Annotated in this window: 37 protein-coding genes; 22 read left to right on the top strand and 15 right to left on the bottom strand. The window is 68.9% G+C overall.

Features of this window, described 5'->3' with window-relative positions:
* The 4 genes from VM306_RS25075 to VM306_RS25060 all read left to right on the top strand — a co-directional run.
* Window positions 1-534, top strand: a 534-nt coding sequence (locus VM306_RS25075; protein ID WP_325519261.1) for a hypothetical protein, incomplete at its 5' end; no start/stop codon positions are given.
* Window positions 535-602: 68 nt separating this feature from the next.
* On the top strand, window positions 603-1,247 hold the full coding sequence (gene trmB, locus VM306_RS25070) for a tRNA (guanosine(46)-N7)-methyltransferase TrmB (RefSeq protein ID WP_325519263.1): 645 nt from the start codon (window positions 603-605) through the stop codon (window positions 1,245-1,247).
* A 132-nt stretch (window positions 1,248-1,379) separates the two neighbouring features.
* Window positions 1,380-2,486 (top strand): nitric oxide synthase oxygenase, encoded by a 1,107-nt coding sequence (locus VM306_RS25065; RefSeq protein WP_325519259.1) that lies wholly within the window; start codon window positions 1,380-1,382, stop codon window positions 2,484-2,486.
* Between the two features lie 303 nt (window positions 2,487-2,789).
* Window positions 2,790-3,947: a sensor histidine kinase gene (locus tag VM306_RS25060; protein WP_325519257.1), complete on the top strand. Its 1,158-nt coding sequence runs from the start codon at window positions 2,790-2,792 to the stop codon at window positions 3,945-3,947.
* On the opposite strand, the gene VM306_RS25055 is transcribed toward VM306_RS25060, so the two are convergent.
* Window positions 3,944-4,075 carry a hypothetical protein gene (locus VM306_RS25055; RefSeq protein WP_325519255.1) on the bottom strand — a complete coding sequence of 44 codons (132 nt, stop codon included), beginning with the start codon at window positions 4,073-4,075 and terminating at the stop codon, window positions 3,944-3,946. The genes VM306_RS25060 and VM306_RS25055 overlap by 4 nt on opposite strands.
* A gap of 296 nt (window positions 4,076-4,371) precedes the next feature.
* Between VM306_RS25055 and VM306_RS25050 the strand changes: the two genes are divergently transcribed.
* Window positions 4,372-5,679, top strand: a complete 1,308-nt coding sequence (locus VM306_RS25050; protein WP_325519253.1) for an amidohydrolase — start codon at window positions 4,372-4,374, stop codon at window positions 5,677-5,679.
* Window positions 5,680-5,786: 107 nt separating this feature from the next.
* On the opposite strand, the gene VM306_RS25045 is transcribed toward VM306_RS25050, so the two are convergent.
* Window positions 5,787-6,458 (bottom strand): SDR family oxidoreductase, encoded by a 672-nt coding sequence (locus VM306_RS25045; RefSeq protein ID WP_325519252.1) that lies wholly within the window; start codon window positions 6,456-6,458, stop codon window positions 5,787-5,789.
* A gap of 12 nt (window positions 6,459-6,470) precedes the next feature.
* On the opposite strand from VM306_RS25045, the gene VM306_RS25040 reads away from it, so the two are divergent.
* The gene (locus VM306_RS25040; protein WP_325519250.1) at window positions 6,471-7,646 is read left to right on the top strand and encodes an MFS transporter; all 1,176 of its coding nucleotides are present in this window, start codon (window positions 6,471-6,473) and stop codon (window positions 7,644-7,646) included.
* Here the strand turns inward: VM306_RS25040 and VM306_RS25035 are convergent.
* The 4 genes from VM306_RS25035 to VM306_RS25020 all read right to left on the bottom strand — a co-directional run bounded on the left by VM306_RS25035 (window position 7,619) and on the right by VM306_RS25020 (window position 13,833).
* Window positions 7,619-8,161, bottom strand: coding sequence for a DUF3455 domain-containing protein (locus VM306_RS25035; protein ID WP_325519248.1), 543 nt, complete (start codon window positions 8,159-8,161; stop codon window positions 7,619-7,621). The genes VM306_RS25040 and VM306_RS25035 overlap by 28 nt on opposite strands.
* Before the next feature lie 204 nt (window positions 8,162-8,365).
* Window positions 8,366-10,462, bottom strand: a complete 2,097-nt coding sequence (locus VM306_RS25030) for a PhoX family phosphatase (protein ID WP_325519246.1) — start codon at window positions 10,460-10,462, stop codon at window positions 8,366-8,368.
* 131 nt (window positions 10,463-10,593) lie between these two features.
* Window positions 10,594-12,609, bottom strand: coding sequence for a PhoX family phosphatase (locus VM306_RS25025; RefSeq protein ID WP_325519244.1), 2,016 nt, complete (start codon window positions 12,607-12,609; stop codon window positions 10,594-10,596).
* A 57-nt stretch (window positions 12,610-12,666) separates the two neighbouring features.
* Window positions 12,667-13,833 (bottom strand): MFS transporter, encoded by a 1,167-nt coding sequence (locus tag VM306_RS25020; RefSeq protein ID WP_325519242.1) that lies wholly within the window; start codon window positions 13,831-13,833, stop codon window positions 12,667-12,669.
* A gap of 67 nt (window positions 13,834-13,900) precedes the next feature.
* On the opposite strand from VM306_RS25020, the gene VM306_RS25015 reads away from it, so the two are divergent.
* Entirely contained in the window at window positions 13,901-14,530 is a 630-nt protein-coding gene (locus tag VM306_RS25015) for an HAD family phosphatase (RefSeq protein ID WP_325519240.1), read from the top strand.
* Here VM306_RS25015 and VM306_RS25010 read toward each other — a convergent pair.
* Complete coding sequence (locus VM306_RS25010) at window positions 14,479-15,060, bottom strand: hypothetical protein (protein WP_325519238.1); 582 nt, start codon at window positions 15,058-15,060, stop codon at window positions 14,479-14,481. The genes VM306_RS25015 and VM306_RS25010 overlap by 52 nt on opposite strands.
* Window positions 15,061-15,161: 101 nt before the next feature.
* Here VM306_RS25010 and VM306_RS25005 point away from each other — a divergent pair, with 101 nt between their 5' ends.
* Together VM306_RS25005 and VM306_RS25000 are read left to right on the top strand one after the other, a co-directional pair.
* Window positions 15,162-16,055, top strand: coding sequence for a DNA-processing protein DprA (locus tag VM306_RS25005; RefSeq protein WP_325519236.1), 894 nt, complete (start codon window positions 15,162-15,164; stop codon window positions 16,053-16,055).
* Window positions 16,056-16,623: 568 nt separating this feature from the next.
* Entirely contained in the window at window positions 16,624-17,358 is a 735-nt protein-coding gene (locus VM306_RS25000; RefSeq protein WP_325519234.1) for an SDR family NAD(P)-dependent oxidoreductase, read from the top strand.
* A 36-nt stretch (window positions 17,359-17,394) separates the two neighbouring features.
* On the opposite strand, the gene VM306_RS24995 is transcribed toward VM306_RS25000, so the two are convergent.
* Both VM306_RS24995 and VM306_RS24990 read right to left on the bottom strand, forming a co-directional pair.
* Window positions 17,395-18,480, bottom strand: coding sequence for an inositol-3-phosphate synthase (locus VM306_RS24995; protein WP_325519232.1), 1,086 nt, complete (start codon window positions 18,478-18,480; stop codon window positions 17,395-17,397).
* A gap of 30 nt (window positions 18,481-18,510) precedes the next feature.
* Window positions 18,511-19,047, bottom strand: a complete 537-nt coding sequence (locus VM306_RS24990) for a PadR family transcriptional regulator (RefSeq protein WP_325519230.1) — start codon at window positions 19,045-19,047, stop codon at window positions 18,511-18,513.
* Window positions 19,048-19,211: 164 nt separating this feature from the next.
* On the opposite strand from VM306_RS24990, the gene VM306_RS24985 reads away from it, so the two are divergent.
* Both VM306_RS24985 and VM306_RS24980 read left to right on the top strand, forming a co-directional pair.
* The gene (locus VM306_RS24985; protein WP_325519228.1) at window positions 19,212-19,610 is read left to right on the top strand and encodes a DUF5318 domain-containing protein; all 399 of its coding nucleotides are present in this window, start codon (window positions 19,212-19,214) and stop codon (window positions 19,608-19,610) included.
* Window positions 19,611-19,936: 326 nt separating this feature from the next.
* Window positions 19,937-22,483 carry a transglycosylase domain-containing protein gene (locus VM306_RS24980; protein ID WP_325519226.1) on the top strand — a complete coding sequence of 849 codons (2,547 nt, stop codon included), beginning with the start codon at window positions 19,937-19,939 and terminating at the stop codon, window positions 22,481-22,483.
* A gap of 79 nt (window positions 22,484-22,562) precedes the next feature.
* On the opposite strand, the gene VM306_RS24975 is transcribed toward VM306_RS24980, so the two are convergent.
* Window positions 22,563-23,438 carry a hypothetical protein gene (locus VM306_RS24975; protein WP_325519224.1) on the bottom strand — a complete coding sequence of 292 codons (876 nt, stop codon included), beginning with the start codon at window positions 23,436-23,438 and terminating at the stop codon, window positions 22,563-22,565.
* Window positions 23,439-23,547: 109 nt separating this feature from the next.
* The gene (locus VM306_RS24970; protein ID WP_325519222.1) at window positions 23,548-24,021 is read right to left on the bottom strand and encodes a hypothetical protein; all 474 of its coding nucleotides are present in this window, start codon (window positions 24,019-24,021) and stop codon (window positions 23,548-23,550) included.
* A 483-nt stretch (window positions 24,022-24,504) separates the two neighbouring features.
* Between VM306_RS24970 and VM306_RS24965 the strand changes: the two genes are divergently transcribed.
* The 4 genes from VM306_RS24965 (at window position 24,505) to VM306_RS24950 (ending at window position 29,514) form a co-directional block, all read left to right on the top strand.
* Entirely contained in the window at window positions 24,505-26,835 is a 2,331-nt protein-coding gene (locus tag VM306_RS24965; protein ID WP_325519220.1) for a glycoside hydrolase domain-containing protein, read from the top strand.
* A 16-nt stretch (window positions 26,836-26,851) separates the two neighbouring features.
* A complete protein-coding gene (locus tag VM306_RS24960; protein WP_325519218.1) occupies window positions 26,852-27,151 on the top strand; it encodes a hypothetical protein in 300 nt (99 codons plus the stop codon).
* A complete protein-coding gene (locus VM306_RS24955; protein ID WP_325519216.1) occupies window positions 27,148-27,801 on the top strand; it encodes a M15 family metallopeptidase in 654 nt (217 codons plus the stop codon). Before VM306_RS24960 ends, VM306_RS24955 begins: the two co-directional genes overlap by 4 nt.
* A gap of 105 nt (window positions 27,802-27,906) precedes the next feature.
* Window positions 27,907-29,514 carry a glycosyltransferase family 87 protein gene (locus tag VM306_RS24950; protein ID WP_325519214.1) on the top strand — a complete coding sequence of 536 codons (1,608 nt, stop codon included), beginning with the start codon at window positions 27,907-27,909 and terminating at the stop codon, window positions 29,512-29,514.
* On the opposite strand, the gene VM306_RS24945 is transcribed toward VM306_RS24950, so the two are convergent.
* Genes VM306_RS24945 through VM306_RS24935 form a run of 3 tightly spaced genes read right to left on the bottom strand, consistent with a single transcriptional unit; the run spans window position 29,426 to window position 32,637 of the window.
* On the bottom strand, window positions 29,426-30,433 hold the full coding sequence (locus VM306_RS24945) for a GDSL-type esterase/lipase family protein (protein WP_325519212.1): 1,008 nt from the start codon (window positions 30,431-30,433) through the stop codon (window positions 29,426-29,428). The two genes, VM306_RS24950 and VM306_RS24945, sit on opposite strands and share 89 nt — an antisense overlap.
* Before the next feature lie 18 nt (window positions 30,434-30,451).
* Complete coding sequence (locus VM306_RS24940) at window positions 30,452-31,843, bottom strand: hypothetical protein (RefSeq protein ID WP_325519210.1); 1,392 nt, start codon at window positions 31,841-31,843, stop codon at window positions 30,452-30,454.
* 23 nt (window positions 31,844-31,866) lie between these two features.
* Entirely contained in the window at window positions 31,867-32,637 is a 771-nt protein-coding gene (locus VM306_RS24935; protein WP_325519208.1) for a deoxyribonuclease IV, read from the bottom strand.
* 132 nt (window positions 32,638-32,769) lie between these two features.
* Here VM306_RS24935 and VM306_RS24930 point away from each other — a divergent pair, with 132 nt between their 5' ends.
* From VM306_RS24930 to dnaB, 6 genes are all read left to right on the top strand, one after another.
* A complete protein-coding gene (locus VM306_RS24930; RefSeq protein WP_325519206.1) occupies window positions 32,770-33,705 on the top strand; it encodes a hypothetical protein in 936 nt (311 codons plus the stop codon).
* Between the two features lie 101 nt (window positions 33,706-33,806).
* Window positions 33,807-34,181 (top strand): 30S ribosomal protein S6, encoded by a 375-nt coding sequence (gene rpsF / locus VM306_RS24925; RefSeq protein WP_325519204.1) that lies wholly within the window; start codon window positions 33,807-33,809, stop codon window positions 34,179-34,181.
* 29 nt (window positions 34,182-34,210) lie between these two features.
* Window positions 34,211-34,717, top strand: coding sequence for a single-stranded DNA-binding protein (locus VM306_RS24920; protein WP_325519202.1), 507 nt, complete (start codon window positions 34,211-34,213; stop codon window positions 34,715-34,717).
* A 56-nt stretch (window positions 34,718-34,773) separates the two neighbouring features.
* The gene (gene rpsR, locus VM306_RS24915) at window positions 34,774-35,013 is read left to right on the top strand and encodes a 30S ribosomal protein S18 (protein ID WP_030480165.1); all 240 of its coding nucleotides are present in this window, start codon (window positions 34,774-34,776) and stop codon (window positions 35,011-35,013) included.
* 18 nt (window positions 35,014-35,031) lie between these two features.
* Window positions 35,032-35,484, top strand: a complete 453-nt coding sequence (gene rplI / locus VM306_RS24910) for a 50S ribosomal protein L9 (RefSeq protein WP_325519200.1) — start codon at window positions 35,032-35,034, stop codon at window positions 35,482-35,484.
* 537 nt (window positions 35,485-36,021) lie between these two features.
* A complete protein-coding gene (dnaB, locus tag VM306_RS24905; protein ID WP_325519198.1) occupies window positions 36,022-38,049 on the top strand; it encodes a replicative DNA helicase in 2,028 nt (675 codons plus the stop codon).
* Window positions 38,050-38,154: 105 nt separating this feature from the next.
* Here dnaB and VM306_RS24900 read toward each other — a convergent pair whose 3' ends face one another.
* Window positions 38,155-38,565 carry a peptidase inhibitor family I36 protein gene (locus VM306_RS24900; RefSeq protein WP_325519196.1) on the bottom strand — a complete coding sequence of 137 codons (411 nt, stop codon included), beginning with the start codon at window positions 38,563-38,565 and terminating at the stop codon, window positions 38,155-38,157.
* 155 nt (window positions 38,566-38,720) lie between these two features.
* Between VM306_RS24900 and VM306_RS24895 the strand changes: the two genes are divergently transcribed.
* A complete protein-coding gene (locus VM306_RS24895; protein WP_325519194.1) occupies window positions 38,721-41,453 on the top strand; it encodes a BTAD domain-containing putative transcriptional regulator in 2,733 nt (910 codons plus the stop codon).
* The last annotated feature ends 177 nt before the right edge of the window (window positions 41,454-41,630 follow it).

The following is a 41,630-nucleotide window of genomic DNA, read 5'->3' as shown; positions in this document are numbered from 1 at the left end:
TCGAAGAAGCTGCCACGGCAACGCGACCACGCCCTTCGCGTCGAACCGATGATGGCGCTGGAATGGTCGCACGCGATCGAGGCCGCGGGAGGCGTCGGGATCGCCGACTCGCCCGCACGGACCCGCCGCGCCTGGATCCACCGGGCCGACGAGCAACAGGTGCTGACGTTGTTCCGGGCGGTCGGCTCCTCGGCGCCGGCGCCCTGGTGGCTCAGAGCCCTGGACCGGGGCCGGATCGCCTCGCGCGCCGCGGCCTTCGCCATCGAGGACGAGGTCACCGCGCTGCTGGGCAACCGCCCCGGCTGGGTGTTCGTCCCCTGGGCGGCCGAGGGGGAGGTCGGGTACTGGGAGTTCGTGCCGTCGGAGAGCGGCGTCTACGGACCCGCGACCCCGACGACGGTGCAGTTCACCGACTCGCACCGCGGCTGGATCCACCTCGTGCCGGCCCACCGCGGACCCGGTCACGCGCAGCCGATCGACTTCACGGTCGCTGACCTGCGTGCTCAAATCGAGGACATCGAACTGATTGCCTAGAATGCCTGGTCGTGACCAGGCCTGAGTTCCCCCGTTCCATCGTCAGCTTCGTCCAGCGCGGCGAGCGCATGACCGTGGGGCAGGAACGCGCCTGGAACACGTACTGGGAGAAGATGGGCAACGACGTGAAGTCGTTGCCCGAGGGACCCCTCGACTTCGATTCGTGGTTCGGCCGTTCCGCCCCCGTGCTGCTGGAGATCGGCTCCGGCATGGGTGAGACCACCTCGCAGCTCGTCGCCGCCGCACCCGAGCTCAACTACGTCGCCGTCGAGGTCTACAAGCCCGGGCTCGCCCAGCTGCTGCTGCGCGGCGAACACCTCGGCGGCCTCGACAACCTGCGCGTGCTGCGCGGTGACGCCGTCGACCTCCTCACCGACCACGTCGCGCCCGCGTCGTTGCACGGCGTGCGGATCTTCTTCCCGGACCCGTGGCCGAAGAAGAAGCACCACAAGCGCCGGCTCGTGCAGCCGGAGTTCATCTCGCTGGTGGCCTCGCGCCTGGAGCCGGGTGGCGTGCTGCACCTCGCGACGGACTGGGAGCACTACGCGGAGCAGATGCTCGAGGTGTGCTCCGGCGAGCGCCTGCTGACCAACGTGCACGACGGCTGGGCGCCGCGCCCGGACTGGCGACCGGTCACGAAGTTCGAGCAGCGGGCCGTGAACGAGGGCCGCGTGTCGCACGACCTGATGTTCAAGCGGAACGACCTCACCTGATCGAGACCTCAAGCAGGGCGTTTCACCACTGGGGGTCTCATCTTCACTCGATCAGGTGGCCAGTGTTGATCACCCGAAATGCCCCGAGTGGCAGTGACGCGTGAAGCGGTTCCGGCCTTAGGTTCTCGCTCCGTGACCCCCGACGTCCTCCCCGTCGCGGAGGAGTTCGTGCGCATGTTCCACGCGGCGCACTCCGACGCAGGCTCCTTGTCCGCCCGCATCGCCCAGGTGCGCGCCGAGATCGCCGAGACCGGAACCTACCGCCACACGACCAACGAGCTCGCGTACGGCGCGCGGATCGCGTTGCGCGACTCCGGCTGGTGCACCTCCGGAATGCCGTGGCGACGGCTGAAAGTCCGCGACCTGCGCGGCTACCGCAACGCCGCGGCCGTCGCCGGCGAGTGCGTCGAGCACCTGCGGCTCGCGACCAACGGCGGTGAGATCCGGCCGCTCGTCACGGTCTTCGCACCGGACGCGCCCGGAACGCCGGGGCCGGTGATCTGGAACGAGCAGCTGATCCGGTACGCCGGGTACGCCGACGGCACGGGGGACCGCCGGTACGCCCAGTTCACGGAGACCATGCAGGGCATGGGGTGGCGGCCACCCGCACGGCGGTCACGGTTCGACGTGCTGCCGTTGGTGGTGGAGACCCAGCACGAGGGGCCGCGGCTGTTCACGCTGCCGCCCGAGATCGTGCACGAGGTCCCGCTGGAGCACCCGACGCTGCCGTGGTTCGGCGAGATGGGGCTGCGCTGGCACGCCGTTCCGGTCATCGCGAACATGCGGCTGTCGATCGGTGGCGTGAACTACCCCGCTGCGCCGTTCAACTCCTGGTTCGTCGGCGCCGAGATCGGCACGCGGTCGTTGGCGGAGGAAGGCGCGTACGGCGTGGCGCGCGAGGTCGCCGAGGCGTTGGGGCTGGACACGTCGTCCGAACGCACGCTGTGGCGGGACTTCGCGACCGTTCACCTGAACGCGGCAGTGCTGCACTCGTTCGACAAGGCGGCCGTCACCATCACGGACCACCACGCGGAAGCCCTGCACCGTCTCGCCTGGCTGCGCTCCCGCCAACGCCCGTCCGCCGCGCGTCCGGCGTTCCGGCTGGACACCGCGGCCGCGGCGCGCGCACGGACCGGTGCTCCTGCGCGCTTCACGGCCGCGCTGGACGAGACCCGTCCCCAGCCGACGAGCAGGCTGGCGGAGCTTCTCCGCCAGCACCACTCCCTGACCAGCGTCTGACTTCCCCATCACACGCCGGCGTGTCCGGAGCCGGTGGCTACCTCTGGGAGTCGATCAGCACACCCGAGAGGGCCATCAGCGCCAGGACCAACAGACCGACCACCGCGGCGGCCCAAGTGAACACAACTGACAACATGGCGTCCTCCGTTCCCTGTTCCTGCTCCTCCAGAGTCCGTTACCGAGTCGTCATCCGGCATCCGCCGGGAGGGTATTTCCGCAGGTCGTCCTCTCAGCCTTCCGGCTGATGCCGGGGTATCCCCGAGTCGGACGCGGCGTCACCCCTTCGGCCCTACTGTGTGTCGGGTGGAGAGCACGGATCTGAGCTGGCGGTTGCTCGCCAAGCGCCAGTGGCCGCTGGCGATCTCTCTCACCGGCATCGTCATCGCGGAGCTCGGGTCGATCACCACCCCCCTCGGCTGGTGGCAGGTCCCCGGGGTGCTGGTCATCTGCGCGATCGCGGTGCTGGCGCCGAGACGGCCCTTCGACGCGGCGCTGGCGGCGGCGTTCTCCATCGCCTGCACGGCGCTCTACCTGCGGTTTCTCGGCGTCTCGTTCGAGCCGCACTTCTTCGTGAGCGGTGCCGACATCGCGGTCACCGGCGCCGCGATGGCGACCATCGCGATCCTCGTGCGGGAGGCCTCACACCTGCGCGCGGTGGCCGGGACCGTGCTCGTGGTGGCGGCGATGACCGCCGCGGAGGTCCTCGGGTGGCCGGCCGTGTCGGCCACCGAGTACCGCGAGTGGGACCCGGATCCGACGTCGTACCTGTTCGGCGCGTCCATCATGCTCGTGCTGGCGATCGGCACGGGGCTGTACTTCCGGGCCAGGGACGACGAGCGTGCGTCTCAGCTGGCGGCATCCGTCGCGGCGGCCCAGAACGCGGAGCGGATGGCGTTGGCGCGCGAGCTGCACGACGTGGTGGCGCACTACGTGACCGCGATCGTCGTGCACGCGCAGGCGGGTCAGCTCAACCGCGAGGTGGACGTGCTGCCGTCGATCGCCGCGTCCGGGAACGAGGCGCTGACCGCGATGCGCCGTCTCGTCGGGACGATGCGGGACGGCACCTCCGCCGGTCCGGCCGCGTCGTCGTCGCTGATGGACGACGTGCGCGCGTTGGCCTCGGAATCCGGCCTGCCGGTGCGGCTCTCGTTCGACCTGCAAGATCCGGTGCCGCAGGAGCTGGCCCGGTCGGTGCTGCGGCTGGTGCAGGAATCACTGACCAACACCCAGAAGCACGCTTCAGCGGTGTCCTCAGTGGACGTTTCGCTGTCGTCGAGTGACGGCGTGCTGCGACTGGGCGTGCTCGACGACGGCGTCGCCTCGGGGATTCCCGTGGGTGGCTCGGGAGGGTACGGGCTCGTGGGCATGCGCGAGCGCGTGGAACTGCTGGGCGGAACGTTCTCCGCAGGCCGACGCGAACCGACTGGCTGGACGGTCCGCGCCGAGCTGCCGCTCGCTTAGGGCTCGTCGCGGATGACGTCGAACTCCTGCGTCATCTCGGCATCGCTCACCTGGTCGTCGTTCTGGGGCTCGATGTCGGCCACTGATGCCTCCGCATGATCACGCCGTAACCCGTGCGGTGTGATCATGCCAACTCAGCGGCGAGTCGGCGGCTTGGGGGTGGCGGGCTTCTGCGCGCGCCGGAAGGACCCACTGGAAGTGCACGGCTTCTTCGACATGATCAGATGACGCCCCTGCTGTGTCGGTGGTTGCCCGGGAAGCACAAAGGGCCCGCCGGTCATGCGCGACGAGCCCCTTGGTCAGGGAGAAGTTTTAGGCCGGGGCGGACCCTGGGGGTCGGCCCGCGCCCGACGGGGACAGGATGCCCATGCTTCCCGGATGCATACATCATTGTGACCGGCATCACAATGGCAGGATGAACTGCATGTCATTGCGCCTGCATGCCCCGGTGGTCCTGCCCTGCGACCCGTCCTGCTCCGTGCTGAGGGACGCGGTCGTGGACGTGGTCGACGGCCGGATCACCTACGTGGGCGGTGTCGCTGACGCCCCCGCTTTCGACGGCGAGGTCCGGCGTCTGTCCGGCATCCTCCTGCCCGGCCTCGTGAACACGCACGCGCACAGCCCGATGACGGTGCTGCGCGGCCTGGGCGCCGACCTTCCGTTGCTGCGGTGGCTGCAGGAGGAGATCTGGCCGAACGAGGCGAGGATGACCGCGGCGGACGTCGGCACGGGCATGCTGCTCGGCGCCGTCGAGATGCTCCGCCACGGCGTCACCACCTCCGCCGAGATGTACTTCCACGGCCCCGCGCTGGTGTCGTCGGTCCTGGCGGCCGGGTCGCGGGTGGTGTTCGGCGGGGCGATCCTCGACGTGCCGGGCATGGACTGGAAGTCGCTGACCGACGAGATCTCCGCGTGGATCGACTCCGACGGAGTGCGGTTCGGGCCGGGCGAACGCGTGGAACTGGCCTACGGGCCGCACTCCGCCTACACGCTTTCCCCGGCGCAGCTGACCGCGGTGGCCGTCGAGGCCCGCGCCCGCGGCGCCCTGCTGATGGTGCACGTGGCCGAGTCGCCGTTCGAGGACGAGGCGCAGCGCGCGGAGTACGGGTCGGTGCCCGCACTGCTGAAGGCGTCCGACGTGCTGGGCGGCCGGGTGCTGTCCGCGCACTCGGTTCACCTCTCCGACGACGACATCGCGCTGTACGCGTCGTTCGGTGTCGGAGTGGCGCACTGCCCCGGCTCGAACGCGAAGCTGGCCTCCGGGATCGCGCGGGTGCCGGAGATGCTGGCCGCCGGGATCCCGGTCGGGCTGGGCACCGACGGGCCGGCGTCCAACGACGACCTGGACCTGTTCGAGGAGGCGCGGCTGGCCGGGCTGTTCGCTCGGGTGTCGAAGATGGACGCGACGGTGCTGGGCGCGGCGCAGGCGTTGCTGATGGCGACCCGGGGCGGCGCTTCCGCGCTGGGGCGGTCGGACATCGGGGCGTTGGAGGCCGGGCGGTGGGGCGATGTCGTGCACATCGCCGCCGACGACCCGGCGTTCGCCACCGGGCTGGACGGGACGGACGCGCAGCTGCTGGCGAACCTGGTGTGGGGGTCGGGGTCCCGGCGGGTCACCGACGTGTGGGTGGCCGGGGACCACGTGGTGGCTGACGGGGAGTCGACTCGGGTGGACCGCGCGGAGGCGCAGGCCGGGGTGGCGGCGGTGGCCTCACGGCTGCGGAGCGCATAGGGACCGATAGCGGCGCGCAGCAGCAGTGGGCGCACCGGGATCCCCCGATTTCAATTTTACCTTCCGTCAGCGCCTGGCCACAGGCTGTTGATGATCCTGTGGACAACTCACCTCGGCCGCACGACCACCTCGGTGATGTGGGCGTCGGGCGTCGCCAGCACCGCCGACGCCACCGCCCGCCCCACCGAGGCCGGGTCGATGTACTTCGACGCGTCGTAGTCGCCGCCCTCCTGGCGCCGCACCTCCTCCTGCATCGGAGTGGCGGTCCGGCCTGGGTACACCGACGTCACCCGCAGCGAGGGCTCGTCGCCGCGCAGGGCGTCGGCGTAGGCGCGCAGGGCGAACTTCGAGGCCGCGTACACGCCCCAGCCCGGGTTGGCGTTCCTGCCGGCACCCGAGTTGATCAGCACGACGTGGCCGGAGGCGGCGCGGAGCTGGGGCAGCAGCAGGTTGGTCAGCTCGGCGACGGCGAAGACGTTCACGTCGAACGTCTGGCGCCAGTCGGCCTGCGACGCTTCCGACAGGGGTCCGAGGAGTGCGATGCCGGCGCTGTGCACCAGCACGTCCAGGCGGGAGACGACGCCCAGGTCGGCCGACGCGACGTTCGTCACGTCGAACGGCCAGGCCGTGGCGCCGGGGAGCTCGGCGGCCAGCAGGGACAGGGCCGTCTCGTCGCGTCCGCCTAGCAGCAGGTCGTGGGTTGACGCCAGACTGCGGGAGATGGCCGCGCCGATTCCGCTGGAGGCCCCGGTGACGAGGGCTACCGGACGATCACTCATGGGGGAACTTTAGTGCCCAGGAAGCTGATCCTGCCGTACCTGTGCCTGCTCTACTTCATCAACTACCTCGACCGCGTCAACATCGGGTTCGCCGGGCCCAACGGCATGTCGGAGGAGCTCCGGCTCTCCGCGACGGCGTTCGGGTTCGCGTCCGGGGTGTTCTTCATCGGCTACCTGCTCCTCGAGGTGCCGAGCAACCTGGCGCTGCACCGGTTCGGGGCGCGGCGGTGGATCGCGCGGATCATGGTCAGCTGGGGGATCGTCGCCACGGCCATGGCGTTCGTGCCGAACGGGACCGTGCTGATCGTGCTGCGGTTCCTGCTCGGCGTGGCGGAGGCCGGGTTCTTCCCCGGGATCATCCTCTACCTGACGTACTGGTACCCGCAGAGGGAACGGGCGCGGATCGTCGCCCTGTTCATGGTGGCGGTGCCGATCTCGACGGCGCTCGGGTCCACGTTCAGCGGGCTGCTGATCCAGTGGTTCGACTGGCGCACGATGTTCCTGATCGAGGGCCTTCCTGCGATCGCGCTGGCGTTCGTGACGTGGTTCTGGCTGCCGGACAGGCCCGCCGAAGCCGTCGAGCAACCGGCGGAGGAGCACTGGCCGCTGAGGAAGGCGCTGACGCACCCGCGGATCCTGGCGTTGAGCTTCGTGTACTTCGGGATCGTGTACGGGTTGTACACGCTGGGGTTCTTCCTGCCGTCGATCATCAAGGGGCTGGCGCCCGAGGCCGGTGTCGTCGAGCGCGGGCTGATCAACGCGATCCCGTACGTCCTCGGCGCGGTGGCCATGGTCCTGTGGGCCAGGCACGGGGACCGCACCGGGGAGAGGAAGTGGCACGTCGCCGCGCCGATGCTGCTCGGTGGAGCGGCGATTCCCGTCGCGCTCTACCTGGGCAGCCCCGTCGCGGCGATGGTGGCCGTCTCGGTGTGCGCGATCGGCGTGTGTGCCGCCCTGCCCACGTTCTGGGCGCTTCCCACGAGCTTCCTGGGCGGCACGGCGGCCGCGGGCGGGATCGCGTTGATCAACTCTCTGGGCAACGTGAGCGGGTTCGCCGCGCCCTACGTCACCGGGTGGCTGCGTGACCTGACCGGAACCCAGAAGACCGGCCTCTGGGTCGTCGGCATCACCATGGTCAGCGCGGCCGTGGTCGCGCTGGTTCAGACCGCGGGCGCGGAGAAGGTGTAGAGCGCCTCGTAGGGCACGGACGTCTGAGCGCCTTCGGCGGTGCACGCGCCCGCCGGTGCGAGGCCGCCCTTGGTGGCGAGGCGCTGCACGTAGCTGACACCGGCGAACGTGCCGGCGCCCCTGGTCGACTTGGCCTTCAGCAGGAGCTCGGGAACCGCTCCTGCGACCTCGTTGCGGGCGCCGTCGACCGGGGCGGCCTCGACCGCGCTGCCGTCGACGGTGGAGACCCAGATCGGGCCGCGCGAGTGCAGGGCGACCGCGCGTCCCAGCCGGTCGGCCAGGGTGGCGGCGGGTTCGAGACCCTTCCAGGCGCCTGTCGTGCACGTGTAGGTCTGCACGCCCTTGGCGTAGAACTTGGCGACGACCTTGTTGCCCGCGGGCACCTGCACCGCGGAGGCGACTCGCGCCTCCGAGGCGTCGAGCGCGGCGGGGGTGGGGGCGGCGGTGGAGCCCGCCGCTCCGACACCGACCCCGATCAGTGCTGTTGCGACGAGAACGAGACCAGCACGCTTCATCAACACTCACTCCTAAGTGGAAAGACAGTGCGACGTGTCCCGGCTGTCCGCGGTGCAGCCACCTGGTCATACGGCCAGGTCGCCGCACCGGTTCACACGACCCCGCCATGTGAGACGGTGCCTGCCGCGCGTGATGCTCCGCGGCAGGCACCGTCCACAGAAGACAGTCGGCTCATTCCACTTGGGTGGGTCAGCGCACGGAGATCAGCCGCAGATGCGGCGACGGTCCTTGCGCCACACGACGGCGACTGACGGACGCGGCTGCGAGGTGCCGCCGTCCGGCCAGTGCGACAGCGGGTTGTTCGCCGACGCGCCGTCGATCTCACCGGGGTGCTGCACGGACACCAGGACGAAGTCGTCCGTGACGACCGGGCCGCACGCCTCGGCGCCCCTGGGCACGGTGAGGAACTGCTTCACGTACCCGCGGCGCTTGCCCTCGACCGGCACCGCGAAGATGCCGTCGTTGGACTTCAGGGCGTTGCCGTCGGTGGAGATCCACAGGTTGCCCTGCGAGTCGAACGCGACGTTGTCCGGGCAGGAGATCGGGCTGACCTGCGACTTGTCGTACCCGCCGAAGTAGGTGTCCGGCGAGTTCGGGTCACCGCAGACCAGCAGCAGCTTCCACGAGAACGTGGTCGCCGTGTTGTCGGAACGGCGCTCCTCGATCTCCAGGACGTGGCCGTGCTTGTTGTTGATGCGCGGCGCGACCTCGGTGGCGCCTTCCTTGCCGGGCTTCACACCGCGGTCGGTGTTGTTGGTCAGCGCGGCGTAGATGCGGCGGTTCTTCAGCGACGGCTCGACGTCCTCGGGGCGGTCCATCTTCGTGGCGCCCACCTTGTCGGCGGCGAGGCGCGTGAAGACGTAGACCTCCTCGGCGGTGAAGCCCGGGACGAACGACTCGTCGTTGTGCGCCAGCGGGATCCACTTGCCCGAACCGTCGAACTCGCCGTCGCTCGGCAGCTTGCCCGTGCCGTCGATCTCGGCGACCGGGCTGTCACCCGTGAACTGGGCGACGTAGAGCGTGCCCGAGTCGAGCAGGCGCTTGTTGTGCTCGCGGGCGCGCTTCGAGTCGCCCTTCTGGTACGTGCCGTCGGTGACGAACTTGTACATGTAGTCGAAGCGCTCGTCGTCACCCATGTACGCGACGACACGGCCGTCGCGCGCGACGATGACGTTCGCGCCCTCGTGCTTGAAGCGGCCGAGCGCGGTGTGCTTGACCGGCGTCGACGTCGGGTCGAGTGGGTCGATCTCGACGATGTAGCCGAAGCGGTTGGCCTCGTTCGGCTCCTGCGCGAGGTCGAAGCGCTTGTCGAACTTCTCCCACTTGCGCAGCGACGCCTTGCCGGAGAAGCCGTAGCGGCCGAGCTTGGCCTTGGTGTCGGCGTCGGTGACCAGGTCCGCGTTCGCGAAGTACTGGTTGAAGTTCTCCTCGCCGGACAGGATCGTGCCCCACGGCGTGACGCCACCGGCGCAGTTGTTCTGCGTGCCCAGGACCGTCCTGCCCGTCGGGTCGGCGGAGGTCTTGAGGAACTTCGAGCCGGCGGCCGGGCCACGCACCTCGAACGGCGTGGTCAGCGTGATGCGGCGGTTGTACTTCTTCTTGTCCTTGGACACCACGAGCTTGCCGGAGCGGTGGTCGCGCTCGACCTGCACGACCGACAGGCCGTGCGCGGCCCACGCGATCTTGGCGTGCTTCTCGGTGGCCGTGGCCTCGGTCCAGTCCTTGAACATGAACGACTCGGTCGTGTACTCGTGGTTGCTCACCATGAGCCAGCGGTCCCAGCCCGGCAGCGGGACGAGGCCGCAGAAGTCGTTGTTGAACCCGAACTGCTTCGCCTGCGCCTCGGGCGTCTGGTTGTCGAAGTCGAACTTCGGCGCGTCGTGCGTGACGCCGTCGCCCCAGCGGATGACGACGTCGGTCTCGTAGCCCTTCGGGACGACGACCTCGTCGAGGGTGTTGGGCTGCACCGCTTCGAAGTTGAGCCCGTCGCGGTCGCGACCGAACCGGAGGTCCAGGTCGAGGTCCAGGTCGGCGTGCGCGGGAGCGGCGGACGCCGCACCGGAGAACGCGAGCGCGCCGGCACCGGCGGCCGCGACGACGGCACCGGCCTTCAGCATGCCGCGGCGGCTCACGACCTCCTTGACGACGTCGCCGAAGTACGCGTTCCGCGCGGTGTTGGGCGCGTCGTGCGAGCAGGCGTTGCCGCAGCGGAACTCGCAGGTGACGGCCTGGCGCCCCAGCGGGTGGTTCGTCGGGAGCAGGGGCAGCAGGCGGCGGCCCCGATCGGCGGGTGATGGCACGTTGGCCTCCGAGATCGGTGTCAGTGTGGGAACTGGCCGAACCTAAGAGCCCAACGAGATCGCCTGCCGTCCAGGAGGTGAACGGCAGGCGAACTCGTACTACTCCCCAATAAGCGGTGCACGCCTGGTGATCACCCGATCTCACCCAGTTGACGACGGCCCTTGCGCCACACCGCGACCACCGACGGCCTGGGTCGCGCGTCACCGCGGTCAGGCCAGTTCGAGACGGGCTTGTCCGCGCTCGCGCCGTCCACCTCGCCGGGGTGCTGGACGCACACGGTGATCACCCGCTCGCCGATCACCGGGCCACACGTCTCGCCCCCGCGCGGCACCGTGAGGAAGAGCTTGAGATGACCGCGTTCCGGTCCTTCCAGCGGCACGCCGTACAGGCCGTCGTTCAGCCCGTCGAGCTTGCCGTCGGCGTCGGTGGAGATCCACAGGTTGCCGTGCCGGTCGAAGGCCACGTTGTCCGGACTGGAGATGGGACTGACCTGCGACTTGTCGAAACCGCCGAAGTACGTGCCCGGGTCGTCCGGGAACCCGCACACCAGGAACAGGTCCCAGCTGAACGTCAGCGCGAGCGCGTCGCCGCGGCGTTCGGTCAGCTCCAGCACCTGCCCGTGCCGGTTGTTCACGCGCGGGTTCGGCTCGGTGGCGCCTTCCTTGCCCGCGGTGACGCCGCGCTCGACGTTGTTGCTGAGCGCGCAGTAGACCGTGCCGGTGCGCGGGTGGCACTGGATGTCCTCGGGGCGGTCCATCTTCGTCGCGCCGACCTTGTCCGCCGCGACGCGCGTGAAGACGTACACCTCCTCGGCGGTCATGCCGGGCACGAAGGACCTGGTGCCCGCGGCCAGCGGGATCCACTCACCGGTGCCGTCGAACTTCCCGTCGCCGGGCAGCTTTCCGGTGCCGTCGATCTCGGCCGGCGGGCTGTCGCCGGTGAACTTCGCGACGTAGAGCGTGCCGTCGTCGAGCAGCGTCATGTTGTGGCGACGGGCGGCCTTGCTGTTGCCGTGCTTGACCTTGCCGTTGGAGATGAACTTGTAGATGTACTCGAACCGCTCGTCGTCACCGGAGTAGGCGACCACCCTGCCGTCGTCGGCGATGCGGACGTTCGCGGTCTCGTGCTTGAACCGGCCCAGGTGCGTGTGCTTGACCGGTGTGGAGTCCGGGTCGTGGGGGTCGAGCTCGATGACCCAGCCGAACCTGTTGACCTCGTTGGGTTCCTGCGCGAGGTCCCAGCGCTTGTCGAAGCGCTCCCACTTGCGCGTGGTCGCGGTTCCCGTGACGCCGTACCGGGTCAGGCGCGGGTCGTTGCGGCCGGCGGCGTTGGCGAAGTACTGGTTGAAGTTCTCCTCGCCGGACAGGATCGTGCCCCACGGCGTGACGCCACCGGCGCAGTTGTTGATCGTGCCGAAGACCTTCCTGCCGGTCGGGTCGGCGGAGGTCTTCAGCAGGTCGCTGCCCGCCGCCGGGCCGCGCACCTCGAACGGCGTGTTCAGCGTGATGCGGCGGTTGTACCTGCTGAACCTCGGCCGGTAGTGGCCGGAGAACAGCGAGCGCTTGATCATGAACACCGAGAGGCCGTGCGCGGCCCAGGCGATCTTGACCTGTTCCTCGGTGGGGTTCGCGGCGTCGTAGCCGCGGAACATGAACGGCTCGCTGGTGTACTCGTGGTTGGTGACCATGATCCCGGTCAGTTCCAACGGGTCCAGCGGCAGGATCGCGGCGAAGTCGCAGTTGAAGCCGAACTGCTTCGCCTGCTTCGCGGCGGTCTGGTGGTCGAAGTCGAACTCGGGGACGCCGGGGAAGAGCGGGTCGCCCCAGCGGATCACGATCCCCTGCTCGTACCCCTCGGGGACGACGACCTCGTCCTTGGTGTTGACCTCGACGGGCTCGAAGTCGAGTCCCCTCGGCGCGCGTGCCTGGGACTCGGGCGCCGCGGCGGCGGTCGCCGGGAGCGAGACGGTGGCGGCCGCGGCGACCACGGCGCCGGCCTTGAGCGCGGTGCGACGGCTGATCAGGTCGCCGAGGTACGGGTTGTCCGAGGTGTTCGGGACGTCGTGGAAGCACGCGTCCCCGCAGCGGTACTCGCATGTCACCGCTGCTCTGCCCACGCGGTGGTTGACGAGAGGCAGAGGGATCATGGTGGTGGCCTCCTACGGTCGGTGCGGGAACCGCGACCGACCGTAGTTCACCATTCGTTAACCGACTAGCTGCTCGCCGGCAATCACGACTTCCGTAGGGACCTCGCGGGTGTCGGTGCGGTTGAACGCCAGCAGCACCGCCGCGATCGCGCAGAGCACCGCGGCCACGACGAACGGCTGCGCGAGGTGGCTCACGAACGTCGCCGCCAGCGCACCGCCGAGCCAGCGCAGGAAGTTGTACCCGGCACTCGCGACCGGCCGCGGGGCGTCGCTGACGCTCATCGCGGTCCCGGTGAACAGCGTGTTGAGCAGACCGCTGACCAACCCGCTGACGATCACGGCCACCACCAGCAACGGCTTGCTGGGCACCGCCATCAGCAGCATGAGCACGGCGAACGCGAGCACGGATCCGATGATCGCCGCCTTCTCGCCGAAGCGGTCCGCGAGCCGCGGCGCCAGGAAGACGCTGGAGACCGCGACGCACACGCCCCAGCCGAAGAAGATCAGTCCGATCTCGACGGCACCCCACCGCAGCACGAACGGAGACCAGGCCAGAACGGTGAAGAACGCGGCCGTGTAGAGCGCGGCGCCGATCGAGGTCCGCAGCAGAACCGGGTGCTTGAGCGCCTTCACCGGGTCGAGCAGACCGATCCTGGCGCGTTCCTGGTGCGAGTCCTTGGCCAGGAACACCGCGCACAGGACCAGCGCGACGGCCATCAGGATCGCGGTGCCGAGGAACGGCCCGCGCCACGAGATGCTGCCGAGCAACGCCCCGAGCAGCGGCCCGACGCTGAGGCCAAGACCGAGCGCGGCCTCGTAGAGCAGGATCGCGCCCTTCTGCCCACCACTGGCCGCGCCGACGATGACGCTGAGCGCGGTGGCGATGAAGAACGCGTTGCCGAGCCCCCACACGGCCCGCAGTCCCACGAGCTGGCCGATGCTCCCCGCCGCCGAACACGCCAGCGTGGCAACGACGATCAGCGCAAGCCCACCCACGAGCGTGCGCTTGGCGCCGAACCTGGCGCTCGCCGCGCCGGTGAACAGCATCGCGACGACCTGGACGCCGAGGTAGGACGAGAAGAGGAGGGTGACTTGCGAGGGTGTTGCGTGCAGACCCTCTGCGATGGACAACAGGATCGGGTCCACGAGCCCGATCCCCATGAAGGCGATCACGGCGGCGAAAGCCGTGATCCAGACCTGCTTGGGCTGAGCCTTGAAATTCACTTCGCTATCCTAACCTCTTTTGGTTAGCATGGCGAAGTATCGCGCGCCACAAGGTACGGTGGCCCGCGTGGATGCGGTGATCTTCGACCTCGACGGCGTGCTGATCGACTCCGAGCAGGTGTGGGACGACGTGCGCCAGTCGTTCGCCGCCGCGCACGGCGGCACGTGGACTCCTACCGCCACCCGTGACATGCAGGGCATGTCGACGCAGGAGTGGGCCGCCTTCCTCGTCGACGCGGTCGGTGTCCGGCTGACGCCAGAGGAGGTCTCCGCCGGGGTGATCGCTTCGATGGAGAAGGCGTACGCCGCCCACCTGCCGGTGATTCCCGGTGCCGTGGACGCGGTACGGGCCGTGGCCTCGCGTTATGCCGTCGCGATCGCTTCCTCGGCCCCGGCCGTGCTGATCAGGGTGTTCCTGGACGTGACCGGGTTGCCGGTGCCCGTGGCGGTGTCGTCGGAGTCCTGTGCGGCCGGGAAGCCCTCGCCGGACGTCTACCTGTTGGCAGCATCACGGCTCGGCGTCCCGGCCTCCTCTTGTTACGCCGTCGAGGACTCGACCAACGGGCTTCGCGCCGCACTGGCCGCGGGCATGACCGTCCTGGCCGTGCCGAACCCGCACTTCCCGCCTGCCGCGGAGGTGCTGGATCAGGTGCGGGTGCTGCCGTCGATCTCCGCTTTGCCGGACGCGCTCGCGTAGCTGGTCGCGGCCATGCCGATCGCGATGCACGCGCAGGCGAGGACGCCCTTCGGCCAGTAGATGTGGCTGTCGAGGAACAGGAAGCTGCCGAACAGCAGGAATGCCGCGCCCGGGATGGCCTTGAGCCTGTGCTTGAGCAGCGCCCACGCGGCGATCGCCACGCTGGCCGCGAGGAAGCACCAGGCGCCGACGTGCCCGAGCTGGTTGCCGATCTCGAAGAGAGGCTCGTCGGCGGGCGAGCGACCACCGTTGGCCAGCGTCATGGCGCCGCCGCCGATGCCCGCCAACGCGTCGAGTGCGCCGTAGAAGACCGCGTAACCGAACGCGGCGGCTCGGGCTGGGTAGCGGACGTACTTCGGGCTGTCGTTCAGGAGGACCCACTGCGCGGCCGCCAGCAGCGGGAAGACCACCGCCAGGATGATGTGCATGTTCTGCCACCACTGGGCGGTCGACGCGTCCAGGTGGTGGGGGTGGGTCAGGCCGATGCCGGCGAGGACGAGGCCGGGGAGGGCGACCAGCAGGGTGCGCATCGCGCCGAAGCTAGCGGTTGTTGCCGGCGGGCCCATTGGACTCGCCCACTTCCAGGCGATTCGGCCCCGCGAGTCGAACCCGTGTTCGATAGGATGTCATCGTGGTGAACCGGCGTGACAAGGCGGCGTTCCTGCTCGCACTCCGCGACAGCGGGCGCGGCTGGGCCGACGTCACGAACGCCGTGGAGGCCGCCGGCTCCGCCCTGACCGTCCTGGAGTCGCTGCTCACCCCGGACCAGCCCACGCTCGACCACGCCGACCCCGACATCGCCGGTCGGCTGGACCTCGTCGAGAAGGAGATCGAGTCCTGGGAGGACGAGGGCATCCGCCTCGTGACGGTGCTCGACGAGGAGTACCCGGTCCAGCTGCTGATGGTGCACCAGCGTCCGCCTTTCCTGACCTGCAAGGGTTTCCTCGATCCCGCCGACCAGTTCGGTGTCGCGGTCGTCGGCAGCAGGCACGCCGGCGCACGAGGTCTCCACATCACCCGTGAGATCGCGACGACCCTGACCAAACACGACATCACGGTCTTCAGCGGTCTCGCCGCGGGCGTCGACACGGCCGCGCATCGAGCCGTCGTGGACGCCGGAGGGCGGACGGTCTCCGTGGTGGGCACGGGCCTGCGTCGCTGTTATCCGGCGGAGAACGCGGATCTGCAGCAGGAGATCGCCAGGACGGGAGCGGTGCTGTCCCAGTTCTGGCCGGACGCCGGTCCCGCGAAGCACCACTTCCCGATGCGCAACGCCGTCATGAGCGGGTGCAGCGTCGCGACGGTCGTCGTGGAGGCGGGCGAGCACAGCGGCACCCGCATCCAGGCCCGGCTCGCGCTCGAGCACGGCCGGCACGTCTTCCTGCTGCCCGAGGTCGCGTCGGACACGACCTGGGGCCGCGAGATGGCGGAGCGTCCGAACACGACGGTCCTGGAAGGTCCCGACCACCTGCTGCGCGTGCTGGACGACCTGCGCGCCGGAGTTCCGGACCTGATCGACCTCTGACGTGAGCCCGCTCAGCCGCATCTCCGAGAGCTACCTCAACATCCTCGTTCCTCCACCAGCGCGTGGACCGGACGTGTGCACGGTCTGCCGATCTCGATGGCTGTCGAGGGCAGTCAGCTCGTCCATGTGCGCGAGAACCACAAGAACAGCCGAAGTGTTGTAGCGCGCAAGCAGTACACCAACGAACTGGCGTGAGTTCTCGCGACCTTTCTGGCCGGGCACCGGAGTTGTCTCGGCGACTTCGACACCGTGACGATCGTTCCCAGCACCAGGCAGCGCAGGGACGGCCACCCGCTGGCAGACGTCCTCGGACGACGTCTCGGCATCACCTGCGCCTTCGCGGAGGTGCTCAGCACGACCAGCCAGCCTCCAGTCGTCGGCTGTCGCGCTCAAGCGCGCGGGAGCAGCGCGAGTCACCGGTCTGGTGCTCGGCCGCCGGACCGACAGGCGTCCACCCGGCACGTTCAGCTGGGACGCCTGCGTCCTCTGCCAGCAGGTCTGATGCTGAGCACCAGAACCTGGCTCGGGTGACTCCCGCCGCGCTCCGCCGCTGCCTAGCGTGGCGTCCATGACGCAACGAGTTGCCGTGGTCACCGGCACGGCGCAGGGCATGGGACTGCGGATCGCGGAGGTCCTGCGCGAGGACGGGTTCACCGTCGTCGGCTTCGACCTGCGGGAGAGCGAGGACGGAATCGTCGGCAACGTGGCCAGCGCCGAGGACGTCCAGCGCCTGAGCAGCCACGTGGAAGAAACCCACGGCCGGGTCGACGTGCTGGTCAACAACGCGGGCATCGCCGGCATCGTGCCGTTCGAGGACACCAGCCTCGAGCAGTGGGAACGGATCATGGCGGTCAACCTGACCGGGCCGTTCCTGCTCACGCAGGCGCTCGGCAGGATCATGCTCGCGCAGGGCAGCGGCAGCGTCGTCAACATCGCGAGCGTCGCCGGGTTGCAGGGGGTGGCGGACCGGGCCGCCTACAACACCACCAAGCACGGGCTGATCGGGTTGACCCGCACGCTCGCCGTCGAGTGGGGCGGGCGGGGGGTCAGGGTCAACGCCGTGTGTCCCGGCTGGGTCAAGACCGAGATGGACGTCGAGTCGCAGGCCGGCGGGTACTACGTCGACGAGGACATCACCGACCACGTGCCGATGGGACGGTTCGCGGCGCCGGACGACATCGCGCAGGCCGTCAGGTTCCTGGCCGGTGACAACTCGCGGTACGTCAACGGTGTCGCGTTGCCCGTCGACGGCGGGTGGACCGCGGACGGGAGCTGGCAGAAGCTGCGGTTGTCGAAGCGCTGACGAGGCCGCCCTCCGGTGGGAGGGCGGCCCCTCACATCAGGCCTCGCCGCGGATGAACGCCTCGACGGCCGCGTGGGCCTCGGAGTCCGAGTACTGCTCGGGCGGGGACTTCATGAAGTACGACGACGCCGAGAGGATCGGGCCGCCGATGCCCCGGTCGAGGGCGATCTTCGCCGCGCGGACCGCGTCGATGATGATGCCCGCGGAGTTCGGGGAGTCCCAGACCTCGAGCTTGTACTCGAGGTTCAGGGGCACGTCGCCGAACGCGCGGCCCTCGAGCCGGACGTAGGCCCACTTGCGGTCGTCGAGCCACGCGACGTAGTCCGACGGGCCGATGTGGACGTTGTCCTTGCCGATGTCGCGGGACAGCTGCGACGTCACGGACTGCGTCTTGGAGACCTTCTTGGACTCCAGGCGCTCCAGTTCCTTCATGTTGAGGAAGTCCATGTTGCCGCCCACGTTGAGCTGCATGGTGCGGTCGAGCTGGACACCGCGGTCCTCGAACAGCTTCGCCAGCACGCGGTGCGTGATGGTGGCGCCGACCTGGGACTTGATGTCGTCACCGACGATCGGCACGCCGGCCGCGCGGAACTTCTCCGCCCACTCCGGGTCCGAGGCGATGAAGACCGGCAGGGCGTTGACGAACGCCACACCGGCGTCGATGGCGCACTGGGCGTAGAAGCGGTCCGCGTCCTCCGAGCCCACCGGCAGGTACGAGACCAGCACGTCGACCTCGGCCTCGCGCAGCGCGGCGACGATGTCCACCGGCTCGGCGTCGGACTCCTCGATCGTCTCGCGGTAGAAGCGGCCGAGACCGTCGTAGGTGTGGCCGCGTTGCACGGTCACGCCCAGCGGCGGCACGTCCGCGATCTTGATCGTGTTGTTCTGGCTGGCCCCGATGGCCTCGGCCAGGTCGACACCGACCTTCTTCGCGTCGACGTCGAACGCTGCGACGAACTCGACATCGCGCACGTGGTAGTCACCGAACTGCACGTGCATCAGGCCGGGCACGCGGGTGCTCGGGTCGGCGTCACGGTAGTAGTGGACGCCCTGCACCAGCGACGCCGCGCAGTTGCCAACCCCGACGATGGCCACTCGAACGGTGCGGCGGTTTTCGCCCATTGCCGAGTCCTCCTTGATCACTTTTGAGTACTACTCGTCCTGCTCGGACTTCTCGTGCGCGATGAGCTCGTTGAGCCACCGCACCTCGCGCTCCGTGCTCTCCAGGCCCTGCCTGTGCAGCTCGCGGGTGTAGCGGTCGATCTGCTCACCCGTCTTCGCCAGCCGCTCGCGGAGTCCCTCCCTGCGTTCTTCGACACACCGCCGGCGGCCCTCCAGGATGCGCATCCTGACGTCGGCCGGCGTGCGTGAGAAGAACGCCAGGTGGACTCCGAACGAGTCGTCGTCCCAGGTCTGAGGACCCGCGTCGGACAGGAGGTCGGCGAACCGCTCCTTGCCCTCCGGGGTCAGCTTGTAGACCTTGCGAGCCCGACGTCCCCAAGAAAGAGCCGACTCCTCCGGCCCCTCCTCCACGATCAGGCCCGCCCGTTGGAGTCGCCGCAGTGTTGGGTACAGCGATCCGTAGGAGAACGCGCGAAACGCTCCGAGCAGGTCATGCAAGCGCTTGCGCAGCTCGTAGCCGTGCATGGGCGCCTCGTGCAGCAGGCCGAGCAGCGCGAACTCGAACACGAGTCACCTCCTCGCACCTGCACCGATAGGTGAGGTGATTATATCGCTGCGATACATCGGCGACCTCTTCTCAGTGTGGGATGTGGCACACCGTCATATCGCGTCGGGCCTCGCTGCCCTGAACGGCCCATCATCGGAAAGCGGGCGGCACGTACTCTGGTCACGTGTTGACCCAACGACAGGTGGTGGACTACTCGCTGCAGCGCCGAGCGCTGCTGGCGGAGGTCTATGCCGGTCGCACGGGCACGATGGAGGTCTGCGACGCGTCCCCGTACCTGCTGCGAGCTGCGAAGTTCCACGGCACGGCGACCGAGGTGCCCTGCCCCGTCTGCCGCAAAGAACCCCTCACGAACGTGTCGTGGGTCTACGGTGACGAGCTGAAGCACGCGGCCGGCTCCGCGCGCACACCCGAGGAACTGGCGAAGATGTCGAACCTCTTCGACGAGTTCTCCGTGTACGTCGTAGAAGTCTGTCGCACGTGCAGTTGGAACCACCTGGTGCAGTCATACGTCCTGGGGAAGCGTGGGCTGGAAAAGCCACGCAGGAGGACTGCGGTGGAATGACCCACGGGTAGCACTGCTCCGAATGAAGCACGACCACCGAACCGCGTGCCGGTGCACGCCGGTCTGGGAGGCCTTTTCACGTGAACGACCAGCATGATGACCGGCAGCGCGGAGGCGAGCCGCAATGGCCGACCGGGGACGACCCGGACGGCGGCGGCACGAGACGTGATGTCCCGAATCAGCCTCGACCGGGCACTCCGCCCGGCGGTTTCGCACGCCCTCCCCAGGGTGGCACGCCTCCCGGTGGTTTCCCACAGCAGCAGCCCCCACGCCGCCCGAACGGACCAGGCGGACCCCAGGGCGGCGCCCCGGGAGGACCGCAGGCCGTGCCGGGCCGTCCGCCGCAGGGCCCCGGTGGCCCGGTAGGCGGACCGGGCGGTCCCGGCAGCCGTCCCCCGACGCCTCCCGGCGGCATGCCCATGGCACCGCCTCCCGGTGGACGTCGTCCCGGCGGCCCCGCGGGTGGCCCCGGCCGCCCCGGCGTACCCCCGCGCAAGCCGGGTGACGAGCGGACGACGCAGCTGCCGCCGGTGAACCGGCCGACGCAGCGCGAGCCCGAGCTGATCACGCACCGCGAGCCCGACGACGAGTTCCTGCTCGCGGGTGGACCGGTCGCCGTCGACGATGACGACGACTACTACGACGACGAGCCGGAGCTCACCGAGGAGGAGGAGCGCCGACTGCGCAAGAAGAAGATCTGGAAGCGCGTCCGGATCGGTGCCTTCGTCGCGCTCGGCCTCATGATCCTCGGCCCGGTGATCGCCATCGCCGTCGCGTACCCGCTGGTCGAGTGGCCCAAGCCGGAAGAGGTCGCGGCCACCCAGAACAAGACGATCGTCCTGCAGTACGCCGACGGCACCGAGATGACCAAGATCACCTCGCCCGGCGAGAACCGCACGATGCTGACGTACGACGAGCTCCCCGAGACCGTCAAGCACGCGGTGCTGGCGGCGGAGGACGCGAACTTCTACGAGAACCCCGGCTTCGACGCCAAGGCCATCGTGCGCGCTGTCTGGATCCAGGCGACCGGCGGCGCCTCAGGTGGCTCTGGTCTGACCCAGCAGTACATCAAGAAGGCCACCGGCAACGAGGAAGCCTCGGTGTCGCGCAAGTTCACCGAGCTCGTCAAGGCCTACAAGATGAGCAACGAGTCGGACCACAACACGATCCTCACCGCGTACCTCAACACGGTGTACTTCGGTCGCGGCGCGAACGGCTTCAAGGCCGCGTCCCAGGTCTACTACAAGAAGGAGATGAAGGACCTCACTCCTTCCGAAGCGGCGCTGATCGCGGCCATGATCCAGACGCCCTCCTGGTCGGAGGACAAGGAGCACTCCCAGAAGCAGTGGAAGTACGTCATGGGACAGATGCTCCAGAAGGGCTGGATCGACCAGGCCTACTACGACTCGCAGCAGTGGCCGCAGCCGCTGCCGTTCGCCGAGACCCAGCCGAAGTCGCTGGAAGGCCCTCGCGGCCTGATCGTGGACCAGGTCCAGGCAGCCCTCGACGCCGAGCAGACCGGTGTCTCGTTCGAGCAGGCGCAGAAGACCGGCGTCACCATCACGACGTCGATCGACCAGAAGATGCAGACCGCGGCCGAGGAGGCCGTGGACGAGATCATGATCAAGGGCGCGCAACCGGAGGCGTTGAAGACGTCGCTGACCGCGGTCGACCCGGCCTCGGGCGCGGTCCGCGCCTACTGGGGCGGCCGGGACGGCCGCGGGTCCTTCGACTACGCGAAGGGCACGCTGCAGGAGCCAGGCTCGTCGTTCAAGGCGTTCGACCTGGTCGCCGCTCTGCAGAACGGCAGGGGTCTCGGCTCCATCTACGACGGCAGCTCGCCGCGCACGTTCCCAGGCGTCTCGACACCGATCCGCAACTCCGGCAACGACAACTCGTGCGGCAAGGAGTGCCCGGTCCGCACGGCCATGATCAAGTCCCTGAACACCGTGTTCTACGACATGGTCGTGAACGATATCGGCGTGCAGAAGACCGTGAAGGCCGCGCATCAGGCGGGCATCCCTGACGAGGTCGACATCGGCGACGGCCCGAAGAAACTGCTGGTCGGCGAGGACGGCGGCACCCCGAACGGTGGTATCGCCCTCGGCGGTGACCAAGCGGTGGTCCGCCCGTTCGACATGGCCTCGGCCTACGCGACGTTCGCCGCCCGCGGTGTCTACCGCGCGCCGTTCTTCATCCTGAAGATCACCGGCCCGGATGGCAGCGTGATCTACCAGCACGCGGACAAGCCGATCTCGGCGTTCGACCCTGACCAGACCAAGAGCCAGGACATCGCCGACAACGTCACCGACGTGCTCAAGGAGATCCCCCCCAGCTCCAAGATCCCGTGCGCGCAGAACCGCGAGTGCGCCGGCAAGACCGGTACGCACGAGCTGTCGGAGAGCGCGGGCCAAGGTGCAGGCCTCAACTCGAAGGCCTGGATGGTGGGCTATACGCCGTCCATCGCGGCCTCAGTGTGGGTCGGGCGCAACGAAGGCAATCTGCCCATCCGCGACAAGACCGGTGCCAACATCTTCGGCTCGGGCGTGCCCGGCAAAATCTGGCAGGCGTTCATGAACAAGGCGCTGGCCGGTACGCAGATGGAGAAGTTCCCGAAGGCTAAGCCGCTCAACCAGTACAACCCGCCGAAGTCTTCGAACACGCCGTCCAACACGCCGTCCAACACGCCTTCGAAGACGCCGTCCAACACGCCGTCCACCCCGCCGAGCAGCTCGAAGCCGCCGACCAAGACGTCGGAGCCGTGTGGGCTGTTCCCGCCGTGCGGCAGCAACACCCCTTCGACCAAGCCGAAGCCCGGTGAGCCGGATCCCGGCGGTCCCGGGGATGCGATACGCAACCCAGGCGACACGTAGTCGAACCGATGATGGGCCCGGTGCACACGCACCGGGCCCATCATCGTTCCGGCGGCCGACCGCTCCGCCGACCGGCACCTCAGTTCTTGCCCGGCACGACCGCGGTCGCCTTGCGCACTTGCTCGTCGACGACTCCGCGGTGCCGCCTCAACGCATCGGCGTTGTCCGTGATGATCCGGTTCTGGTAGGCGGTCCGCACCGCCACCCAGATCCCGTTCACACCGTGCTCCTCCCGGCAGGCGACATCGGCACGCGCCGTGGCGATCTCCTCAGGCGAGGCGTCGTCACCGCTGAACCTCTTCTCGCCGTTGGGCCCCCACGGGTCGGCGTAGTCGTAACCCGCGTCTTTCATGCATGCGCTCCACTTGCGCCAGGCTTCCTTCAACCTGCTGTCCGCCTCGGCGAGCTTCGACGAGTCGCGCGACAACCCGATCACGAAGTTCTCGTCGCCGGGCTCACCTCTGCTCCGGGACGTGAGCCCGAGCATCCGTTGCGCTTCACCCAGACAGCCCCCGTCCGGGACACCGCCCCTCTTGCGGACCTCCGGCCCGTTTCCGTTCAGCACGGCGATCATGTCCTCAGGCCAGGGCTTCTGCTCTTTCCTCACCTGTTCGGCCTTGCGGACGGACTCGATGGTCTCCGGATCGGAGTAGCCGTGCTCCGCCACTTCCGCGGGGTCGACGACACCGATGACGCGGCCCCGCACGCGGTCCACCTCGCGGTCAGGCAGGTCCATCTCGAAACCGAACCGGCGCAGGCACCTCTGCACCAGCACGTCCTGCCCCTTGCGGACGATCACCCGGTGCTCCGGCGAGAGCAGGTAGTCGTCGAGCGGGAACCTGACGTCCGCGTCGATGCGGACGAGCGGGACAGGTCCCAGCGCAGGTTCGGGCCGTGGTGCGTCCGGCTGTGCCGAGCACGCCACGGTCGTGAGCAGACCGGTCCCGATCAACACCGCTTTCAGATGTCTCCTCGCCATTTCTCCCCCCAAGAGACATCAGGCCGGAACGGACTTCTTCCGCGTCCATTCCGGCCTGGTCCGACATGTCACCACCGCGGGCGAGTCACACCCATCGATGTGAGGATGCCTGGTCGTTGCAGGGCGCGGCGTTGCAGAACTTGTCGACGTTCGAGTAGTACGTTCCCGGAGGAACGGACCAGATCAGTTCCACGTAGTTCGGATGCCTGAACGACTGAACGTTGTCAGGCGCTCCCACATAACCGTTGTTGTAAACGGAGGTAGTGCGGTCGTCAAGCTCGTAGCGAATCGCACCGCCATCCCAGCAACCATTGTCGGAGTAGTTGGCATCGTTTCCTTCGAAAAGGGCGATGCAGCCGCGCCAGTTGGCGTCGCCCATGGCGCAGTAGTAACCGAGACCACACTGGTCTCTCATGTCGAAGAAGGAGGCTGACGCAGGCTGCGCCATACCGACCAGCACCAACGGCAAAACAAAGGTGAATGCCGCAGCCAAGCGGGCAAGACTTCTCAATTCACTTCCCCCCAGGTCGAACTGCTCTGATCGCACAACAGGCAGCACGAAGAAGCCGATCCCGGAAGATCGACTGCATCGTGCGGATCGAAGTTGATCAGGTGTCGCTGAACGAAGTGTTCACGTACGCCCCCCAGCGCGATCGATCCTCCCGTCGAGGACCACGATCCGACCTTACGAACCCGGAGGCCTCGTTGTCCAGAGGCGGTCGGCGGGAAATTCCGATACCGGGTTCCCAGCCGCCGAACACCTCCGTCCGGATGAATTACCGGTGTGTTGTCACGCACCACGACTCATTCATCTGCCGGTTGACCGACCCGAGAACAAGCGGTTAGGTTCCAGTGGCGGGCCAACACCGTCACGAGGTCTGGGGAGGCACTTCGTGATGGCCATCTGCCGCCGGATGAGACTGCCGGGGCAACCGAATCAATTGCTGACGCCGATCGGCGTCGCGAATTCTTCCGCCATTTCCGCGGCCGGCGCAACCACGAACGACGGCATCCGACCTTGGGGGGAACAGTGGATCAGCGCGTGCTCGAGGCCCAGCAGTGGGTGAACGCCACCTACGGCACGGTGCCGGGCTACGAAAGATGCGAGGAGAACGGCAGAACCGGGTGGGCGACGATGTACTCGCTCACCCGCGGTCTGCAACACGAACTGGGCATCGCAGAGCTGTCCGACTCCTTCGGACCGACGACCATGGCGCGGATCGCCGCGCAAGGTCCGATCAACCAGGGCTACACCGCCAACGCGAACATCGTCCGGATCGTCCAGCACGGTTTGTTCTGCAAGGGCTACGACGCGGGCGAGACTCAGAGCGGCAGGTTCCACACCGGCACCACCGCGGCGGTGAGCAGCCTCAAGACCGACATCGGACTGTCCGGCTCCGACAGCACCGTCGATCCCAAGATCTTCAAGGCAATCCTCAACATGGACGCCTACGTGATGCTCGCGGGTGGCCGCCAGCGGGTTCAGGCTATCCAGCGGTGGCTGAACGGCAGGTACCTCAACCGGTCGACCTTCTTCGTCATCCCCTGCGACGGCATCTACTCCCGTGACGTCCAGCAGGCCTTGATGAAGGCGATCCAGTACCAGATCGGCATAGCGGACGACAACGCCACGGGGAACTTCGGCCCCGGTACCCAGGCAGGACTGAGGGCCAACCCGGTCGGTCCCGGCTCGGCGCAGAGCTGGGTCGAGCTGTTCAGCTCGGCCTGCGTCTTCAACAGTCCGATCCGCAGGCCCGACCGGCCTGACGGCAGCGGGACGGAGGCCTCGTTCCAGTACCGCTGGGACGACGACCTGACCGCATGGGTGCGGGCGTTCCAGCGGTTCTCGCTGTTGGAGGAGACCGGTGTCGGCGACTACCGGACCTGGGCGCAACTGCTCGTGTCGATGGGAGACCCGGACCGGCCCGCCACCGCTTGCGACACCAGCAGGCACATCCTCGGCGACCGGGGCTCCCGGCTGTTCAACGCCGGTTACCGCGTCGTGGGGCGCTACCTGGACGAGGCGCCGGGCGAGACGCTCGACAAGGAGCTCCAGCCGGGAGAGCTCGGCGCCATCTTCGCCGCAGGGCTGCGGGTGTTCCCCATCTCGCAGTACTACGGTCGCGGACTTGAGGACTTCAGCTGGTCGAAGGGGTATGACCACGCGCTGCTCGCTCACGGACGTGCGGTCGGCTACGGCTTCAACGCCGGAACGGTGATCTACTTCGCGGTCGACTACGATGCGACCAACGAGGAGATCACCAGCAACATCATCCCGTACTTCAACGGTGTTGCGGCCGGCTTGCGAGTGCGGGGCGGGCGGTACATACCTGCTGTCTACGGATCTCGCAACGTGTGCAGCCGCGTGAGCAGCGAGGCGTACGCACGGCATTCGTTCGTCTCCGGGATGTCGTACGGCTTCTCCGGCAACCTCGGCTTCCCGATGCCGGACAACTGGTCGTTCACGCAGATCAAGGAGTTCGACTTCCAGCCGTCGTCGAGCGACCCCTTCCCGCTCGACAACGACGTCAACCGGAAAACCGACCCCGGCTGCGGTCCCGAGAACGTGAACGGCCGGGACGCGACGCTGGACGACTTCATCGCCTTCATCAGAGGGCTCTACTCGTTGGCGGTCGACTACGGCGGTGATCCCACCAACCGGGTGTTCGAGTACATGCGCTACCCGAAGTACCAGAACAGGGCGTGGACCACCCTGATCGGCCAGGTGGACGAGGCTTGGGTCGCATACGCCAAAGCGCGGGTGCAAAAACACGTCACGAACTTCACCGACCCGGCCGCCGGGATGAGCATCAACCTCGACCACTTCGCCGCGACCGCACAATCGATCTATTTGAAGGGAACCGGCTCCGGCACCGCGACGACCAGAGGTGATTTCGGCGGTTGGGGCGGTGACCTCTGCACGCTCTACGGCGAATGGCGCCACGTCGAAAGTTCCTACGCGTCGGGATACCAGTTCGTCGAAGCCAAGTTCGCGAAGATCAACGTGGAGTCGACGTTCGCGCTCACCGACTACGTTCAGGACTGCGACGGCCACCTGATCGGAACCGCCGCCAAGGCGGGCGGCAGGATCGACGACCTGATCGTGGCGTACATGACCGGGACCGGACCTGCCACGAGGTTCAAGCAGTTCTACCAAGGCCGCCACGGCGGATCCGTGCAGAACGTCTTCGACGCGGCGAGGAGCATGTTGACGGACAGCCAGGGCGACCCCGAGCTGGCCGCGCTCAAGACGGGGGCGATGGTGCTCCAGGCCGGTGAAGCCATCACACTCCCGACACAGATGCCCGCCTACAAACTCGACCCGTTCCTGCAGGGGTACGCCGACGCGGTCGATCGGCTCTCGCGCGGATAGCGGAAGAAGGACGATGGTGTCGAAACCGGGCCGTGTGGCCGGCTGGTCTCTGCTGGGTGCGGTGCTCGTGTACGGGTGGGGGTACTTGCTTCTGCTCGGAGTGCACGACATCGAGGAGTTGTGCGGCAGCCGCGGTCATCCCTGGGAGTTCGACCCCAACCGCAGGGAGTCGCTCTTGCCGCTCTCCAGTCCGTGCAACGCCTCTTACGACCTCATCCCGCCTTACCTGAACCCGATCTTCTTCGCCCTCTTGGCGTCGGCGGTCGTGTTCACCGTCATCGCAGTAGTCCGGAGAGTCCGCGGGGAGAAGACATGAACGAACCATCTGGGGGAACGCTCGGACGCCGCAGCTTCCTCAGCGTCGCGGGAGGCCTCGCCGCGGCCGCGTCCGTCGGCTTCGCGCCCGCCGCACTGGCGGCAGCGCCTGCCGCGTCGACGTCGGCGAACGGCTGGCCGCTGCGGCACAAGGACATCGCGCAGTTCAAGGTCGAGGGATCAGGTGCGGTCGTGGCACTGCGATCCGGCGACGTGGCGACCGTGCTGCTGCACGTCGCGCGCCGCTTCCACTACGAGGTCGCGCCGCTGCGGCCCGGTCAGATCAGCCAGACCGGCGGCAGCGCACCGTTCGAGTCGAACTACCTGTCCGGCACGGCGTTCGCGATCAGGCCGGACCTGTACCCGGCCGGGGCGAAGGGGAACTTCTTCCCGCACGAGCTCGCCGCGGTGCGCGACGTCCTCGCCGAGTGCGAGGGGATCGTCCGGTGGGGTGGCGACTTCAAGAAGTCGCCGAAGGAGGGCCACTTCCAGCTGGACGTGAAGCCGGGCGACATCAAGCTCGTCAGGGTGGCCCGCAAGATCGCGCAGTGGAGTCCGGGCAAGGCGGCGGGCACGCCACGTGACGTGTTCGACGAGTCCCGCCGCCGGCCGGCGAAGGTGCTGGCCGAGCGGCAGATCGCGACGGGCTGACCGATCGGGGCGGCGCGACCTGTGAAGCGCGCCGTCCCGGACCCGTGCGCATCGGTCCAGGGATGTTGACCACGGCGAAACGGGCTTGGCCGTACCATCCGCCACGTGCCCAGCAGCCCTGCCGAGCGTCCCGCCGAGGCCCCCGACCTCGCCGAGGACTTGAGCTCGCTCACTCACGAAGAGCGGGTCGCGCCCACCTGGACCGAGTCGCTCGCCCGGTCGTTGAGCAGACCGTTCGGCGGTCCGCTCGGCGAGCACGCGCTGATCGGCAGGAACTACTTCTGGACGGCGCTGCGGGTGATCCTGCTGCTCGCCGTGCTGACGTTGCTGGCGGGCTGGGTGCAGAAGTCGCCGTGCGTCCAGCAGTACGTCGACGACAAGGGCCAGGTGCAGCTCGACTGGCGGGGCAGCAGGCAGTTCACCGCCCTCTGCTACTCCGACACCGTGCCGCTCTACACCGCGGAACGGCTCGACCAGCGCGGGTCCTTCCCGTACATCACGTCGTGGAAGGACGACGAGGGCAAGCCGACCGAGCACGTCCGGTACATGGAGTACCCCGTGGTCACCGGTGTGTTCATGTGGCTCAACGCGCGAGTGGCGCAGGGGCTCGTGGCACTCGTCCCCGGCCTGCCGATGACGGTGATCGTGTTCTTCGACGTCACGGCGTTCTGGCTGGCCGTGGCGTGGCTCGTGACCGTGTTCTCGGTGGCTCGGATAGCGCGGCGCCGGATGTGGGACGCGGCGATCGTCGCCGTGTCACCGTTGGTCGTCGTCCACGCGTTCACGAACTTCGACACGATCGCGACGGCGTTCGCCACGGCCGGTCTGCTGGCGTGGGCTCGGAAGAAACCCGTGCTCGCCGGTGTGCTGCTGGGGCTGGGTGGTGCGGCGAAGCTCTACCCGTTGTTCCTCCTCGGGCCGTTGCTGTTGTTGTGCTGGCGTTCGGAAAGACTCAAAGCGGGCCTCACCACCACCGCGGCGGCCATAGGCGCGTGGGCGCTCGTCAACGCGCCGATCGCGCTGAACCCGGCATCGCAGACGGGGTGGCGGGAGTTCTTCCGCCTCAACACCGAACGCAACGCGGACCCGGACACGATCTACAACGTCCTCGTGCAGTGGACGGGCTGGCAGGGCTTCGACCCCGGCCTCACGCAGGGACAGCCGCCGACGGTGCTCAACACGGTCAGCATGGTGCTGTTCCTCGTCTGCTGCGCCGGCATCGCCTACGTGGCCCTGTCGGCGCCGACGCGGCCGCGGCTCGCGCAGCTCGGGTTCCTGGTCGTGGCGGCGTTCCTGCTGACTAACAAGGTGTGGAGCCCGCAGTACTCGCTGTGGCTGGTGCCGCTGGCCGTGCTAGCGCTGCCGCGCTGGAAGCTGCTGCTGGCGTGGATGGCGGTCGACGCGCTGGTGTGGGTGCCGCGCATGTACTTCTACCTCGGCACGGACAACAAGGGCCTGCCGATCGACTGGTTCCTCGGCGCGGTGCTGCTGCGGGGCGCGGCGGTCGTCACGCTGTGCGTGATCATCGTGAAGGAGATCTACCACCCGGAGCGCGACCTCGTGCGCAAGGCGGGCGACGACCCGTTGGAGGGCGTCCTGGCCGATGCGCCGGACCGGCAGATCGTCAGACCCGCACGAGCCGAGCCATCGCACCGAATGCGACCGCGTTCGGATGCAGGTGATCACCTGCATCGAACTCCGGACGCAGTCTGAGCGGGTCGGCGGGGTCGCGCAGGGCGGCGTCGAAGTCGATCGCGCCGGGGAAGGTGGCGCGGATCCACGCGTTCACCTCCTGACGCTGCGCTTCCCTGCCCTCGTTCCAGTTCGGCCAGCCGCGCCACGGCGTGAGGGTGCCGACCTGGAACTGCACGCCCTCGTTCTCGCACCGCAGCTGGATGCTGCGGATGCCGGCGATGACGTTCTCCGCGGTGACGTCCTTCTGGATGTCGTTGATGCCGCCCAGCAACACGACCTTGCGCACTTCACGGCTGTAGAGAACGTCTCGGTGCAGACGAGCGACCATCGGTGCGTCGCCGTGCACCACGCCGTTGCCGTTGATGCCCGCGTTCAGGACCGCGTAGTCGCTCTCGACCATCGACGGCCAGCTGCCCTCGGAGTAGCCCTCGGTGATCGAGTCGCCGAACATGACCGCGGCGCCCGGCGCGCTGAAGCCCGCGACCTCCACCGCCGAGACGAGGCAGACGTACGCGCGCGCCGAGGTGATGGTGTTCCATGCGCGCGCCTGACACGGTGTGCCGCCCGGAACGTGCGTGCTGATCTCCAGCGTCGTGCTGACCGGCAGCTGCACGGCGTCGCTGTAGACCTCGTCGCGTGCTCTGATCGTGACGGCACGAGACCTGTTGAACGTCAGTTCACGCAGCTCGCCGTTCGCCTTGACGGTCACCTGCTCGACGCGCACGGGTGTGATGCCCATCAGGTTCGACAGGCGCAGCCGGACCGACGTGCCGCCCGCGGAGAGGTCGACCGTCGTGCGCACGACGTGGTCGGGAACGCCCGCGGGAAGGGTCGGCACGGCCTGCCACACGGGCAGCCAGCGGATCGCCTCCGACCGCGCGTGCGCACCGGAGGCGCCGCAGACCAGCACCAGCGCCAGCGCGATGATCACCCTCACGGGTCCAGTCTGCGGTGATCAGCTCTTCGCTGCCACAGCTCCGCGGAGGAACTTCAGATCTTCGTGGTCGTCCTCGGTGACGTCCCGGGCCTTGAGGAACGCCACGAACAGCGCGACGAGCAGCGCCGCACGGCCCCACACGCCGATCATCACGGCCTGCGCGGAGAAGCTGTCGTAGATCCCGGCCGGCTGCCCGAACTCGATCGCCCAGAACCAGCGGAAGATCCCGATGCCCATCGCCAGGTCGGCCACGAAGTAGGCGAACGCCCACACCAGCCGCACCCGCAGGAGCACGAGGAACGGCACCAGCCACAGCGTGTACTGCGGCGAGTGGACCTTGTGCAGCAGCATGAAGCCGCACAGCATCGCGCCCGACACCGCGATCCACGGGTAGGTGCCCTCGCGGCGGAACCGCACCCAGCCGTACCCGGCGGCGATCGCGAACGAGATCAGGATCGTGATCGGCGAGAGGACCCCGACCAGCGACTGCATCGGGTCGTCGCCGATGAACGGCCGCAGGCCCCAGTACCAGACGGAGTTCGTGGTGATGTCGACCCGGCGCAGCTGCTGGAACTCGAACGACGCGAGCCAGCCGTCGTAGCCCGCGAAGGCGAACGGCAGGTTGACCAGCACGACCGTGACGATCGACGCGAGGCCGACCTTCACCGCGCCGGCGACGTCGGCCTTCTTGCGAGTTCCCTGCAATCTGGACGGCAGCTCCTGGCCGCGCCAGCCGCCGGTGGCGACGAAGAGCATCAGCGGCAGCACGAAGATCGCCGGGTAGACCTTGAACGCGAACCCGAGGCCGAGCAGGACCGACGCGACCACGGCTCTCTCGACCAGCGGCCGGTTCCAGCGGTGCACGACGTAGACGGCGGCCACCGAGCACAGCACGACCGGCAGGTCCCAGTTGTGGAACGCGTAGAGCACGAGCGGTGGCCCGATCGCCCACAGCAGCGCGCGCCAGCGGGCGAGCTTGCCCAGCAACCAGCCCGTGAGCAGGCCGAACGGCGCCATCAGCAGCGACGAGTAGAGCAGGTACTCCGCGTCGTTGTGCGCGAAGATCGCGCCGGCCCAGATGAGCAGGCCGGAGAGCACGGGGTACTCGACCGAGCCGCCGACGAGGATGCCCTTGTCGTTGATGCCGCCGTCGACGTACGGGAAGACGTGCCGGTCGATGTCGCGCCCGATCCAGAGGTGCTGGATGTCGGAGTAGCAGACGTCTTCCTTGTTGCGCTCGTCGTAGTCGGGCTGCGAGCGGCCCCACTGGTCGAACGCGGGACCGGTGCAGCGGTCCTTGTTGACGAAGCCCAGCAGCAACGTGAGCCCGCACAGCAACACCAGCACGACGGCGGCGGCGCCGCCGAAGCGGTTCGCGAAACGCCCGGCGTCACCTCGCTCGGGCGTCACGCCCACCACCTCGTGCACGGTGTTCACCGGCCGGCGTGGTCGCGCAGGAAGGCGATGTCGTCGGCCTGGCCCTCGTCCGGTGTCTCCACCACGACGGGGCATCCGGCACTGGCGGCCACGGCCACCAGCTGGTCGGCGTCGATGGTGCCAGTCCTGATGTTGTCGTGCCGATCGCGGGAGGAGCCGAACTCGTCGCGCGAGCTGTTGAGGTGCACGAGGTCGATGCGGCCGGTGATCGCCTTCACCCTGTCGACGACGCCGACGAGGTCCTCACCGGCGGCGAACGCGTGGCAGGTGTCGAGGCAGAAGCCCGCGCCGAACTCGCCGACCGCGTCCCACAGCAGCTTGAGGGAGTCGAACGTGCGGGCCATGGCGCCGTCGCCGCCCGCGGTGTTCTCGATCAGGACAGGGACCGCGAAGCCGCCCTCTGCGACCTGCCGTTCGAAGAACTTGCGCCAGTTCGCGAAGCCGTCAGCGGGGTCCTCGCCCTTCGTGACGTGCCCACCGTGCACGATCAGGCCCTTCGCGCCCACGGCAGCGGCGGCCTCCGCGTGCTGGACCACGTTCTTCCTGGACGGGATCCGGATCCTGTTGTTCAGCGACGCGACGTTGATCACGTACGGGGCGTGGACGAACACCTCGAGGTCCGAGGCGAGCAGGGCGTCGGTCTGCGGATGGGGTTTCGGCTTCTTCCACCCCTGGGGATCCGACAGGAAGAACTGGACGACCTCGGCCCCGCGTTCGGCCGCGGCGCCGACCGGGTCGTCGTCGCGTACATGGGCCCCGATGCGCATGTCCTGGAGGGTAGTCGGCGTCCGCAACGCCATCGCAGCCGCCGCCGATAGGAGTAATCGAGAAAAACTGGGGATGGTCTACGTCACCACCAGGACCTACGGTCGTTACTTGAGAGTAGGAAAGGGGTTGGCATGCGACTGCTGAGCGCTATCGCCGCGACGCTTCTGACGCTGGCCTCCGCCGGCGTGGGAGCCGGTCAGGCCGTGGCCGCGGAGCCCATCGTCGTCGGGAGCTGTGCGACGTCGATCCAGGGCGCGCCCGGCACTCCCGTCTCGCTCAGCCCCGCCGCCGTCACGCAGCCCATCACGGACCTCGTGCGCGCCGTGCCGCTGCTCGGGCCGCCGCTCGCCGAGCCGTTCAAGCAGGCGTTCTCGCAGGCCAAGCCCATCCCGATCGGCGCGGTGCAGGTCGGGACGACGACCATCACCGGCGGCACGATCGCGAACGCCGTGGTGGCGGAGCTGTACAAGATCCCGCTGCTCGGGCCGATCCTCGGCACGCTCGACAAGACCGTGCGCGCGACGCTGACCAGCGGCTGCCAGGTGACCGTGACCGGCGTGAACCAGGTAGTGGCCCCGGTCCAGGACGGCAGCAAGGCCATCGCCGACGCCTCGCAGCAGGCCGTCGGCGCCGTTCCCGGCGCACCGAAGCCGCCCGGCCAGCAGCCGCAACCCGGAACCCCGCCCGGCCAGCCGGGCACGAACCCCGGCACCCCCGGAGTCCCCGGTGTCGGCGCGGGCGCCCCGAGCAACCGCGACTTCTCGCTGTACCCGGTCGGCGCGAACTTCGGCCGCGTGCCGCTGTTCAGCTACGGCTCGTTGCCGTTCGCGATGCCCGGCCTGTACTCGCCGTCGCCCGGTGTGCGCTACGGCTCGCAGGTCCCGCGCGCGTCCGTCGGCAACGGCATCGAGGGCGACTCGGTGCAGGCGGCCGGCCGCGCGACGGCGTTGCCCCGGCTCGGCGGTCCCGGTGGCGTCGGCGCTCCGGTGCTGGTCGCGGTGCTGATGCTGGCCCTGGTGACGGGTGCGCTGGTGCGGACCTGGGTGCTTCGCCGCACCCCTGCGTAGTCGTTGGACGCGCTCTGTTAACCTTTGTCAGTTGCTGACGCGACGACCCTCCTGCCACGGAAAGCCCGTGGCCGCGAGTCCACAGGAGGTGAGTGGTCCTCATGCGTCATTACGAAGTGATGGTCATCCTCGACCCCAGTCTCGACGAGCGCACGATCGCGCCGTCCCTCGACACGTTCCTCAACGTCATCAAGACGTCGGGCGGCAACGTCGAGAAGGTCGAAGTCTGGGGCAAGCGCCGCCTCAGCTTCGAGATCAACAAGAACGCCGAAGGCATCTACGCGGTGCTCGACCTGGCCTCGACGCCGGAAGCAGTGAAGGAACTGGACCGCCAGCTCGGTCTGCAGGAGACGGTGCTCCGGACGAAGGTCCTGCGCCGCGAGCCCGCCAAGGCCGCCAAGTTGGCCGCCAAGGCCAAGGCCAAGTCGGACGCCAAGTCGGCCAAGTCGGCGGCCAGGGCCGCCGCCAGGGCCTGACGAACCTCGGTTAGGGGAGCTCCCAAGACATGGCTGGCGAGACGACGATCACGGTGGTCGGAAACCTGACCGCCGATCCCGAACTGCGCTTTACCCAGTCCGGTGCGGCGGTGGCCAGCTTCACGGTCGCCTCCACGCCCCGCACGTTCGACAAGAATTCGGGCGAGTGGAAGGACGGCGAAGCGCTGTTCCTGCGGTGCAACGTGTGGCGGCAGGTCGCCGAGAACGTGGCCGAGTCGCTCACCCGCGGTTCGCGAGTGCTCGTCTCCGGACGGTTGCGCCAGCGTTCCTTCGAGACGAAGGAAGGCGAGAAGCGCACCGTCGTGGAGCTTGAGGTCGACGAGATCGGCCCTTCGCTGCGCTACGCGACCGCGAAGGTCAACAAGGTCAGCCGTGGAGACGGCGGCGGTGGCGGCGGCTTCGGCGGCGGCGGCGGTCAGCAGTCTCGTGGCGGCGGTGGCGCGCCTGCGGACGACCCGTGGGGCTCCGCCCCGCCGGCCGGCTCGGGTGGCTTCGCCGACGAGCCCCCCTTCTAGACCGCGCACCGGTCATCCAGTACTTCATTCACTGCGTATCCAGGAGTTAGAGACACATGGCCAAGCCGCCTGTGCGCAAGCCCAAGAAGAAGGTCTGCGCCTTCTGCAAGGACAAGAGCGCGAGCCTGATCGACTACAAGGACACGACGCTCCTCCGCAAGTTCATCTCGGACCGCGGCAAGATCCGTGCCCGCCGCGTCACCGGCAACTGCTCGCAGCACCAGCGCGACGTCGCCGTTGCCGTGAAGAACGCCCGTGAGATGGCCCTGCTGCCCTACACCTCGACCGCCCGCTAAGAGAAGGGAACCTTCGCGATGAAGCTCATCCTCACCGCTGACGTTTCCGGCCTTGGCGCGCCCGGCGACATCGTCGAGGTCAAGGACGGCTACGGCCGCAACTACCTGCTCCCGCGCGGTCTCGCCATCGTCGCGACCCGCGGCGCGCAGAAGCAGATCCAGGTCATCACCCGCGCGCAGGACACCCGCCGCGTGCGCGACCTGGACCACGCCAAGGAGATCAAGACCGCGCTCGAGGGTCTCTCCGTGACGCTCAAGGCCAAGGCCGCCGCCGGCAGCTCCAAGCTGTTCGGCTCGGTCACCGCGTCGGACGTGGCGGCTGCCGTCAAGTCCGCCGGTGGTCCGGTCCTGGACAAGCGCGCCATCGAGCTGCCGGGTCACATCAAGACCACCGGCAAGCACTCGGTCACCGTTCGGCTGCACCCCGAGGTCACCCTCACGCTGCCGGTCGTCGTGACCACGGGCGAGTAAGTTCGCCGATCTCGTCAGGTGGCTCCGGCTCTCGCCGGGGCCTCCTGCGGTTCGGTTCGTCGAAGCGCCGCTTCCCCGGGATGCTCCGGGCAGGTGGCGCTTTCGCTCGTTCGGACCAGTGTTCGTCTGTCCACGTCCTGTGGATAAACACCACGCGCCGCCCTACCGCGACACGCCGAAGAGGGTGTTTCTCGCGACACGCCGACCGCGCGGCCCACAACTTTTTCCACAAGTTGTACACAGCCTCTGAGCTGGAGTTACTTCCGTCACTCCACCGGTTGTCAACAGGTTGTCCCCAATGCCTCCGTCCCTGTGGGCAGCCATCCACAGGTTGTCCCCCAGTTGTCCACAGGACGATCCACACGCTGGTTTGCTTGCTCCGGACGGGTCCCTCTAGCGTCGCGGCACGGGCCATGGTCATCGCGCAGCGTGGCCGCCCGGAATTGTCGGTGCCTCGCTGTACAACTAGGGGACATCGCACCGACTTCGACTCTTCGCAGGGGTGATTTGGCAGTGGCGCTGGTGGACGACCGGGGTATGGCGGAACCCGCATTCGAGCGTCAGCCGCCCCAGGACCTGGCGGCCGAGCAGTCCGTGCTCGGCGGCATGCTGCTGTCCAAGGACGCCATCGCGGACGTCATCGAGGCCCTCGCGCCGAACGACTTCTACCGCCCCGCGCACCAGGCGATCTACGACTGCATCCTCGACCTGTACGGCCGCGGCGAGCCCGCCGACCCGATCACCATCTCCGCCGAGCTCGAACGGCGCGGTGAGCTGCTGCGCGTGGGTGGCGCGCCGTACCTGCACACGTTGATCGCGACGGTGCCGACGGCCGCGAACGCCGGGTACTACGCGGAGATCGTGGCCGAGAAGGCCGTGCTGCGCCGCCTGGTCGAGGCCGGCACGCGCATCGTGCAGCTCGGCTACAACGGTGCCGAGGGCGCGGACGTCGACGAGGTGGTCGACCGCGCGCAGGCCGCGATCTACGAGGTCACCGACCGCCGCACGACCGAGGACTACGTGGCGCTGGAGGACCTGCTCCAGCCGACGATGGACGAGATCGACGCGATCGCGTCGCGCGGTGGCATCTCGCAGGGCATCCCGACGGGCTTCGCCGACCTCGACGCGCTGACCAACGGTCTGCACGGCGGTCAGATGATCATCGTCGCCGCCCGTCCCGGTGTCGGCAAGGCGCTGGCCCTCGACACCCCGCTGCCCACCCCGTCCGGCTGGACCACGATGGGGTCTGTGGAGGTCGGCTCGTTCCTGATGGGCGCCGACGGCCGCCCGACCCGCGTGGTCGCCGCGACCGAGGTGATGACGGGCCGCCCGTGCTTCGAGGTGGAGTTCTCCGACGGCACCGTGATCGTGGCCGACGCCGAGCACCAGTGGCTCACGGAGTCGTGCAGCGAGACCGGTGGTTTCTGGGCGATCCGCACCACGGCGCAGCTGTTCGAACGCGTCGGCCTGTGCCGGCTCTTCGTGCGCATGTCCGCCGCGTGGGAGCTGCCCACCGCGTCGTTGCCGCTGTCGCCCCGCGCGCTCGGCCAGTTCCTGTCCGGCCTGGGCGACCTGGAGCTGATGGACGACGAGCTGCGCGTGGCCAAGGGCCTCGGCCTGGCCGACGAGCCGCACATCCCCGTCGCGTACCTGCGTTCGTCGCGCAAGCAGCGCGAGGAGCTGCTCGCCGCGCTGCAGATCGACGGCCGCTTCGCCCGCCTGCGCCGCGACGTCGACGAGCTGGTCGCCGGCCTGGGCCGCCACGACCAGGTCGAGGTGGTGGCCGTCCGCCCGGTCGCGTCCGTCCCGGTGCGGTGCGTGGAGGTCGACAACCACGACCACCTGTACCTCGCGGGCGAGACGATGATCCCGACCCACAACTCGACGCTGGGCCTCGACTTCGCCCGCTCCTGCTCGGTGAAGCACGGACTGACCAGCGCGATCTTCAGCCTGGAGATGAGCCGCACCGAGATCGTGATGCGCATGCTCTCCGCCGAGGCGCGCATCCGCCTGGGCGACATGCGAGGCGGCACGATGAGCGACGACGACTGGACCCGCCTGGCCCGCCGGATGAGCGAGATCAGCGAGGCGCCGCTCTTCGTCGACGACAGCCCGAACCTCACGATGATGGAGATCAGGGCCAAGGCCCGCCGCCTCAAGCAGCGCCACGACCTCAAGCTGGTCGTCGTCGACTACCTCCAGCTGATGAGCTCGGGCAAGAAGACCGAGTCGCGCCAGCAGGAGGTCTCGGAGTTCTCGCGAAACCTGAAGCTGATCGCGAAGGAACTCCACGTCCCGGTCATCGCGATCTCCCAGCTGAACCGCGGTCCCGAACAGCGGACCGACAAGCGCCCGATGCTCTCCGACCTCCGCGAGTCCGGCTCGCTGGAGCAGGACGCCGACATGGTCATCCTGATCAACCGCCCGGACGCCTGGGAACGCGACGACCCGCGCGCGGGCGAGGCCGACCTGATCATCGCCAAGCACCGCGCCGGCCCGACCGCCACCATCACCGTGGCGCACCAGCTGCACTACTCCCGATTCACCGACCTCGCCCAGACGTGACGCCGCGGGTGCAGGACGCACCGCGCGCGATCGCCCGGCCTGGACAGCCGCCGAACCGCTCAGGACCTGCGTGGGGCCGCCGCCAGGCGACGGCCCCGCTCCCGGTCAGCAGGCGTTGATCTTCCAGTAGTCGGCGTTGTCGTTGGCGCCCGGGATGTTGCCCAGGTCCGGCACGTCCCCGTACGGCGGGACCCTGACGAGCAGTTTGTCGGGTGCGAGCACGACGTCGTTGTAGACGCAGATCGTGCGGTTGCCGTTGTTGATGATCGACGACAGCTGGTTGCGCTTGTTCCCGCTGGACGACGGCGGGTTGTTGAAGTCCCCGGACTGCGTGGTGTTGTAGTCCAGCTTCCAGCCGGGGACGGTGCGGTTGTAGTTGGAGTTCTCGTAGAAGCAGTAGTAGGCGGCCGGGCACGGCGGCGTGGCGGCCGAGGCCGGGGCCGCCGTGAGCACGGCGCCGGCGGCGACACCGGCCACTGCGGCCGCGACAGCCACTGCGGAACGAATCCTGGACATGTGAAGTTCTCCCCTCGACTCGATCACCACCGGATCGGGTGACCGAACGAGCACCACGCTGCCGGAACGCGTCCTCGTCTCGTCATCGCACAGTCCTCCCGCAGGTCAGAGGGCTAGGATCGGGCCTCGGGGGAGGGGAGTCCATGGACTTCTGCGTGCTGGGGCCGCTTGAGGTCTGGACGGTCGGGGGCCGGCTGGCGCTGCCGGGCGTTCGGCACCAGCGGGTGCTGGCGGCTCTGCTGCTGACTCCGGGTGCGGTCGTGCCGATGGCGCGGCTGGTCGAGTCGACGTGGGACGACGAGCCGCCGGCCACGGCGGTCAAACAGGTGCGGAACTGCGTGTCGGCGTTGCGGGACCGGCTCGGTGACGCCGAGCAGCGGTTGATCGTCACCGACGGGCCCGGTTACCGGCTCGTCGTCACCGATGAGCAGGTCGACCTGCTGCGGTTCGCGAAGCACGTCGCCGAGGCGCGACGGCTGGCCGGCAACGGTGCGTTGCGCGACGGGGTGCGTGAGATGCGGACGGCGCTGAAGCTGTGGCGCGGTCCGGCCCTCGACGGGCTCGGTGCCGATGTGCTGGCCAGGCACGCCTCGCGCCTGGACGAGCAGCGTCTGGACGCGTTCGAGTCGTGCGTGGACTGGCAGCTGTCGTTGGGGCAGCACCGTGAGGTCGTCGACGAACTGACCGCGGTCGTCGCGGAGAATCCGCTGCGGGAACGACCGCACGCCCAGCTCATGATCGCGCTCGACCGCGCGGGGCGGCAGGCCGATGCCCTTGAAGTGTTCGGGCGGTTGCGCGTCGTCCTGGCGGAGGAGCTGGGCATAGATCCCGGCGCGGACGTCCGTGATCTGCACGAACGCATTTTGCGCGGCGAGAACCAGCCGCAGCGCGCGACACCGGCCCCTGCCGGTGACCTGGACCGCGCGGCCGGGGAGCTCGCGGCGGCGATCGCCCGGCAGTGGACAGCCGAGGCCGAGACGCGGTCGCTGCACCGGCCCAAACCGGTGCCGCTGCGCTGGTCGAGCACTGAACGCGAGGTGGCGGCCGTGGCGTCGGCGGTGCTGGGCGGTCGTCCCGGTGACGGTCCGGAACGGCTGGTGCTCAGCGGCGACCTGACGAACCTGGTGGCCAAGTTCCGGCGGGTCCCGTCACGGCAGCTGGTGGTGCTGGGCGAGCCCGGCGCCGGCAAGTCGGTGCTGACCATCCTGCTCACCCTCGGTCTGCTCGCCGACCGGGCGCCGGACGAGCCGGTGCCGGTGCTGCTGACGCTGGCGTCGTGGAACCCGCACCACGAGCACCTGGACGCCTGGCTGGCCCGGCGGCTGGTCGAGGAGTACCCGTGGCTGGCCAACACCGCCGTCCACGGTCAGGACGCCGGGCTGCGCCTGGTGCTCGAAGGCCGGGTCGTCCCGGTGCTGGACGGGCTGGACGAGACGCCGCCCGGCCTGCACACGGCCGCGATCGACGCGCTCGACCAGGCCGTCGGCGCCGGCCGGCCGCTGGTGGTGACCTGTCGCGGGGCCGAGTACGAGCTCGCGGTGCGGGCGGCGGGCTCGTTCCTGACCAGGGCCGCCGTGGTGGAGATCGAGCCGGTGGAGGTCGAGGACGCCGTCGAGTTCCTGACCGCTCGCCGCCGTCCCGGCGAGACCCGGTGGCAGCCGCTGGTCGAGTCGCTGAGGCGGGAGCCGAACGGGGCACCTGCTCAGGCGTTGCGCACGCCGTTGATGGTCGACCTGGCCAGGAACGCCTACGCCAGCCCGGCCACCGACCCCGGCGAACTCCTCGACACCGCGCGGTTCCCGGACCGTGCGGCGATCGAACGGCACCTGCTCGACGCCTACCTGCCGTCCGTGTACGCACGGCGGCCGTCCCCGCCTGCCCGGCTCGACCGGCCGCGCGACTACGACCCGGCGCAGGTCGAGCGCTGGCTGTCCTTCCTCGCCCGGCGGCTCGAACGCGAACGCACCCACGACCTCGCCTGGTGGCGGTTGGACCGGGCGGTGCCACGTCTCGTCGTCGGTCTCTACCTCGGCCTGCCGCCCGCGTTGCTGTTCGCGCTCACCGGGTCGCTGGCCGCGCACGCGGTCACGGCGACGATCTACGGCGTCTCCTTCGGCGCCGCCGGCGTCGTCACCCACAGCATCGGCCGCCGGCCAGGCCCGCAGCGGGTCGAGGCGACCTTCACCGGTGTCGCCGTCCGCTTCGCGCGCCGGTTCGCGGTGGGCGCGGCGGCCGGGGCCTGCCTCGGCTTCGGCTGGTCGCTGCCGGCCGGGGTGATCTGCCTGGTGGCAGTGGTGTTCGGGCTGGCCGTCGGCGTGCACGTCTGGCTCGGCACGCCGCTGGACGCCAACCGGGTGTCCAGCCCCGGCGCCGTGCTGCGGCAGGACCGCGCCGCCGCCTTGTCGTTCACGCTGGCGTTCACGGTGTCGCTGGGCCTGTTCTACGGCCTCGCGCTCCGCCTCACCCAGGACGAGCCGACCGTGCAGATCCTGGACAGCAGGTTCGACGTGGTGCTGAGCGTGGCCGGCGGTGTCGCCGCCGCCCTGCTCGGCCGGTACTTCGTGCCGAAGCCCGGGACCGTCGCGTTCGGCATCGCCGGGGCGTTGATCGGCGGCCAGGTGATCGCGGACGTTCCCGGCGTGGCCCACGCGGTGGCGGCCGGCGGCCTGTTCGGGCTGGGCGTCGGGCTCAGCGTCTGCCTGTCCCGGGCCTGGGGCGCGTTCGGCTGCACGCGGTTGTGGCTGGCCGCTCGCGGTCACGTCCCGTTGAGACTCATGGCTTTCCTCGACGACGCGCACCACCGCGGTGTCCTGCGGCAGGTCGGTGCGGTGTACCAGTTCCGGCACGCCCGGTTGCAGGAGCAGCTGGCTGAGCACGACCCCTCGTAACGGCGGTGTTGACCGCCTTCACCACCCGGGCCTACGGTGTAACTAGTTACATGCAACTAGTTACACCAGGGAGTGCACGGGACTGCGGAGGTCAGGATGCGGGTCGTCGTCGTGGGTGCTGGGGTCTACGGAGCCGCCGTAGCAGCGGCTTTGGCTCGTCGCGGGGCGGTGGTGACG

The organism is Lentzea sp. (assembly GCF_035525475.1).
Classification (GTDB): Bacteria; Actinomycetota; Actinomycetes; order Mycobacteriales; family Pseudonocardiaceae; genus Lentzea.
The sequence above is the reverse complement of the archived record's forward strand: the minus strand, read 5'-3'. Positions and strand labels throughout refer to the sequence as shown.

Excerpts from the sequence above, each read along its gene's own strand:
- VM306_RS24900 (WP_325519196.1), bottom strand. The coding sequence starts at position 38,565 with ATGTCCAGGATTCGTTCCGCAGTGGCTGTCGCGGCCGCAGTGGCCGGT.
- VM306_RS24920 (WP_325519202.1), top strand. The coding sequence starts at position 34,211 with ATGGCTGGCGAGACGACGATCACGGTGGTCGGAAACCTGACCGCCGAT.
- VM306_RS25035 (WP_325519248.1), bottom strand. The coding sequence starts at position 8,161 with ATGAAGCGTGCTGGTCTCGTTCTCGTCGCAACAGCACTGATCGGGGTC.
- VM306_RS24955 (WP_325519216.1), top strand. The coding sequence starts at position 27,148 with ATGAACGAACCATCTGGGGGAACGCTCGGACGCCGCAGCTTCCTCAGC.
- VM306_RS25055 (WP_325519255.1), bottom strand. The coding sequence starts at position 4,075 with ATGATCACACCGCACGGGTTACGGCGTGATCATGCGGAGGCATCAGTG.
- dnaB (WP_325519198.1), top strand. The coding sequence starts at position 36,022 with ATGGCGGAACCCGCATTCGAGCGTCAGCCGCCCCAGGACCTGGCGGCC.
- VM306_RS24995 (WP_325519232.1), bottom strand. The coding sequence starts at position 18,480 with ATGGGCGAAAACCGCCGCACCGTTCGAGTGGCCATCGTCGGGGTTGGC.
- VM306_RS25025 (WP_325519244.1), bottom strand. The coding sequence starts at position 12,609 with ATGATCCCTCTGCCTCTCGTCAACCACCGCGTGGGCAGAGCAGCGGTG.
- rpsR (WP_030480165.1), top strand. The coding sequence starts at position 34,774 with ATGGCCAAGCCGCCTGTGCGCAAGCCCAAGAAGAAGGTCTGCGCCTTC.
- trmB (WP_325519263.1), top strand. The coding sequence starts at position 603 with ATGACCGTGGGGCAGGAACGCGCCTGGAACACGTACTGGGAGAAGATG.
- rplI (WP_325519200.1), top strand. The coding sequence starts at position 35,032 with ATGAAGCTCATCCTCACCGCTGACGTTTCCGGCCTTGGCGCGCCCGGC.
- VM306_RS25010 (WP_325519238.1), bottom strand. The coding sequence starts at position 15,060 with ATGCGCACCCTGCTGGTCGCCCTCCCCGGCCTCGTCCTCGCCGGCATC.
- VM306_RS25050 (WP_325519253.1), top strand. The coding sequence starts at position 4,372 with ATGTCATTGCGCCTGCATGCCCCGGTGGTCCTGCCCTGCGACCCGTCC.
- VM306_RS24935 (WP_325519208.1), bottom strand. The coding sequence starts at position 32,637 with ATGCGCATCGGGGCCCATGTACGCGACGACGACCCGGTCGGCGCCGCG.
- VM306_RS24930 (WP_325519206.1), top strand. The coding sequence starts at position 32,770 with ATGCGACTGCTGAGCGCTATCGCCGCGACGCTTCTGACGCTGGCCTCC.
- rpsF (WP_325519204.1), top strand. The coding sequence starts at position 33,807 with ATGCGTCATTACGAAGTGATGGTCATCCTCGACCCCAGTCTCGACGAG.
- VM306_RS25045 (WP_325519252.1), bottom strand. The coding sequence starts at position 6,458 with ATGAGTGATCGTCCGGTAGCCCTCGTCACCGGGGCCTCCAGCGGAATC.
- VM306_RS25000 (WP_325519234.1), top strand. The coding sequence starts at position 16,624 with ATGACGCAACGAGTTGCCGTGGTCACCGGCACGGCGCAGGGCATGGGA.